50 protein-coding genes, 1 tRNA gene, 1 rRNA gene and 1 other RNA gene (1 of these 53 running past the window's edge) are annotated in these 57,671 nt (G+C 45.5%); 20 read left to right on the top strand and 33 right to left on the bottom strand.

Annotation, left to right across the window (positions count from 1 at the left end; genetic code table 11):
- Positions 1-54, bottom strand: partial view of a bifunctional [glutamate--ammonia ligase]-adenylyl-L-tyrosine phosphorylase/[glutamate--ammonia-ligase] adenylyltransferase gene (gene glnE / locus RH85_RS00695; protein ID WP_006710244.1) — the 5' end (the start) only. The gene continues 2,787 nt to the left of window position 1, outside the view; the window shows 54 of its 2,841 coding nt (coding positions 1-54); its start codon is at positions 52-54; the stop codon falls past the left edge of the window.
- Between the two features lie 140 nt (positions 55-194).
- Positions 195-1,451 (bottom strand): methyl-accepting chemotaxis protein, encoded by a 1,257-nt coding sequence (locus RH85_RS00690; RefSeq protein ID WP_006710242.1) that lies wholly within the window; start codon positions 1,449-1,451, stop codon positions 195-197.
- Positions 1,452-1,555: 104 nt separating this feature from the next.
- Between RH85_RS00690 and RH85_RS00685 the strand changes: the two genes are divergently transcribed.
- Positions 1,556-2,356 (top strand): potassium channel family protein, encoded by an 801-nt coding sequence (locus tag RH85_RS00685; RefSeq protein WP_006710241.1) that lies wholly within the window; start codon positions 1,556-1,558, stop codon positions 2,354-2,356.
- 43 nt (positions 2,357-2,399) lie between these two features.
- Here the strand turns inward: RH85_RS00685 and RH85_RS00680 are convergent, their stop codons facing one another.
- Positions 2,400-3,917 (bottom strand): CYTH and CHAD domain-containing protein, encoded by a 1,518-nt coding sequence (locus RH85_RS00680; protein WP_006710239.1) that lies wholly within the window; start codon positions 3,915-3,917, stop codon positions 2,400-2,402.
- A 206-nt stretch (positions 3,918-4,123) separates the two neighbouring features.
- On the opposite strand from RH85_RS00680, the gene RH85_RS00675 reads away from it, so the two are divergent.
- From RH85_RS00675 to RH85_RS00665, 3 genes are all read left to right on the top strand, one after another.
- A complete protein-coding gene (locus RH85_RS00675; protein ID WP_005599225.1) occupies positions 4,124-4,804 on the top strand; it encodes a TIGR00153 family protein in 681 nt (226 codons plus the stop codon).
- A 131-nt stretch (positions 4,805-4,935) separates the two neighbouring features.
- On the top strand, positions 4,936-6,195 hold the full coding sequence (locus RH85_RS00670) for an inorganic phosphate transporter (protein ID WP_006710238.1): 1,260 nt from the start codon (positions 4,936-4,938) through the stop codon (positions 6,193-6,195).
- 166 nt (positions 6,196-6,361) lie between these two features.
- Entirely contained in the window at positions 6,362-6,973 is a 612-nt protein-coding gene (locus RH85_RS00665) for a TIGR04211 family SH3 domain-containing protein (RefSeq protein WP_006710237.1), read from the top strand.
- A 57-nt stretch (positions 6,974-7,030) separates the two neighbouring features.
- Here the strand turns inward: RH85_RS00665 and RH85_RS00660 are convergent, their stop codons facing one another.
- A complete protein-coding gene (locus RH85_RS00660) occupies positions 7,031-7,819 on the bottom strand; it encodes a general secretion pathway protein GspB (protein ID WP_006710236.1) in 789 nt (262 codons plus the stop codon).
- A complete protein-coding gene (locus tag RH85_RS00655; protein WP_039948308.1) occupies positions 7,819-9,447 on the bottom strand; it encodes an ExeA family protein in 1,629 nt (542 codons plus the stop codon). The genes RH85_RS00660 and RH85_RS00655 overlap by 1 nt, the downstream gene beginning before the upstream one ends.
- An 89-nt stretch (positions 9,448-9,536) precedes the next feature.
- Here RH85_RS00655 and RH85_RS00650 point away from each other — a divergent pair, with 89 nt between their 5' ends.
- Positions 9,537-10,748 carry a multifunctional CCA addition/repair protein gene (locus tag RH85_RS00650; protein WP_006710234.1) on the top strand — a complete coding sequence of 404 codons (1,212 nt, stop codon included), beginning with the start codon at positions 9,537-9,539 and terminating at the stop codon, positions 10,746-10,748.
- 353 nt (positions 10,749-11,101) lie between these two features.
- Here RH85_RS00650 and eno read toward each other — a convergent pair whose 3' ends face one another.
- The 5 genes from eno to rlmD form a co-directional block, all read right to left on the bottom strand.
- Positions 11,102-12,400: a phosphopyruvate hydratase gene (gene eno, locus RH85_RS00645; RefSeq protein WP_006710231.1), complete on the bottom strand. Its 1,299-nt coding sequence runs from the start codon at positions 12,398-12,400 to the stop codon at positions 11,102-11,104.
- A 76-nt stretch (positions 12,401-12,476) separates the two neighbouring features.
- Entirely contained in the window at positions 12,477-14,117 is a 1,641-nt protein-coding gene (locus RH85_RS00640; RefSeq protein ID WP_006710230.1) for a CTP synthase, read from the bottom strand.
- Positions 14,118-14,322: 205 nt separating this feature from the next.
- Complete coding sequence (mazG, locus tag RH85_RS00635; RefSeq protein ID WP_039948306.1) at positions 14,323-15,120, bottom strand: nucleoside triphosphate pyrophosphohydrolase; 798 nt, start codon at positions 15,118-15,120, stop codon at positions 14,323-14,325.
- 299 nt (positions 15,121-15,419) lie between these two features.
- Positions 15,420-17,642: a GTP diphosphokinase gene (relA, locus tag RH85_RS00630; protein ID WP_006710228.1), complete on the bottom strand. Its 2,223-nt coding sequence runs from the start codon at positions 17,640-17,642 to the stop codon at positions 15,420-15,422.
- 79 nt (positions 17,643-17,721) lie between these two features.
- Entirely contained in the window at positions 17,722-19,047 is a 1,326-nt protein-coding gene (gene rlmD, locus RH85_RS00625) for a 23S rRNA (uracil(1939)-C(5))-methyltransferase RlmD (protein ID WP_006710227.1), read from the bottom strand.
- A 158-nt stretch (positions 19,048-19,205) separates the two neighbouring features.
- Here rlmD and barA point away from each other — a divergent pair, with 158 nt between their 5' ends.
- On the top strand, positions 19,206-21,995 hold the full coding sequence (gene barA / locus RH85_RS00620; protein ID WP_006710226.1) for a two-component sensor histidine kinase BarA: 2,790 nt from the start codon (positions 19,206-19,208) through the stop codon (positions 21,993-21,995).
- A gap of 98 nt (positions 21,996-22,093) precedes the next feature.
- Here barA and acpS read toward each other — a convergent pair whose 3' ends face one another.
- The 11 genes from acpS to rpoE all read right to left on the bottom strand — a co-directional run bounded on the left by acpS (position 22,094) and on the right by rpoE (position 31,260).
- Complete coding sequence (acpS, locus tag RH85_RS00615) at positions 22,094-22,477, bottom strand: holo-ACP synthase (protein WP_006710225.1); 384 nt, start codon at positions 22,475-22,477, stop codon at positions 22,094-22,096.
- Positions 22,478-22,480: 3 nt separating this feature from the next.
- Complete coding sequence (pdxJ, locus tag RH85_RS00610; protein WP_006710224.1) at positions 22,481-23,212, bottom strand: pyridoxine 5'-phosphate synthase; 732 nt, start codon at positions 23,210-23,212, stop codon at positions 22,481-22,483.
- Positions 23,209-23,931, bottom strand: a complete 723-nt coding sequence (recO, locus tag RH85_RS00605; RefSeq protein ID WP_006710223.1) for a DNA repair protein RecO — start codon at positions 23,929-23,931, stop codon at positions 23,209-23,211. Before recO ends, pdxJ begins: the two co-directional genes overlap by 4 nt.
- A gap of 101 nt (positions 23,932-24,032) precedes the next feature.
- Positions 24,033-25,013, bottom strand: coding sequence for a GTPase Era (gene era, locus RH85_RS00600; protein WP_006710222.1), 981 nt, complete (start codon positions 25,011-25,013; stop codon positions 24,033-24,035).
- Positions 25,006-25,683: a ribonuclease III gene (gene rnc, locus RH85_RS00595; RefSeq protein ID WP_006710221.1), complete on the bottom strand. Its 678-nt coding sequence runs from the start codon at positions 25,681-25,683 to the stop codon at positions 25,006-25,008. The genes era and rnc overlap by 8 nt, the downstream gene beginning before the upstream one ends.
- 15 nt (positions 25,684-25,698) lie before the next feature.
- Positions 25,699-26,595 carry a signal peptidase I gene (gene lepB / locus RH85_RS00590; protein ID WP_006710220.1) on the bottom strand — a complete coding sequence of 299 codons (897 nt, stop codon included), beginning with the start codon at positions 26,593-26,595 and terminating at the stop codon, positions 25,699-25,701.
- Between the two features lie 90 nt (positions 26,596-26,685).
- Positions 26,686-28,479, bottom strand: a complete 1,794-nt coding sequence (gene lepA, locus RH85_RS00585; RefSeq protein WP_006710219.1) for a translation elongation factor 4 — start codon at positions 28,477-28,479, stop codon at positions 26,686-26,688.
- Positions 28,480-28,594: 115 nt separating this feature from the next.
- Positions 28,595-29,065, bottom strand: coding sequence for a SoxR reducing system RseC family protein (locus RH85_RS00580; RefSeq protein ID WP_006710218.1), 471 nt, complete (start codon positions 29,063-29,065; stop codon positions 28,595-28,597).
- Positions 29,062-30,042, bottom strand: a complete 981-nt coding sequence (gene rseB / locus RH85_RS00575) for a sigma-E factor regulatory protein RseB (RefSeq protein ID WP_006710217.1) — start codon at positions 30,040-30,042, stop codon at positions 29,062-29,064. The genes RH85_RS00580 and rseB overlap by 4 nt, the downstream gene beginning before the upstream one ends.
- Positions 30,039-30,659, bottom strand: coding sequence for a sigma-E factor negative regulatory protein (locus RH85_RS00570; RefSeq protein ID WP_006710216.1), 621 nt, complete (start codon positions 30,657-30,659; stop codon positions 30,039-30,041). The genes rseB and RH85_RS00570 overlap by 4 nt, the downstream gene beginning before the upstream one ends.
- 22 nt (positions 30,660-30,681) lie before the next feature.
- Positions 30,682-31,260: an RNA polymerase sigma factor RpoE gene (gene rpoE, locus RH85_RS00565; RefSeq protein ID WP_006710215.1), complete on the bottom strand. Its 579-nt coding sequence runs from the start codon at positions 31,258-31,260 to the stop codon at positions 30,682-30,684.
- A 314-nt stretch (positions 31,261-31,574) separates the two neighbouring features.
- On the opposite strand from rpoE, the gene nadB reads away from it, so the two are divergent.
- The gene (nadB, locus tag RH85_RS00560; RefSeq protein WP_006710214.1) at positions 31,575-33,191 is read left to right on the top strand and encodes an L-aspartate oxidase; all 1,617 of its coding nucleotides are present in this window, start codon (positions 31,575-31,577) and stop codon (positions 33,189-33,191) included.
- Positions 33,192-33,585: 394 nt separating this feature from the next.
- On the opposite strand, the gene RH85_RS00555 is transcribed toward nadB, so the two are convergent.
- Complete coding sequence (locus RH85_RS00555; protein ID WP_006710212.1) at positions 33,586-33,846, bottom strand: FAD assembly factor SdhE; 261 nt, start codon at positions 33,844-33,846, stop codon at positions 33,586-33,588.
- A gap of 246 nt (positions 33,847-34,092) precedes the next feature.
- On the opposite strand from RH85_RS00555, the gene ygfZ reads away from it, so the two are divergent.
- From ygfZ to RH85_RS00540, 3 genes are all read left to right on the top strand, one after another.
- The gene (gene ygfZ / locus RH85_RS00550; protein ID WP_006710211.1) at positions 34,093-35,061 is read left to right on the top strand and encodes a tRNA-modifying protein YgfZ; all 969 of its coding nucleotides are present in this window, start codon (positions 34,093-34,095) and stop codon (positions 35,059-35,061) included.
- Complete coding sequence (locus tag RH85_RS00545) at positions 35,051-35,527, top strand: aminoacyl-tRNA deacylase (RefSeq protein ID WP_006710210.1); 477 nt, start codon at positions 35,051-35,053, stop codon at positions 35,525-35,527. The genes ygfZ and RH85_RS00545 overlap by 11 nt, the downstream gene beginning before the upstream one ends.
- Positions 35,528-36,119: 592 nt before the next feature.
- Complete coding sequence (locus RH85_RS00540) at positions 36,120-36,326, top strand: DUF1107 domain-containing protein (RefSeq protein ID WP_005593042.1); 207 nt, start codon at positions 36,120-36,122, stop codon at positions 36,324-36,326.
- Positions 36,327-36,456: 130 nt separating this feature from the next.
- On the opposite strand, the gene RH85_RS00535 is transcribed toward RH85_RS00540, so the two are convergent.
- From RH85_RS00535 to RH85_RS00525, 3 genes are read right to left on the bottom strand one after another with little or no spacing between them, the layout of a single operon-like run.
- Positions 36,457-37,683: an FAD-dependent 2-octaprenylphenol hydroxylase gene (locus RH85_RS00535; protein ID WP_006710209.1), complete on the bottom strand. Its 1,227-nt coding sequence runs from the start codon at positions 37,681-37,683 to the stop codon at positions 36,457-36,459.
- Between the two features lie 21 nt (positions 37,684-37,704).
- A complete protein-coding gene (gene ubiH / locus RH85_RS00530) occupies positions 37,705-38,883 on the bottom strand; it encodes a 2-octaprenyl-6-methoxyphenyl hydroxylase (protein WP_006710208.1) in 1,179 nt (392 codons plus the stop codon).
- A 12-nt stretch (positions 38,884-38,895) separates the two neighbouring features.
- Positions 38,896-39,474, bottom strand: coding sequence for a YecA/YgfB family protein (locus RH85_RS00525; RefSeq protein ID WP_006710207.1), 579 nt, complete (start codon positions 39,472-39,474; stop codon positions 38,896-38,898).
- Positions 39,475-39,710: 236 nt separating this feature from the next.
- Between RH85_RS00525 and zapA the strand changes: the two genes are divergently transcribed.
- The 5 genes from zapA (at position 39,711) to serA (ending at position 43,192) form a co-directional block, all read left to right on the top strand.
- Positions 39,711-40,028, top strand: a complete 318-nt coding sequence (zapA, locus tag RH85_RS00520) for a cell division protein ZapA (protein WP_006710205.1) — start codon at positions 39,711-39,713, stop codon at positions 40,026-40,028.
- Positions 40,029-40,104: 76 nt separating this feature from the next.
- Positions 40,105-40,288, top strand: a non-coding RNA gene (gene ssrS, locus RH85_RS22130) — 6S RNA.
- A gap of 31 nt (positions 40,289-40,319) precedes the next feature.
- Positions 40,320-40,913 (top strand): 5-formyltetrahydrofolate cyclo-ligase, encoded by a 594-nt coding sequence (locus RH85_RS00515; RefSeq protein WP_006710204.1) that lies wholly within the window; start codon positions 40,320-40,322, stop codon positions 40,911-40,913.
- 75 nt (positions 40,914-40,988) lie between these two features.
- The gene (gene rpiA / locus RH85_RS00510; protein WP_006710203.1) at positions 40,989-41,645 is read left to right on the top strand and encodes a ribose-5-phosphate isomerase RpiA; all 657 of its coding nucleotides are present in this window, start codon (positions 40,989-40,991) and stop codon (positions 41,643-41,645) included.
- 317 nt (positions 41,646-41,962) lie between these two features.
- Positions 41,963-43,192: a phosphoglycerate dehydrogenase gene (gene serA / locus RH85_RS00505; protein ID WP_006710202.1), complete on the top strand. Its 1,230-nt coding sequence runs from the start codon at positions 41,963-41,965 to the stop codon at positions 43,190-43,192.
- Positions 43,193-43,270: 78 nt separating this feature from the next.
- Here serA and ilvN read toward each other — a convergent pair whose 3' ends face one another.
- The 6 genes from ilvN to RH85_RS00475 all read right to left on the bottom strand — a co-directional run bounded on the left by ilvN (position 43,271) and on the right by RH85_RS00475 (position 50,878).
- Complete coding sequence (ilvN, locus tag RH85_RS00500; protein WP_005593030.1) at positions 43,271-43,765, bottom strand: acetolactate synthase small subunit; 495 nt, start codon at positions 43,763-43,765, stop codon at positions 43,271-43,273.
- 1 nt (position 43,766) lies between these two features.
- A complete protein-coding gene (locus tag RH85_RS00495; protein WP_006710201.1) occupies positions 43,767-45,491 on the bottom strand; it encodes an acetolactate synthase 3 large subunit in 1,725 nt (574 codons plus the stop codon).
- A 419-nt stretch (positions 45,492-45,910) separates the two neighbouring features.
- Positions 45,911-47,719, bottom strand: coding sequence for an AMP-dependent synthetase/ligase (locus tag RH85_RS00490; protein ID WP_006710200.1), 1,809 nt, complete (start codon positions 47,717-47,719; stop codon positions 45,911-45,913).
- 211 nt (positions 47,720-47,930) lie between these two features.
- Positions 47,931-48,893 (bottom strand): transcriptional regulator LeuO, encoded by a 963-nt coding sequence (gene leuO, locus RH85_RS00485; RefSeq protein ID WP_006710199.1) that lies wholly within the window; start codon positions 48,891-48,893, stop codon positions 47,931-47,933.
- 405 nt (positions 48,894-49,298) lie between these two features.
- The gene (locus RH85_RS00480) at positions 49,299-50,345 is read right to left on the bottom strand and encodes an MJ1255/VC2487 family glycosyltransferase (RefSeq protein ID WP_006710198.1); all 1,047 of its coding nucleotides are present in this window, start codon (positions 50,343-50,345) and stop codon (positions 49,299-49,301) included.
- Positions 50,342-50,878: a phosphatase PAP2 family protein gene (locus tag RH85_RS00475; protein WP_006710197.1), complete on the bottom strand. Its 537-nt coding sequence runs from the start codon at positions 50,876-50,878 to the stop codon at positions 50,342-50,344. The genes RH85_RS00480 and RH85_RS00475 overlap by 4 nt, the downstream gene beginning before the upstream one ends.
- A 555-nt stretch (positions 50,879-51,433) precedes the next feature.
- Between RH85_RS00475 and leuA the strand changes: the two genes are divergently transcribed.
- The 5 genes from leuA (at position 51,434) to RH85_RS00450 (ending at position 57,271) form a co-directional block, all read left to right on the top strand.
- The gene (gene leuA, locus RH85_RS00470; protein ID WP_006710196.1) at positions 51,434-52,981 is read left to right on the top strand and encodes a 2-isopropylmalate synthase; all 1,548 of its coding nucleotides are present in this window, start codon (positions 51,434-51,436) and stop codon (positions 52,979-52,981) included.
- 110 nt (positions 52,982-53,091) lie between these two features.
- On the top strand, positions 53,092-54,183 hold the full coding sequence (leuB, locus tag RH85_RS00465; RefSeq protein WP_006710195.1) for a 3-isopropylmalate dehydrogenase: 1,092 nt from the start codon (positions 53,092-53,094) through the stop codon (positions 54,181-54,183).
- Positions 54,184-54,330: 147 nt separating this feature from the next.
- On the top strand, positions 54,331-55,731 hold the full coding sequence (leuC, locus tag RH85_RS00460; protein WP_006710194.1) for a 3-isopropylmalate dehydratase large subunit: 1,401 nt from the start codon (positions 54,331-54,333) through the stop codon (positions 55,729-55,731).
- 11 nt (positions 55,732-55,742) lie between these two features.
- The gene (leuD, locus tag RH85_RS00455) at positions 55,743-56,345 is read left to right on the top strand and encodes a 3-isopropylmalate dehydratase small subunit (RefSeq protein ID WP_006710193.1); all 603 of its coding nucleotides are present in this window, start codon (positions 55,743-55,745) and stop codon (positions 56,343-56,345) included.
- A gap of 131 nt (positions 56,346-56,476) precedes the next feature.
- Positions 56,477-57,271, top strand: a complete 795-nt coding sequence (locus tag RH85_RS00450) for a DUF547 domain-containing protein (RefSeq protein WP_006710192.1) — start codon at positions 56,477-56,479, stop codon at positions 57,269-57,271.
- Positions 57,272-57,365: 94 nt separating this feature from the next.
- Here RH85_RS00450 and rrf read toward each other — a convergent pair.
- Positions 57,366-57,481 (bottom strand): 5S ribosomal RNA (gene rrf, locus RH85_RS00445).
- Between the two features lie 16 nt (positions 57,482-57,497).
- Positions 57,498-57,573, bottom strand: a tRNA-Thr gene (locus RH85_RS00440).
- Between the last annotated feature and the right edge of the window lie 98 nt (positions 57,574-57,671).

Genomic DNA, 57,671 nt, shown 5'->3' with positions numbered 1-57,671 from the left:
CAATTGAGCAAGCGCTGATTGAGAGGTGGCCAAGAGGTTTTCAGGCAATGGCATGGGGCTTCCTTGTGATTTACTGGCTGAGATGTCTTATCTGAGCTTGAATTGCGGCTTCTAAGCGCTAGTTATAGCAAACTTTACACAATAAAAAACGCCTGCTAATTGTTAGCAGGCGTCTATTGACTCAGTCTGTGAGATTACACTCTAAATGCACTGATCTTCTTATCCAACTCTTCGGCATTTTGCTGCATGATCTCTGAGGTTTCCAATAGATCCCCGACCACGGTCACAGAGGCTTCCACCAGTTCACGTACGTTGGTTAGATTTTGGTTCATCTCTTCGGCGACACTGCTTTGTTGACCTGCCGCTGTGGCAATTTGGAAGTTCATGTCATTGATTTGATTGACTTGCAATACGATACCATCCAGCTCAGTACCCGCGTTTGTCACCAGCTCAACACCTTCTGCCGCTTCCACGACGCTTTTTTCCATCAAATCAACCGCTGAACTTGCGCTTGATTGCAACTGAGAGATCATCTCTTGAATCTCAATGGTGGCTTGCTGAGTGCGTTGAGCCAGGTTACGAACTTCATCAGCAACAACCGCAAAGCCACGACCCGCTTCACCAGCACGCGCCGCTTCAATCGCTGCGTTTAATGCCAACAAGTTTGTTTGCTCAGAAATACCTTGAATGGTCCCCACGACACTGCCAATCGCATCAACGCTTTCTTCGACTTGATTCACCGCTTGAGCAGAGGCTGAAATATCTTGTGAAAGCTCGCTGATCTTACTCACGGTATCTTGCACAAAGCGCTGTCCCGTCGCCGCTTGGCTAGAAGCACTTTCTGTCAATGCTGAAGCATTTTGCGCGTGATCCGCCACCGTTTGAACGGTTGAAGTCATCTCACTCATCGCCGTTGCTAGCTGGTCGATCTCTTCAAACTCTTCTTGCGCCGACTCTTTGGTTTCCGACATGCTCAACGTCATCACTTCAGTCAGGCCAGCTAACTCCTGTGATGAATTCCATTGCACCTTAATCAACTCTTGCAATTGAGAGCGGGTTTTTTCTAACTCGCGTGCTACATCACCGTATTCGTCTTTGCATTGCAGCAAAATCGGAGAGGAAAGATCGCCACTGGCCATCTTTTTGATCGCTTCATTTAGATAATGAGTTTGGCGCAGCATCACTCGCGCAGCAAATAACAAAAGAACGACAAAAACCCCAATAAGCAGCATGGTTTGCCATACTACCTGTACTAGGTAAGCTTCATAATGTTCACGAGCGACTTCAGCGCTGTCAGTGACCATCAGAAGTGAATCGTAGAACGTATTTGCGTCCCATAGCTGTTTGCCGACGATCAGTAAGGTACTGAACACCATCAGCAATGCCATTTTTGGAACCAGTCGAATATCCGTAATCACTCGTTCCCACGGCTTGAATGCCAGTGTCGTCATTGTTAGTTCTCCGCTAAGTCATATATTCTAAAATAGAATAAAGTTACTACTGCTCACCCCTCTGGTACTTTAGTGCTAGTACCAATAATTATTTTGAGCCTCGTATGAATAGAAATGATACCAAAGACGACACGAAGCCGATGAGCTTGTTATCACTAATTCTTTCTTTTATGGCGTTATTTGTGATCTCGGGCTTATTGTTTATCCCGATCAGCCATGAAACACGTCAGGTTCTTATCGGCCTTGATTTCATCATCTGCAGTATTTTTATTCTGCAACTATCGATTGATTTGATCCGTTCCACAGATCGAATGCAATTTCTGAAACGACATTGGATTGATTTCATCGCCAGCCTGCCGATGATCGAACCTTTACGTTTCGCCCGCTTATTTCATATTTTGCGAGTGATTCTAGTTATTCGCTCTAGCCGAAGTGTGGTTCAGCAACTTCTTAGCAACCGCAAAGAGACCACCATTGCATCAATTTTGCTGTTACTGGTGATCTTGCTGACGTTAGGCTCAAGCATTATGTTGTTTCTAGAAGGCCATTCTCCAGATGCCAATATCAAAACCGGAGGCGACGCACTGTGGTGGGCTTTGGTAACGATATCGACCGTTGGCTATGGCGATCACTACCCGGTGACCGATGCGGGTAAAATTCTGGCTTCCGGCGTGATTCTTTGTGGTGTTGGACTGTTTGGTATGATTTCAGGCTTAATCACCTCAATGATCACCTCACCAACTCGCATGCAAGCGATGAAAGCGGAACAAAAAGAGCAGCAAATGATCGCGTTACTGGAGCAGCAGCAAACCATTCTTGCTCGCTTGGAAAAACTGGAACGCAGAATGAGCCGAGATATTAATAAGCTTCACCAAGATAGTGAGCAAAAAAAAGGAGATCCGTAGATCTCCCTTCTCTTTAATATCATTCTCGCAAACACACTCGTGATTACTCTTGCCAGTATGGCTCTGCTTCAATGCTGATGGCGCGGGTTTGCTCCATAGCATGTAAGATTGAGCTTTCTTGACGGAACAACCAACGTTCAAGTTGCTCACGCTCATCACCCTCTAACTTCTCCACCAACTGCTTTAATGGTTTCAAGGTCAGCAAGTCATCAATACCTTGTAGCAGATCGGCCCAAGGTAGACGGAAGCGATTACGTTCATCAGCATCATACAAGCTAGCAAATCCAACCCCAGTATAAAGGTTGCGCATTAAATGGTACTGCTGGTCGATGTAGTCTTGCGATACCAACTCTTTCTCTGGTGGGAAAGCATCCATCAGTTCATGCCAAGTACGTTCTAACTGCACTACCGAGAAAGGTAAGATGTTTTGTGAAATCGCAGTGCGTGATTTGTCATCCAAGAATGGCTGCCAGCCGCGCGTTAAAATCCAACGGCTGAGATCAAGTAACAAAGCGGTGTAACGCGCTGAATTAAATTGCTCAAGCATCTCTTCACGAGAAGGCAGATCTTGTTGCAAGTCGGACAGTTCTTTAATCAAGAACTTGCGAGCATCAAGTTTACGCAGCGCATGCCCTTTGTCTTCTAACAAATCATCGAGATAATCGAACTGCTTTATCCACGCTAAGTCTTGTTCCAGCCATTTCAGTTCTTGGCGAATCAGAGCACTCGCTTTACTCGGTACCACATCACCAAAAATAGTGAAGGTTTGACGAATAAAACTGATGGCATTTTTGATCTCATGCAGCGCATCAATCGATTCACGCTCAGAATAGATCTGTTCATGGTAATGCCAATGAGATAACGCGTGTTCTAGCGAGTTGATCAGGCAAGATTCTAGTGAGTCATTTTTATCAGTATCCACCAACGCCATTGGCTTGACTTGATCACCTTGATAGCCCAAGGCTAAACGGTAACCACGCGCCGCTTTACTTAGGTTACCTAAGCGCATCCCGCCGGCATCACTGAATGTGCGTGCAAGGGTAAATAAAGCATCGGTTTGGCCTGATTTAAGCTCAAGCTCCACTTCACAGATGGTATCGGTTAGATCACCAGAGATAACCACACCTTGGTCAAACGCGACTTCAATTTGACTGCCATCCGCCATGCACACCAACCATTGCTCACGCGTGAAGTTAGTCGAAAATAACGGAGATAATTCATTTTGTAGCGTGTCAATGTCTTTGCCATTTGGCCAAATATCACTCGGATGTAAGGCAAGCACTGGATCGTTACAGTTATGTTCGGCATTATATTCAGGACGTTGGTGCAAACCAGCGACAACTCGTCCTGCCGTCTTGACCGTTTGAACATAGACCTCATCAAAGCGACGAATGCGTAGACCAATGTCATGCTGTCTCAGCCAGTTATCAGGCGTGTCAAAGTAGGTGTTACCTAATTCACGACAGCTGTGCTGAAGGACCTTTGTTTCGGAAATCTTGTTACGTAAAGTTTCTGAAAATTCTGGAGAAACAAAAAACTTCAGTTCTATCTCGGTTTCCATAGTTATACCTTTCAAAGCAGATAGAGACAGGATATTGCCTAATTTCTCACTCGGCAAGAGCGAAATATCGCTCTAATGATGATCTAAAACAGTTTTAATGACAGATTTAATGCGTTACCATGCGCGCCTTTATAGCCATCGTTCAACATTTCATCTTCAAAAGGGTGTATGTTATTTATAGGTTATATTAATTAGGTTGAATGACCATGCCAGTAAATACAATTATGGGGTTATTTGCAAAGTCCCCTATTAAGCCTTTGCAACGCCACGTTGTGTGCGTAAATGAATGCTGTTCTCACCTTGTAAACTTCTTCGAAGTTTGTGCGCAAGGAGACTGGGAAAAAGCATCTGAAATTCGTGCTCAAATTTCTCACCTTGAGAAAGAAGCTGATGTGCTAAAGCGCGAAATTCGTCTGAAACTTCCTCGTGGTTTGTTTATGCCTGTGGACCGTAGCGATATGCTTGAGCTACTAACACAACAAGACAAACTCGCAAACCTTGCAAAAGACATTGCAGGTCGTGTTTATGGCCGCCAACTGTCTATCCCTGCTCCTCTTCAAGAAAACTTCATTGCTTATGTAAAACGTTGTTTAGACGCGGCACAACAAGCACAGAAAGTGATCAATGAGCTGGATGAATTGTTGGAGACAGGATTCAAAGGCCGTGAAGTCACTCTGGTTGCAGAGATGATTAATCAATTGGACATGATTGAAGATGACACTGATGCGATGCAAATCCAACTTCGCCAACAACTGATGTTGATCGAACAAGATTTGAATCCTATCGATGTAATGTTCCTGTACAAAATTTTAGAATGGGTAGGTGGTATTGCCGATCAAGCACAACGTGTTGGTGCTCGATTAGAAGTAATGCTGTCACGCTCATAACGTTAAGTTAAACTCAATAACGAAGAGTATTTTTTAACACACCCCAGTTAGGCAATGAATATATCGGCGCCGATGGGGCTTTCTCGTGTCAAAAATTTGCTCCGCTTGTTATCAAACAACTAGGTATTACGATGGATATCCTTGCGAACTACGGCACTGTCCTGATTATTGTTGCAGCTTTATTCGGTTTCATGATGGCGATTGGTATTGGTGCAAATGACGTTGCCAATGCGATGGGTACATCAGTAGGCTCGAAGGCGCTAACAGTAAAACAAGCTATCATCATTGCGATGATTTTTGAATTTGCTGGTGCGTATCTTGCCGGTGGTGAAGTTACCGATACAATCCGTAAAGGCGTGATTGAAACGTCTCTGTTTGCCTCTCAACCAGACGTATTAGTATACGGCATGATGTCAGCGCTATTAGCCGCTGGTACTTGGCTATTACTTGCTTCTTACATGGGTTGGCCAGTATCAACAACACACTCTATCATCGGTGCAATCATCGGTTTTGCGTGTGTGTCTGTCGGTACTGAAGCGGTTGACTGGAGCAGTGTTCAAGGCATCGTGGGTAGTTGGATTGTCACTCCGGTGATTTCTGGCTTCTTCGCTTATGTCATCTTCGTCAGCGCGCAGCGACTGATCTTTGATACTGAGAAACCTCTTTTCAATGCTAAGCGCTTTGTACCTGTGTACATGTTCATTACCACTATGGTCATTGCTCTGGTAACGATTAAGAAAGGTCTTAAGCACGTTGGTCTACACCTATCAAACGGTGAAGCGTGGGTTTGGGCTGCAGCGGTTTCTGCATTGGTTATGGTTGGTGGTTACTTCTACATTCAGAAGAAATTTGCTAACCGTGAAGATGACCACGGCTTTGCTGGCGTAGAAGGTATCTTCAGCGTACTAATGGTTATCACCGCTTGTGCGATGGCATTTGCTCACGGTTCAAACGATGTTGCCAACGCGATCGGTCCACTAGCTGCGGTTGTATCAACTGTTCAGCACATGGGTTCAATTACCGGTAAGAGCGAAATCGTATGGTGGATCCTTCCACTAGGTGGTTTTGGTATCGTGGTTGGTCTAGCTACACTGGGTCATAAAGTAATGGCGACCGTTGGTACTGGTATTACCGAACTAACGCCAAGCCGTGGTTTTGCTGCACAGCTTGCTACTGCGTGTACCGTTGTTCTTGCGTCTGGTACTGGTCTACCAATCTCAACAACACAAACTTTAGTTGGTGCCATTCTTGGTGTTGGTTTTGCTCGCGGTATTGCAGCGCTAAACCTAGGTGTTATTCGTAATATCGTCGCATCTTGGATCGTAACATTGCCAGCTGGCGCACTATTAGCGGTAGTATTCTTCTACGCTATTCAAGCGTCATTTGGCTAGTCAATAGGTCAGAACTGTGTAAATGCACTGTCATTATTGACTCAAGACCGCAGAAAGGGAGGCTAAGCCTCCCTTCTTTGTTGCACCAGAAAAAAAAACTTCATACTATTTGCAGTTCGGGAGTTTCTCCCTCGCTGAAAGCTTGATGACTGTTAAAGGATTTACCGTGAAAAAATTGGTTTTTATGATCTTAGCATGTGTAATTGCCGTACCTTCTGCAATGGCTAAAGATCGCTTTATCTCTGATAATCTCTTCACCTATATGCATGCTGGGCCAAGCAACCAGTTCCGAATCATTGGTAGCGTCAATGCTGGTGAAAAAGTGAATCTTGTCAGTGTGAACAAAGATTCTGGATACAGCCAGGTTGTCGATAGCCGTGGCCGTAAAGGTTGGGTTTCAACCAGCTTTATCACCACTCAAGAAGGTATGTCGACTCGCCTACCGAAGCTTGAAAAAGAGCTGACGGTAGTGAAAGAGAAATTGGCGAATGCCAACGACATCGCAAATCGTGAAAAAGAAGGTCTGGTCGACTCACTCAATACCCGTAACAGTCAGATTTCTGAACTGGAAAAAAATTACGGCGACATGAGCCAGCAGCTAACCGCTTCTCAAACGGAAGTACGCAACCTGCGCGCTAAGCTTGATACGCAAAAAGATGACCTACTGCTTAAATACTTCATGTATGGCGGTGGTGTTGCTGGTATCGGCCTGCTATTCGGTTTGGTACTGCCTCACGTTGTACCGCGTAAGCGTCGCTCACCAAACGGTTGGGCATAAGCATTCATTAAAAAGGTCACGCTCGCGTGACCTTTTTATTATCTATTCAACAACGTCCTACCCTTGCCAGTCATATAGCGCCGGTATTCGAATCATCTCTCCCTGAAAATCAATCACACACGCTTGTGGTTCTATCGCCATCAAAGCGACATCATTGCCAATTTGATCGCCTTGCTGATATTCAACACCATTAATTTTGACCCAACGCTTCGCCTCGTTACTTGAGTAAACATGCGTTTCAAAATTGAGAGCAGGCAATCGCCCTGACCATTGATTGATATTCTCCGCCAACGCTTGGGCAGGTATTTGTTCATCGTCTGCACTCTCGACCTCAGGTGCATCCATCACGGCTTGCAAACGCTGAGCAATGTCCGGCGATAAACCGCTTAAGTCGAGACCACTGAGTAAATCATCTTCACTCACCTGTTGCTTTTGCTTGGTATCAAAACTGTTTTTCTCAACCGGTTGGTTGGTCAATCGCGTCTCTGGCGAATCCGATACTGACAACGACTCATCCATTAGCGTCTCATCGTTTAAATCACGCTGGTAAAATGTCTCTGTTAAAGCAGAATATTGAGGATACGGTCGGTTTTCCAGTACTGCAGGTTGTTCAACAATCTCAACCTTACCTTGATTCATCGCCACCCAAGCATCACGCTGCATTTGATAGTCACCATAAGCAAGCCAAGTCAGCGTGGCGAGCGATGGTATAACCAGCAAGGCTAGATTCAATGGCCAGCGCTTAGGTTGAGTGCCGGCTTGACTCAATTGATACTGTAACGGTGCCGTATGATGGCTCTGGTAGCCTTGCTGTGATGCGCTAAGCTGTTCGATTAGATTTGCCATTACATTTCCTCGCCTAACATCAAATGTGGCGCCTGTTCTTGCGACAGAAGCTCTAAGCGCTGCAGGGTACGTTGACCGGCAATACCATCAACACTGAGCTGCTGCCATTGTTGAAACATAGTGACCTTTTGTTTCAACGCTTCTCCATAACGTTCTTCTTGGCCCATCGGCAATCCTAGCACTTGGGACAACTGATAATCTAAACTCGCAACGGGATGCCCACTCATGCCCGGTTTTAATGCTTGATGCCATAATTTTTGCCAAATTAAGTAATATTCTCCCGACCAAATTTCATCGAGCCAATGGCGTTCAAACGCCACTCGTTCGCCATCAATCAATAACTCAACCTTTTCATCATTAGCCTTATACAACAAAGCATAATGAGTGGCGTTGTCGATACTAAGCGTGAGCACAGCCGGTAAATTGGTCGCCAACAACTGCTCAAACGAACCACTAAAGCTCTGGCAATGAAATTGTGACTGCGCATTATCAACGCACATTTCATCCACAACAGAAGCTCGGTAACCCCAAACCTTATAAAGCTCAGTAATTTGATGTGCGAGTGGCTGACTGTTACTGAGCAAAGACATCAGCCCAGTAGGGAAAACCACTTGCTGCTCAATACGATTGGGATTAGCCGGGTACTGTTGCTCAATATAGGTTTGGGCTTGTTGCTGGAAAGGGACCAGCAAGGTGTTTGGCGCAAATTGCCAAGCGCCCCAAGCAAGTACCAAACCCAATGCCCCACAAATTGCAGTGCTAAGCCATTGGCGTTCAAACGGCGGAGAGAGGGTCTGTCGTGGCGCAGATGAATAATTGGTTTGGAAACTCATTACCTCATCACAAGCTGCGATTACCGTTTGATTAGAGGGCGATGCTTCACCAAGATGATGGGCTCGTTTTAGCGCTGCGTCACACACCAAGTTAACCAAACGAGGAATACCCAATGTCGCCTGAGCGATATTTTTTAACGATTTGGCAGTGAATAGCTCGCTGTTTCCGCCCGCTAGTTGTAAGCGAAATTGAATGTATTTCGCCGTTTCATCGCTGTTAAGAGGCAATAAATGATAGCGTCCAGTGATCCGCTGCGCGAGCTGGCGCAACTGCGGCATTTGTAATTTTTGCTGCAACTCAGGTTGGCCGATCAGCAGCACCTTCAGCAGTTTACGCTGTTCTGTTTCCAAATTAGTCAGTAGACGTAATTGCTCCAACACTTCTGCCGATAAGTGCTGCGCTTCATCAATCAACAATAGCGTTTGCTTGCCCTGCGCATAGCTCTCTAATAAGAATTGCTTAATCAGCTGAGTCAGTTGCTTTAGGCTTGCCTGCTCGGGATAGGCTAAACTAAATTCATCACAAATAGCTTCTAACAACTCATTATTGCTAAATGTCGGATTGAGAATACACCCAGTTTGCGTTGATGCATCCAATGCTTTTAGCATCGCCTTTGATACGGTCGTTTTACCGGTTCCCACCTCTCCAGTCAGCATCGCAAAGCCACCACCATCGCCTAACCCAGCTTGAAGGTGATGTATCGCTTCTTTATGACGTTGACTTAAATAGAGAAACCGTGAGTTTGGTACAATAGAAAACGGTAGCTCGACAAATCCAAAATGAGTGTTGTACATGATAATGGTCGCTGGGAATTTATTGAGAACGAAAGTAACATTGCTGGCAAGAATAGCCAAAGACAATTCAAATAGATAGAGAGGCCACAGTGCGAAGATTCTTAGTTGGCGGAGCGGTTCGCGATCAGTTACTCAATCTGGATGTATATGATCAAGATTGGGTTGTCATCGGTGCCACCCCTGAACAAATGCTGCAACTCGGCTATACCGCTGTGGGTAAAGACTTCCCGGTATTTCTCCACCCGAAGAGCAAGCAAGAGCATGCTCTGGCGAGAACCGAGCGTAAAACAGGATCAGGTTACACCGGCTTTGATTGCTACTTCGCGCCAGATGTCACATTGGAAGAAGATCTACTACGTCGTGATCTCACCATCAATGCAATGGCTCAAGATGATCTGGGTAATATTATTGATCCTTACGGTGGCCAACAAGATTTACTCAACCGTCAGTTACGCCACGTATCAGAGGCTTTCACTGAAGATCCACTACGTGTTCTACGCGTCGCGCGCTTTGCCGCCAAACTTGCTCATCTTGGCTTTACCGTTGCCGACGAAACCATGGCTTTAATGACACAAATTGTCCAACAAGGTGAATTGCAGCACTTAACCGCGGAGCGCGTTTGGCAAGAATGGCACAAATCACTGAGCTGCCAAGATCCTCAAGTCTTCTTAAAAGTGCTGCGTGATTGTGGCGCACTGGCGGTGGTGTTACCCGAAATCGACTGTTTGTTCGGGGTTCCACAACCTGAACAATGGCATCCTGAAATTGACACGGGTATACACACTCTAATGGTCGCACAGCAAGCGGCACTATTGAGTGCTTCAACCACGGTTCGCTTTGCCGCTCAAGTGCACGATTTAGGCAAAGGCGTGACCCCTGAACAAGAATGGCCAAGTCATAAAATGCATTGCCATACTGGCATCAAGTTGATCAAGAATTTAGCCGCACGCATTCGCGTGCCCAATGAGTATCGAGACTTAGCCCTACTCGTGTGCGAGCAACATTCAAATATCCACCGTGCGGCAGAACTCAAACCCGCAACCAAGTTAAAAATACTTAATAAGTTTGACGTGTGGCGTCGCCCTGAACGTTTAGAAGAGATCCTGCTCTGCTGCATGGCCGATAGCCGCGGCCGCACCGGTCATGAAAGCATCGACTACCCACAAAAAGCGATTTTTGAGCAAGCGTTTCAAGCCGCCTTGGCGGTCGATGTCCAAGCAATCATTGCCGATGGATTTAAAGGTGTCGCGATTCGTGAAGAGATGGAAAAACGCAGAGTGGTCGCGATCGCAGAGGCATAGAGAATCGGGAATCGAGAGCGCTGCGCTTAAAAAGCGAGAAGCGAGAAGCGAGAAGCGAGAAGCGAGAAGCGAGAAGCGAGAAGCGAAAATAGAACACGTTGGGGATTGAGTCAAACAGTTCGAAATCAAAGAAAGATTCCCTACTCCTTCCTTCGTCAGTCTATGGAATGACAAACTAATACAGACAAAACGAGTGCCGTCATCCTCGAGAGTGAGGAGCGAACGAGTTGGGGATCTCTCTTCTCGAAAGCGAAGCGTTCTCAACTCTCGATTCTCATTTCTGCAGCCAAAAAAAAAGGCCCCACCGAAGTGGAGCCTTTCAAAGCATTAAGCTAATAACTTAGAAATCTAAATTATTGACCTTTAACTTCTTTAAGACCGTTGAAAGGAGCGCGCTCACCTAGAGCTTCCTCGATACGGATAAGTTGGTTGTACTTAGCAACACGGTCAGAACGGCTCATAGAACCAGTTTTGATTTGACCTGCAGCAGTACCTACCGCTAGGTCAGCGATAGTTGCATCTTCAGTTTCGCCTGAACGGTGAGAGATTACAGCTGTGTAACCTGCATCTTTAGCCATCTTGATTGCAGCTAGAGTTTCAGTTAGAGAACCGATTTGGTTGAACTTGATAAGGATAGAGTTAGTGATGCCTTTCTCGATACCTTCAGCAAGAATCTTAGTGTTAGTAACGAATAGATCGTCACCAACTAGTTGAATCTTGTCGCCTAGAAGTTCAGTTTGGTGTTTGAAACCAGTCCAATCAGACTCGTCTAGACCGTCTTCGATAGAAACGATTGGGAATTGCTCAACTAGACCAGCTAGGTAGTGGTTGAACTCTTCAGAAGTGAAAGTTTTACCTTCACCTTTCATGTTGTAGATGCCAGCGTCTTTGTCGTAGAACTCAGATGCAGCACAGTCCATAGCAAGAGTGATGTCTTTACCTAGTACGTAACCAGCAGCTGCAACAGCTTCTGCGATAACTTCTAACGCTTCAGCGTTAGATTTAAGGTTAGGAGCGAAACCACCTTCGTCGCCAACTGCAGTGTTGTAGCCTTTAGACTTCAATACTTTAGCTAGGTTGTGGAATACTTCAGCACCCATGCGAACTGCTTCTTTAAGAGTTGCTGCGCCAACTGGTTGGATCATGAACTCTTGGATGTCAACGTTGTTGTCTGCGTGCTCACCACCGTTGATGATGTTCATCATTGGTAGAGGCATAGAGAACTGACCAGCAGTGCCGTTTAGCTCAGCAATGTGCTCGTATAGAGGCATGCCTTTAGCAGCTGCAGCTGCTTTAGCGTTTGCTAGAGAAACAGCTAGGATAGCGTTCGCGCCGAACTTAGATTTGTTTTCAGTGCCGTCTAGCTCGATCATTACTGCGTCGATTGCAGCTTGATCTTTAGCATCTTTGCCTACTAGAGCGTCAGCGATTGAGCCGTTAACAGCTTCAATTGCTTTAAGAACGCCTTTACCTAGGAAACGTGATTTGTCACCGTCACGTAGCTCAAGAGCTTCACGTGAACCAGTTGATGCGCCAGATGGAGCAGCAGCCATACCTACGAAACCGCCTTCTAGGTGTACTTCAGCTTCTACAGTTGGGTTACCACGTGAATCGATGATTTCACGACCTAGAACTTTAACGATCTTAGACATTGAATGTTTCCTTCTCGTTGAATATATAATGTCAAAATTAACGGCAGCAACATTGACATGCTACTGCCTGTATTCCTTACTTCTCTAATTCGCCGCGCTGGAACTGACCAGCTGCTTTTACGAAACCGGCAAACAGTGGGTGACCATCACGTGGTGTCGAAGTGAACTCTGGGTGGAACTGAGCCGCAACAAACCATGGGTGGTTCGGGTTCTCAATCACTTCTACCAGTTTCTTGTCCGCTGAAAGACCAGACACTTTTAGGCCTGCTTTTTCAATTTGTGGACGAAGGTTGTTGTTCACTTCGTAACGGTGACGGTGACGCTCATGAATGGTTGCGCTTCCGTATAGTTCGTGAGCTTTTGTTCCTTTCTCAAGGTGACACAGCTGTGAACCAAGACGCATAGTACCACCTAGGTCTGATGTTTCAGTACGTTCTTCAACTTTACCTTCACCATCAACCCATTCAGTGATCAAACCAACCACTGGGTACTTCGTCTCTTTGTTAAATTCTGTTGAGTGTGCACCTTCCATACCCGCAACGTTGCGCGCGTATTCAATCAGTGCCACTTGCATACCTAGACAGATACCTAGGTAAGGTACTTTGTTCTCACGAGCGTATTGTGCTGCAAGAATTTTACCTTCGATACCACGGTCGCCGAAGCCACCAGGTACTAGGATTGCGTCAAGACCTTCTAGGATTTCAACACCTTTGCTCTCAACATCTTGAGAATCAACGTATTGAATCTTAACGCTTAGACGGTTCTTAAGACCGGCATGCTTTAGCGCTTCGTTTACTGATTTGTATGCGTCTGGTAGTTCGATGTACTTACCAACCATACCAATCGTAACTTCACCCGTTGGATTCGCTTCTTCGTAGATTACTTGTTCCCACTCAGAAAGGTTTGCTGCTGGTGCAGTGATACCAAAACGAGTACAAACAAGATCATCAAGGCCTTGAGCATGGATAAGTTGAGGGATTTTGTAGATAGAATCTACGTCCTTCATTGAGATTACTGCTTTTTCTTGTACGTTACAGAATAGAGCAATCTTCTTACGCTCGTTCGCTGGGATCGCACGATCACTACGACAAACTAGAATGTCAGGCTGAATACCGATTGAAAGAAGTTCTTTAACAGAGTGTTGAGTCGGTTTTGTTTTCACTTCACCTGCCGCAGCAAGGTAAGGAACCAGTGTTAGGTGCATGAACATTGCGCGCTCACGACCTAGCTCAACAGCTAGTTGACGAATCGCTTCCATAAACGGTAGAGATTCGATATCACCAACCGTACCACCAACTTCAACGATCGCAACGTCGTGGCCTTGAGAGCCAGCAATTACGCGGTCTTTGATTGCGTTTGTGATATGAGGGATAACCTGAATGGTGGCGCCTAGGTAGTCACCGCGACGTTCTTTCGCTAGAACGTCTGAGTAAACACGACCTGCCGTAAAGTTATTGCGTTTAGTCATCTTGGTACGAATGAAACGTTCGTAGTGACCAAGATCAAGGTCTGTTTCTGCGCCATCTTCCGTGACGAACACTTCACCGTGTTGAGTTGGGCTCATTGTGCCTGGGTCAACGTTGATGTAAGGGTCAAGCTTCATCATGGTCACTTTAAGACCACGAGCTTCTAGAATAGCCGCAAGAGATGCAGCTGCAATACCTTTACCTAGAGAGGATACAACCCCGCCAGTAACAAAAATGTAATTTGTCGTCATGTTTAACCTGAAATTGGTTGAATGAGGGAAATAGATTTCTTCTGGACGGGATAAAAATATACCAGAAGCACCTAACCGCCACAACGTGAAATCTATCACACCACTATTTTTTATTTTTTGCTTCAAATCAAAGAGGGTGAATACGACTGCCCCAACCACTTCTTAGATGGGTCAATCTTGCCCCAATTTATCACTGAGCGAGAGTTCACCTACGCTCATCTTGTTTAACTTCATCCCACCAACCGTCGAGTTGTTCCAAGCTGCATTGGCCAATTTGCTGACCATTTTGCGCTACTTTTTGCTCAACTGATTGAAAGCGTTTAACAAACTTTAAATTTGCTTTTGCCAATGCAACTTCTGGATTGACCTGCAGGTGACGCGATAAATTCACCGTCGCAAACAACAAATCCCCCAGTTCCATTTCAACCTTGTCATGAGCAACTTCAACTTGCAGCGCTTCTTCCATGACTTCGTCAATTTCTTCACGAACTTTGTCTACTACTGGGCCGAGAGAATCCCAATCAAAACCTACGCTGGCGCACTTTTTTTGAATCTTTGTAGCACGCGAAAGTGCCGGCAAAGAATTTGGTATTGAGTCTAGAATACTTTGTTCTGATTTGCCTACTCGTGCCTTTTCTTTTGCTTTTTCTGCTTCCCAATTAGCGTTAATTTCCTCGTCAGAACCAAACTCAACCGCCGAAAAAACATGGGGATGACGACGAGTAAGCTTTTCATTTACCGCTTCTACCACTTCAGAGAAATCGAACAGTTCTTGCTCTTTCGCCAATTGACTATAAAAGATCACTTGGAACAATAAATCCCCCAACTCTTCTTTCAGATTAGGCCAATCTTGATTGTGAATTGCATCCACCACTTCGTAGGTTTCTTCAATAGTGTGCGGCACAATTGTTTCAAAATTTTGTTTACGATCCCAAGGACAACCCTGCTGTGGGTCGCGCAATGTGGCCATAATCTGTTCTAACTGTTCAATAGGGTGACTCATTTTCATTTTTTCCTTAAACAAAAAGGCGAGCAGCATAACCACTCACCTTATGTAATTTTTATTTTTTGCCGTTTGCTGGCATACGGACTCTGGTCGTCTAAGTGCTAAAACTAGATTCCCTATCACGCTCTTCCCTAACTGTGGGGGATGACAACTAGAGTCTTTTTTCTAAGTCGACTCAAAAACAATTGCGACTGTCGCTAGGCGATAAGCAAACGAGACACCAGAGCATGGTTTACCATGTAATGGTGCGAGTGCGCGCAATCAACAACGCGACAGTCGTAAGTATGACGAGAATGTTAGCCGAGGCGCTTCACCGTCATCACATCTTTGATCTGCTCGACTCGCTTCGATACGCGCGCCAGCACTTCAACGTTACTCACTTCCAAATCAAAATCTAAGATCGACAATTGCGTGCGGTAGTCGACACGGCTCTTCATGCTGTTTACTTTCACTTTTTCATTAGCAAACAGAGTGGTGATCTCTTTGAGCAGGCCACCACGCTCCATTGCTTCCACGCGTAGAGTGAGTAAGTAAGAGCCGGCAAAACCACTGCCCCAGACGGTATCAATAATACGCTCTGGTGCATGATGACGTAGCTCTTCCAACTGCTCACAATCAGCCCGGTGCACAGAAATGCCACGACCTTGGGTGATGTAACCACAGATTTGATCGCCCGGAATCGGTTGGCAACAACGAGCCAAATGATTCATCAGGTTATCGACCCCTTCTACCACCACGGCATCTTTATTCGGACGTGTTGGGGTAGACGGTTTATTTTCCGCTTCGAGGAGTTTTTCAAGCGCCTGCTTGTCTTCTTCTTCCGCGGTTGGCTTGTTCACCAAGGCGTTGATGTGATTAATGATTTGATTAATACGTAAATCACCACTGCCGACACCGACATACAGTTCATCAGCAGAGTTAACGTTAAAGCGTTTCAGCGCATATTGCTCTGCGTGTTTTAACGTAGCACCAATTTTACCTAATTCATGCTCAAGAATTTCACGCCCGGCTTCGAGGTTTTTCTCGCGGCTCTGTTTGCGGAACCAAGCATTGATTTTGGCTCGTGCTCGACCTGAAGTGACAAAGCCTAGTGATGGGTTTAGCCAATCGCGCGACGGATTAGGCTCTTTCTGAGTGATGATTTCAACTTGATCGCCCATCGATAACTTATGGGTAAACGGTACGATGCGTCCGGCTACTTTGGCACCGATACAGCGGTGACCGACCATAGAATGGATGTGGTAGGCAAAATCGAGCGGCGTTGCGCCCATAGGCAAATCGACCACATCACCGCGTGGAGTAAAGGCATAGACGCGATCATCAAACACTTGGCTACGCAGCTCATCGAGCATTTCGCCAGAGTCAGACATCTCTTCTTGCCAATCAATCAGCTTACGCAGCCAAGTGATCTTCTCGTCGTAACCACTACGGCCTGAACTTGCACCTTCTTTATATTTCCAGTGCGCAGCCACACCCAATTCAGAATCTTCGTGCATATCTTTAGTACGGATCTGAATCTCAATGGTTTTGCCTTCTGGCCCCAAGACGACAGTATGAATTGATTGATAACCGTTCGGTTTGGGATTGGCAACGTAATCGTCAAACTCACTAGGTAAGTGCTTGTATTTAGTATGAACGATACCCAATGCGGCGTAGCAGTCTTGCAATTTATCCGCGATGATACGCACGGCGCGCACGTCAAAAAGCTCATCAAACTCCAAGCTCTTTTTCTGCATTTTGCGCCAGATACTATAGATGTGTTTTGGACGACCACTCACCTCTGCATTAATGCCCGTGGCTTGCATTTCTTCGGTTAAGTCATCAACAAAATCTTTGATGTATTGTTCACGTACGATGCGACGCTCTGACAGCTGTTTCGCGATCTGTTTATAGGTTTCTGGTTGCTGGTAGCGGAAAGCGTAATCTTCAATTTCCCACTTTAACTGACCAATACCGAGACGGTTCGCCAGTGGCGCGTAGATGTTGGTACACTCTTGCGCGGCCGCGCGACGCACTTCATCAGGCGCTTTTTTTACTTCAATCAGATTACAAATGCGCTCGGCCAACTTGATGACCACGCAGCGAAAATCATCCACCATCGCCAGCAGCATGCGGCGCACGTTATCGACTTGCGATGATGCAGCACTGCCTTCTAGCGTGACGTTTAGCTGCCCAAGGGCAGCCATCTCTTCAACGCCATCGATCAGTTTAATGATCTCTTTATTGTATTCTTCTTCAAGCTTGTCGCGTTGCAAAGCACCACTTGAGACCAATGGGAAAAGCTGCGCTGCCACCAGCGTTGGTTTATCCATTGATAAGGTGATGAGAATTTCAATCATTTCACGACCACGCCACAACAAGAGTTGAGCGTCATCGTTGCCTTGCAAAAACGTTTCGCACTGACGATACACTTCAGTTAAGCGCTGAGCAGTTTTGCCATCTTGCTTTAAGCTAGCAATCCATTTATCTAGCTCAAACTGTTCATCTTGATTTAAATGCGCGCTTCTTACCGCAACCATCTTTTTTCGTCCTAGTTTTTATTTTTATACCGACTAACCCTGTCTAATAGGCTATTTTACCTAGTGTTAGTTCATTTATTTATGCTTTACGCATAACAAATAGAGCCATTGACTCTAGATGGGCCGTATGCGGGAACATGTCCAACATACCCAACTTTTCAAGCTGGTAGCCTTGTTTCAGCAAGCTTTGACTATCTCTGGCAAGCGTAGCAGGATTACATGAAACATAAACCACACGCTGCGCCCCCAAACGAGACAGTTGGTCTACTATACCACTTGCACCCGCTCTAGCTGGATCGAGCAGTATCTTATCAAACTTTTCACTTGCCCACGGCTGAGATGACAAATCTTGTTCTAAATTTGCTTGGTAGAACAGAGCATTGTCTAGTTGGTTCAAAGCCGCATTGTGCTGTGCTTTTTCAACCATGGCATCGACACCTTCCACGCCAACCACGGTTTTAACTTGTTTAGCGATCGGCAAACTGAAGTTACCGAGGCCACAGAAAAGATCCAATACGCGGTCATTTTCACTCAATTCAAGCCAGTTAAGCGCTTGTTCAACCATCTGCTGGTTCACTTTTTGGTTTACTTGAATGAAGTTATTAGGTGCAAAAGGAATGGTCACACCCGCTTCTAAATAATGCGCTTCATCGCCTAACACTCGGTCAAGTTGATCGGCTTGCGGCATCAGATACAAGCTAGCGTTATGCGCTGTAGCAAAAGTTTCTAGTTGCTGTTGTTCTTTGTTGGTTAATGGTTTTAGGTGGCGCAACACCATGACATTGGTGTTATCCCCTTTTACCAGTTCAATGTGACCAATCGACTCTTGGCGCGTAAAACCTTGCAGTAATTTGTACAGATCTGGCAGCATCGCATTCAATTCTGGAGCCAGAACAGGACAATCGGTCACATCGACGATTTGCTTACTTTGCTTACGGCGGAAGCCAAATTGCAACTGGCGGGTTTTCTTATCGACCATCACACTAATGCGTGCGCGACGACGGTAACCAAGACCATTACCTGAAATAGGCGCTTCCAGATCCAAGCTTTGACCGGAAAATTTGCTCATCAATTCAGATAGCGTTTGCTGTTTGTAGTCCAACTGCGCATCTAAGCCAAGGTGTTGCATATTACAACCACCACACTGCTCATAAACCGGGCAAAATGGCTTAATGCGTTGCTCGCTAGACTTCTGTACTTTAATCAAATTAGCCCGAGAAAACTTACTTTTGTCTTCCGTCAATTGCACTAGAACTTGCTCACCAGCAAGTGCGCCATCGATAAACACAGGCTTGCCATTTTGGTAGCAAATGCCAGCACCTTGGTGATCCAACTTATCGACGATCATGGATTGATGCTTGGTGTTTAATTGTGTTTTCTTTTTCGGTTGGAAAAAACGCGCCATGCTTTGTGCCTGCTCTCTATTGCTGCAAATAGTCCAGGCGTCACCTTTTAGAGCCTGGATCATTGTGTGAGCCGATTGAGTTGATTATGCTTAACTCTTCGACGGCTCATTTTATGATGGCTATTTTCCCATATCCACACCACGATGTTTAGACAATAATGACCAGATATGGCTTACGCGCCCGCGTTATTACTCTCACTCTAGCGCCAACCCTAATTATTGGTTTGCTTCTGAGCGCAATTTTCTCTTTTAACCGCTATCACGACTTAGAAAAACAAGTGATTAATTCAGGTCTAAGTATTATCGAACCTCTGGCTATCGCCAGTGAAGATGGCCTAAAAAACAACAGTCGAGAATCGGTTCGCCGCATTATTGGTTATGCGCATCGTAAAAACTCTAAGTTTGTACGCAGTATTGCGGTATTTGATTACAATCACGACCTGTTTGTAACCTCAAACTTTCACCCTAATTTTGAATCACTGACCTTTCCACGCAATGAACCCATCCCGTTGTTAGTCACCTCTAACCTCAAGGAAAATACCTTAGTTCTACGCGCACCGATCATCAGTGAATCGGGGATCATAGCCAGTCCACGAGGCAAACAAAATAATCCCGCTATGGGCTACATCGCGATTGAGCTCGACTTATCTTCGCTACGTCTACAGCAATACCAAGAAATTTTCTCCGCCTTTTTAGTGCTGCTTACCGGACTCGGACTCTCTGGCTTCTTCGCTATGCGCTTAATGCATGACGTAACCCGACCAATTTCACACATGAAAAACATGGTCGACCGAATTCGTCGTGGTCACCTTGATGTGCGTATCGAAGGCAAAATGCATGGCGAGTTGGATCAGCTAAAAAATGGTATCAACGCGATGGCGGTATCATTGTCTGAATACCATGTTGAAATGCAGCACAGTATCGACCAAGCGACATCGGATCTACGTGAAACACTAGAGCAGTTAGAAATCCAAAACGTTGAGTTAGATATTGCTAAAAAACGTGCTCAAGAAGCCGCGCGAGTAAAATCCGAATTCTTAGCAAATATGTCGCACGAACTGCGCACCCCGCTTAATGGTGTGATTGGTTTTACGCGTCAGATGCTGAAAACCAAGCTGTCTAATAGTCAAACTGATTACCTGCAGACCATTGAGAAGTCGGCCAATAATTTATTGACCATCATTAACGACATTCTCGATTTCTCCAAACTGGAAGCAGGCAAACTGGCACTCGAAAACATTCCATTTGAGTTCCAAGAAACCCTTGAAGAAGTAGTGAGCTTGCAAGCCACCAGCGCGCACGAAAAAGGCTTAGAAATTACGCTGAAGATTGATCCCAAAGTGCCGATTGGTCTGGTGGGCGATCCACTGCGTATTCAACAAGTTCTGACCAACCTTGTCGGCAACTCAATTAAATTTACCGAGCGCGGCAACATCGACATCAGCGTTGAACTGCGTTCACAAAAAGAAGATGTGGTTGAATTACAATTCATGGTACGTGATACCGGCATCGGTATCTCAGAGCGCCAGCAAGCGCAGTTATTCCAAGCATTTAGCCAAGCAGATGCCAGCATCTCACGTCGTTATGGCGGTACCGGTTTAGGCTTGGTTATCACCCAGAAGCTGGTTAGCCAAATGGGTGGCGAGATAAGCTTAACCAGTCGCCTACACCAAGGTTCGACTTTCTGGTTCACGCTGCGCTTACACGCTACCGATATGCCAATGAGTGAACTGATTGAAGTACAGGCGCTCAACCAGCGTTCATTGCTGTTGGTTGAGCCGAATATGCAGGCAGCCTCAATTACACGTCAAACTCTGGCGCAACAGGGACTCGTCGTCACCTATCGCTCATCAATGCCTGATGAAATTGAAACGTTTGATTATGTACTACTAAACCTTGCCCCTAACCGTTCCAATGAAGTGAGCAAAGTAGAGAAGCAAGTTGAGAAGGCATTGTTGTGTGCGCCGCATGTGGTTGTCGGCACGCCAAGTACCGCACTGGCCTTATCTGATCATTTGATTCAAAAGTATCAGATTCACTGTGTGACCAAACCGCTATCGCGCAAAAAATTGCTGCAAACCTTAGCCGCAAATCAAGAAAGTTTGCCTGAGATTGAGGTTGAACTGCCAATCAGCACAGAGACTTTACCACTCACCGTGATGGCGGTAGATGATAACCCTGCCAACTTAAAACTAATCGGTGCGCTCCTCGAAGAGCGAGTTGAGCGCGTCATCACTTGTACCAATGGTAAAGATGCGGTCAAGCAAGCTGAACAACGCCATTTCGATATCATTTTGATGGATATCCAAATGCCGCATATGGATGGTGTCACTGCGTGTAGTGCGATCAAGAAAATCGCCCTCAACGCGAATACGCCTGTAATTGCGGTTACAGCTCATGCGATGAGCGGCGAGCGCGACCGATTGTTGAAAGCCGGTATGGATGACTACCTAACCAAACCAATTGAAGAGCATGTGTTGCAACAAGTGTTGATGCATTGGAGCCCACACACCAAAGAAGATGAGCTGCAAAAGCTCACCTTACCAGCAGAAACCGAGATTATTCAGCAACACCTTATCAATGAACACAGCAACATGATCATTGATTGGCAAGCAGCCTTGAAGCAATCAGCCAACAAAGAAGATCTGGCTAAAGAAATGCTGCAAATGCTGCTCGACTATATGCCAGAAGTCAGCGCTATTGTTGAACAAGCGCTAGAAAGTGACAGCTTCGACGTGGAGCAATTAATTCATCATGTGCATAAACTGCATGGCAGTTGTTCATATTGTGGTGTGCCGCGCTTGAAAAATGTCTGTGCCACAATTGAAAAAGCACTGCGCTCGGGCAGCAATATCGAAGACATTGAGCCAGAACTATTTGAGCTACAAGATGAAATGGAAAAGGTGACGGCCAGTGCACAACCTTATCTGGCAGAAAGTGAGTGTTGAGTCGCGCTATCGCTGCTAAAGCAGGCGTAATTCCACGCTGATAAAAACAAAAAAGAGCGCATCAATTGGCGCTCTTTTTTTATGTTTCGCAAAAGGGGTTACTTCGTTTCGTAAATCACCGTTGCCATCGCGTAGTGACGCTCATCCGAGATAGAGAGATGAATATGCTCAACACCCATTGCTTGAGCTCGCTCTAGCGCTTTATTACTCAAGGTTAACAGCGGTTTGCCAAGTTCATCATTACTAATGGTGAAGTCTTGAAAACTCACCCCCATCGCAATCCCGGTACCTAACGCTTTCGAGGCGGCTTCTTTGGCGGCAAAGCGCTTAGCCAGATAACGTCCTTGCTGTTTCAATGAATGAAACGTCTCGAGCTCTCGCGGGGTTAAGATCCGCTCCGCAAAGGCGCAACCGGCGCGCGCCAGTGCTTTCTCAACCCGATCGATTTCAGCGATATCGGTGCCTAAGCCTACAATTGCCATCGTTTATTTACGCGCTTCAACCATCAGTGCTTTCATATCGGCGACCGACTGATGCAAACCATCAAACACCGCGCGGCCAATGATTGAGTGACCAATATTCAGCTCATAAATGTCTGGAATAGCCGCAATCGCAGCCACGTTATGATAAGTCAAACCGTGCCCAGCATTAACCGTAATGCCTAGATTCGCTGCGTAGCTGGCACCAGCTGCAATTTTTTTCAGTTCATCCGCTTGTGCTTCTTCGCTCGGCGCATCGGCATAATGACCCGTGTGAAGCTCAATAAACGGAGCGCCGCACGCTTTCGCCGCATCAATTTGCTCACGATCGGCATCAATAAACAAAGAAACCTTAATACCCGCGGCCGATAGTGTTTGCGTTGCTGCTTTCACTTTCTCTAGCTGACCGGCCACATTCAAGCCACCTTCTGTTGTCAGCTCTTCACGCTTTTCCGGCACCAAACAAACGTATTCAGGTTGCGTTTGTAGTGCAATCTCAATCATTTCATCCGTGACAGCCATTTCTAGGTTCATACGTGTCTGCAATGTTTCACGCAAAATACGCACATCACGGTCATTAATATGGCGGCGATCTTCACGTAGATGGATCGTAATACCATCCGCACCGGCGCGCTCGGCAATCTCAGCGGCATGCACTGGATCTGGGTATTTCGTGCCGCGAGCATTACGTAGCGTTGCGATATGGTCGATATTGACACCTAGATAAATTGAGCTCATTTTTCAATACTCCGTGCTCGGGGGGCTCTTGAAATAAAGAGTTCCCTACTTTTTAATGGTTTACCGCCAAGATAAGGCTTTAACGCTATACGTGTAAAGCGCTTTGCGGCTTGTAGTTGTTGTTTGGTAACAAAACGGCGCTCACTAATAGCAATCAACTCGTCACCTTTGAAGGTGAGATTATCAAACCGCACTGAGGCAATAAACCCCTTCTGCTCGCGGTAACGATAGGTCATATTAGGATCAATTGGCTCACCCGTTCCGGCGCAATGGAGAAAATCGACACCGTAGCCCATTGCGGAAAGTAACGCTAATTCAAAGCGACGCAACGCCGGCTCTGGGTTTTCTGCTTGTGCCAACTCCGTTAATGCGTGGAGATAGTCATGAAATAACCCCGGCATCGCCACTTCAGCCATTAATACCCGTCCAAGCAATTCATTCACATACATTGCCGAGTAGAGGAAGATACCTGAAAGCGGTAAGCCAAGACTAATCGGCTCAGCTTGGCGGAGGGTTTTCATTGAACTGTTACCAGACCACTTGAGAAGCAACGGAGTGAAAGGTTGCAAGGCACCTTTCAAGTTCGAGCGCTTGCTACGTGCCCCTTTTGACATCAGCGTGACACGGCCATACTCCTCACTAAAGACATCGAGAATTAAGCTCGATTCACTGTAAGGTCGGCGGTGAAGCACAAAACAACGCTGCAAGCCTTCTGCCATCTATTTCTATCCTAGGTATGAGAAGCGAAAACAAAATAAGGAGCCATGCGGCTCCTTATTATTTATTCACTTTCGGAGCGACGCTTTCTCGCTGCTCGAAATTATAGATCGTCGATGTAGCCTAGTGAACGTAGGGCGCGCTCATCATCAGCCCAACCCGATTTCACTTTTACCCATGTTTCTAGGTAAACTTTACGGCCAAACAACTCTTCCATATCAAGACGCGCTTCGCGACCGATGGTTTTGATTTTCTCGCCACCTTTACCGATCACCATTTTCTTCTGGCCACTACGCTCAACCAGAATCAAAGCGTTGATGTGGAAACCATCCGTATCTGGGTTGTAATCGAAACGTTCAATCTCAACCGTTACCGAGTAAGGCAATTCTTCACCGGTAAAACGCATCAATTTTTCACGAACAATTTCAGACGCCATAAAGCGCTGTGAACGGTCTGTCACATACTCTTCTGGAAAGTGGTGCGTCGCTTTTGGTAAGTGCGCGCGAACGTGCTTACGTAGCACATCAACGTTTTTACCATGCTTGGCTGAAATCGGTACGATATCAACAAAGTCCATCAGCTTCGACAAGTCAGCCATATGCAGCATAACGTCGTTACGATCGTTTACTACGTCTACTTTGTTAACACACAATACCACTGGGAAATTCGCATTTCTCAGCTTGTTCAGTACCATTTCATCGTCCGCAGTCCAGTGGGTACCATCCACAAGGAAGAACACCAAGTTCACATCGCTTAGCGATGAGTTTGCCGCACGGTTCATCAAACGGTTGATGGCGCGTTTTTCTTCAATGTGTAGCCCTGGTGTATCAACGAAAATCGCTTGATAATCACCTTCGGTATCGACACCCATAATGCGGTGACGTGTCGTTTGTGGCTTACGTGAAGTAATCGAAATTTTCTGACCAAGAATATTGTTCAGTAGCGTCGATTTACCTACGTTAGGACGGCCAACAATGGCAATAAAGCCACAGTGTTGGTTGGTTGGCGAGCTTGCTTTTTTCTCGCCGCCCGATGCGAAGTACGCATCGATATCAAATTCGTTGTTGTCTGTTGAATCAGCCATTGGTCAATTGCTCTAATGCCGTTTCCGCAGCCGCCTGTTCTGCCTTGCGACGACTGGTACCTTTACCAATTACAGGTGATCCAGTACCTGCAACCTCACACGACACAGTAAACTCTTGGTTGTGTGCCTCACCTTTAATATTAGTCACTGTGTAGACAGGCAGCGGTTTTCTGCGACCTTGCAAAAACTCTTGTAGGCGAGTTTTTGGATCTTTTTGTGACGCACCAGGCTTAATCTCATCAAGACGAGTTTGGTACCAGCTCAGCACAATACCGCGAACAACTTCAATGTCACTATCCAGATAGATAGCACCAATGATAGCTTCGACTGCATCGGCCAGAATAGAATCACGACGGAAACCGCCACTTTTCAATTCACCTGGACCTAATTTTAAGTAATCTCCTAGGACAAATTCACGCCCTAGTTCAGCCAATGTATTTCCGCGTACCAGCGTTGCACGCATACGGCTCATATCACCTTCGTTTACTTTCGGAAAACGGTGATACAGTTCATCAGCAATGACAAAACTTAAAATTGAATCGCCCAGAAACTCAAGACGTTCATTGTGTTTCCCATTAGCGCTGCGATGTGTCAGCGCTAGATTGATAAACTCGGCATCATTAAATGTGTAGCCGAGTTTTTTCTCTAAAATTGCGATTGGAGAATTCATACTCTCTCGATTTGGTTAGTTAATTCCACCGATGCGGTTGAAGCGCACACCAGTTGGGATCCAAGTAGGTAAAACGCTGTTTTCATCACGCTCAAACTCAAAGCTGATCCAAATAGCGACGGCTTTACCGACTAAGTTGGCTTCTGGAACAAAGCCCCAGTAGCGACTGTCAGCACTGTTGTCACGGTTATCACCCATCACAAAGTATTGACCTTCTGGTACCACCCATTCAGCAACACCGCTGCGAGGCTGGTAAGCTTCGGTACGATCTTCACGGAATGGATTGATAAGAATTTGATGATCATGTTCGCCAAGTTGTTCATTCATTTGAATCATGTAGCCGCCACTTTGCATAAACTGGCTTTTTTCAACGTTGAACAATTTAACTGGGTTACATACCCCTTCACCTGGCTTTTGAATACAAATCTGTTTGTCTGTGCTGTAACGCACGATATCACCTGGCAAACCAACCACACGTTTAATGTAGTCAATGCTTGGCTGAGGTGGGAACTTAAAGACCACAGAGTCACCACGTTCTGGTTTACCCGTTTCGACCAATTGAGTGCGCCATACTGGATCTTTTAGACCGTAGGCAAACTTCTCAACCAAAATAAAATCGCCCACTAGCAAGGTTGGCATCATTGATTTCGATGGGATCTGAAACGGTTCATAGACGAACGAGCGCAGGATCAAAACGAAAGCAATTACTGGGAAAATCGATACGCTGTTTTCTATCCACCATGGCTGCGTGGTGATTTTTTCTTTCGCCGCCGCATCTAAGCCGTTAGTTTGTGCTTCGACTTCAGCTAATTTTAACTGACGTTTTTTCGCAAAGACCAACTTCTCAAGTACCCATACAATGCCAGTAACCAAAGTTACTAGAACGAGCATCAGTGAAAACGTATTCGCCATTGATTTCCCTTACTTTCAAAAAGACGAAAGTGAAAGAGCCGAAACCCTTTCACTTACTTTGATCATGATATTGAGCAACTGCCCAATGTATTAATCTTTACCAACATGAAGAATCGCTAGGAACGCTTCTTGAGGCAGTTCAACGTTACCGATCTGCTTCATACGTTTCTTACCTTCTTTCTGTTTCTTCAACAGTTTCTTCTTACGGCTGATATCGCCACCGTAACATTTTGCGATTACGTTTTTACGTAACTGTTTAACAGTAGAACGCGCAATGATGTGGTTACCAATCGCAGCTTGAATCGCAATATCAAACATTTGACGAGGAATGAACTCTTTCATCTTCTCAACCAATAGACGACCACGACTTTGTGATTGATCTTTGTGAGTGATGATTGCAAGTGCATCCACTTTATCGCCATTCAATAGTACGTCTACGCGAACCATGTTTGACATTTCAAAACGTTGGAAGTTGTAATCCAGTGACGCGTAGCCACGTGACGTTGATTTCAAACGGTCAAAGAAGTCGAGAACCACTTCTGCCATTGGAATATCGTAAGTCACAGCAACTTGGTTGCCGTGGTAAACCATGTCTACCTGCATACCGCGTTTTTCAACACACAAGGTAATGACGTTACCTAGGTAATCGGCTGGCACTAAGATATTACAGCGAGCGATTGGCTCACGCATTTCTTCAATGTCGTTGATTGCTGGCAGTTTTGCCGGGCTATCAACATACAGCGTCGTGCCGTCCGTTTGAATCACTTCATATACTACCGTAGGAGCAGTAGTAATCAGGTCTAGATCGTATTCACGCTCTAGACGCTCTTGGATGATTTCCATGTGCAGCATGCCAAGGAAACCACAACGGAAACCAAAGCCTAGTGCTGCTGAGCTTTCTGGCTCATAGAACAGTGACGCATCGTTTAGGCTTAGCTTGCCTAGTGCATCACGGAAGTTTTCGTAGTCATCAGACGATACTGGGAATAGACCCGCGTATACCTGAGGCTTCACTTTTTTAAAGCCTGGTAGCGCTTTCTCACAACCGTTTTTCGCCAGTGTTAGCGTATCACCAACCGGTGCACCCAAGATGTCTTTGATACCACAAACCACCCAACCTACTTCACCAGTATTTAGTTCAGTGGTGTCGATTTGTTTTGGAGTGAAAATACCAAGGCGGTCAACACCCCAAACTTGGCCAGTGCTCATCACTTTGATCTTGTCGTTTTTCTTGATTGAGCCGTTTTTAATACGAACCAATGAAACAACGCCAAGGTAGTTATCAAACCATGAGTCGATGATTAGCGCTTGCAGCGGTGCATCAGGATCACCTTCTGGTGCTGGAATCGCCGCAACAATGTTTTCTAGAACATCGTCAACGCCCAAACCTGTTTTCGCACTACAACGCGTCGCTTCCATCGCATCGATACCAACGATCTCTTCGATTTCTTCCGCAACACGCTCTGGCTCTGCTGCCGGCAAGTCGATCTTGTTTAGGATAGGAACTACTTCTAGATCCATCTCGATAGCGGTGTAACAGTTTGCCAATGTTTGCGCTTCTACGCCTTGACCTGCATCCACCACCAATAGAGCACCTTCACATGCTGCAAGCGAACGAGAAACTTCATAAGAGAAGTCTACGTGCCCAGGAGTGTCGATGAAGTTTAGTTGGTATGTTTCACCATCTTTTGCTGTGTAATCAAGCGTTACACTTTGCGCTTTAATGGTGATACCGCGCTCACGTTCAAGGTCCATAGAGTCAAGAACTTGGGCTGCCATTTCGCGATCGGATAAACCGCCACAAACTTGGATCAGACGGTCAGATAGGGTCGACTTACCGTGGTCGATGTGGGCGATAATCGAAAAGTTACGAATGTGCTTCATGGTTTGGTATGACTAAGCTCTTTTAAATAGGACATTAAGAAAGCCGTCGTTTGACGGCATTTCAATCAAGTTGGAGGATTCTATCCAATTTTGTTACCCAAGTCACTTGAGTATTTCACTGGATAGGCTCGCCCAATACTCTTAATAATATGACTTGTTGCGAGGATTGTCGCTCGATGCGCGAAGCAAGGCGCTTGGCAAGCATGATGCCAAGTACGGTTGTGAGGACAGAGCTTAGAATAACTGCGCCTTCACCTAGCCCCAACGCTGGCGCCAGCCACCAGTGGGCAACGAGCGCACCAATGATCAAAGAAAACAGAGGTACTAGGTAAACAATAGCAGCGGATTGCAGCAGGCTCTTTTCCGCCATACCAATCTCAACCACTTGTCCCACTTTTAACAACTGCTTGGTCGCAAGATGCCAATGCAGCACTTTGTTACCAATCGCTTTAGAGACAATGCCGGTGCCACAATTTTTCTGTGATGAACAGCTTGAACAACTGGTTTTCTGCTCACAGCTCAATTCCACATCATACCCTGACGGACAGGGGGTGACTGTCGAAACCGTTGCCAATGCCGTCATCATTGCTGTGGTTGCTCTTTGGACTCAGCGGTCAGCTTAGTTAAAGAGACCGATTGAGCAATGCGTTTAGCCGTTGCCGGTGGAATATCTCCGACCACAGAAATTTCAGTGTTATCTCGAACGAAGGTATGCAACGTACGACGACCTTGACGAACAATTTGCCCTTTCAAGGAGTGATTATCCCGCGGAGAAATATAGATAGAGAAATTGAACAAACCATCGCTGTACATTTGACTTTCAACCATACGATCGGTGTTCGCCATACGATAACGGTTAAGATCTTTGGCTTTAAAACCTTTCGGAGTCCAGCCAACCGTCCAAGATGAGGGCTCAACTTCGCCTTTCGGCAACGACAAGACTTGTGGCAATTTCACATCGTTCAAACCACCAAGGATTTCAGCGATTTTATCATTCACGCTATAAGAAATAGTCCGGTACTGCTCAAGAACTTCACCATCACGATCAACTAAATCGGCACGCAGTGGCAAATGGCTCTTTTCATCAATCCACAAGATATAGCTGTAACGCAAACCATCTTTAGGGACAACTCGCAACACTTGACAAGCAACGCCCGCTTCTCGCGCTCGGCCGACTTTGACAAAATCGTAAATTTCGCTCAATTGAGGGATATCAGAATTAAGCATTGGGATCGTTGGAGCGACCATATTGCCAGATTCGATCGTAAATGGATCAACCCCTGGTTCAATATAACTGACTTCATTCCCGCGACGAATCACTTCTCGAATCGGGCCACTTAAATAAACAAGATGAGCGAGTTGCTGCTGTTCATCAAGCGCATGACGATACAGCAAAGGTTCAATACTGTTTTTCTTAATCAGGATGTAAGAGAGTTCATAATTGAGTTGCTGACTGGCTTGGTTCATTTGAAGCAACAAAGCCTCTGCAGGTTTTTCATCTGCAAAGGCTAATGGTGTATTCAAACTGAACAGCGCCAGCGCACTGATCAGAATTTTTTTCATTCAACTACCGTATCTGGATTATCGTTACGATCCATTGCGCTTTCACTATTCAGTCTAAGCTGGAGTTCGTAATCTTGCAGCATCGCGTTAATGCGGCGACGTTGCTCTTGTACGTTAACACCATTTTTGGGTGCTTGCTCAACCGAATCACGGGTTAAGCTTACCGGCTCAACACTGCCACTAAATGGAATAGTTTGCAGTACCGGAAGTTGGTCAGTAGCACTATTGGCTTCACCGCCCATCTGTTGGACACCCAGAATCACCGCAAGGGAAACGCAAGCAGCAATACCTACCTGGCCAAATTGCGTGATCCACGCTGGTAGGTTGCGTTTCGCCTGATGCGGCGCTGGTTGAGATTCAATTCGCGCGTCGCCAATATCGGTCACGTTATGTGCATCGAACTGACGATGTGCCGGTTCATTTTCTAGCGCTAAAGCAACGCTTTCAGCTATGTTCCACTCTGGCTGTTGTGGTGCATCGCCGCGAAGAACATCACCAATTAAATGGTAATTTTTCCACGATTCTAAGCCTGTTTGGTCGTTTTCTAGCTCTGCAATAAGAGCTTTATCAACCAATTCTCCATCCATGAGTGCTGAAAGTTTTTCTTTGTCAGCCATTATTTTCACCATTAAGTTGCGACTAGCGTTGCAAAAGAGGTTGGATTTTTTTCTCAACCGCTTCGCGAGCACGGAAGATACGCGAACGTACCGTTCCAACAGGGCAATCCATCACTACAGCAATCTCTTCATAGCTTAAGCCATCCAGCTCTCGCAGAGTCATCGCAGTTTTTAAATCGTCGGGCAGTGCTTCTATCGCACCAAAAACCACACGTTTCAATTCATTGGACAACGTTAAGTTCTCAGGGTTCGATATTTCTTTTAATGCACTGCCTGTTTCGTAATATTCGGCGTCGTCAGTGTCCACATCTTGCGCAGGCGGCCTACGGCTTTGGGCTACTATGTGGTTTTTCGCAGTATTAACAGCAATACGATATAACCAAGTATAAAATGCGCTTTCGCCACGGAAACTAGGTATTGCTCGATAAGCTTTAATAAATGCTTCTTGCGCTACGTCTGGCACATCACCAGGATTATTAACGTAGCGGGAAATAAGATTGCAGACTTTGTTTTGATATCTCAAAACTAATAAATTGAATGCTTGCTTATCGCCACTCTGAACTCGCTCAATTAATACTTGATCGGTCAGCTGCTCGTTCATTCGAGCGGGTACTCCTATCGTTTTACACCCTTACCTATGCAGATATGAGTATTTATTATGCATAATGTAGTATTGACACCACTGCTTACTTGAGCACTATTGTGACCAAGCAAAAAAGAGAAAGTTCAAAGAAATTTCATTTTTTTGGTGATTAAGTAATGGGCTACTTCGTCTTTTGCTAGATTGTGAGGACGACAAGCATGAAAAGCAATGACAATAAAACACTATTCCGATGTACAGAGTGTTATTATTGCCATTAATCGTTTTAGATAGAGTGCTTCCACTCTACGATAACTCAGGATTTTAAAACTTTTATGAACGCAAACCGTGAACATCAGTGTGATGTGTTAGTGATAGGTAGTGGTGCTGCCGGTCTATCGTTAGCGTTGCGTGTTGCCGAACATGGCAAAGTCATTGTGTTAAGTAAAGGACCACGCAGTGAAGGTGCAACATTTTACGCCCAAGGCGGTATTGCCGCGGTGTTTGATGAGTCTGACAGTATTGATTCACACGTTGAAGATACGCTGATCGCAGGCGGAGGCATCTGTGAGGAAGAAACCGTTAAATTTATCGCTGAAAACGCTAAAGAGTGCGTGCAGTGGTTAATTGATGGTGGAGTTCCCTTTGACCGTGTTGAAAATGACAGCGATGAAGCGCCTCGCTATCACCTGACTCGTGAAGGTGGCCACAGCCACCGCCGTATCTTACATGCGGCAGATGCGACAGGAATGGCGATGCAAACCTCTCTGCAAGACAACGTTCATAATCACCCCAATATTACTGTTTTAGAACGCCACAATGCTCTCGATCTGATCACCGAAGATAAAATCGGCGGTGATAATCAAAAAGTGGTGGGTGCCTATATCTGGAACCGTAATGACGAACACGTTGAAACCGTGCGCGCTAAGTTTGTCGTATTGGCCACTGGCGGAGCCTCAAAGGTGTATCAATACACCTCAAACCCTGACGTATCATCGGGTGATGGTATCGCTATGGCTTGGCGTGCGGGTTGTCGTGTGGCAAACCTTGAGTTTAACCAATTTCACCCAACCTGCTTGTACCACCCAGAATCACGTAACTTCTTATTGACGGAAGCTCTGCGCGGCGAAGGGGCGTACCTTCGTCGTCCTGACGGCTCTCGCTTTATGCCTGATTTCGATGAGCGCGCAGAATTGGCTCCTCGTGACGTGGTTGCTCGTGCTATCGACTTTGAAATGAAGCGCCTTGGTGCTGACTGCATGTATGTCGACATCAGCCACAAACCTTCTGACTTCATCGAAAAGCACTTCCCAACCATTCACGCTAAGTTGATGGAGCTTGGGATTGATATGACCAAAGAGCCGATCCCAATTGTGCCAGCCGCTCACTACACCTGCGGCGGGGTAATGGTTGATCAGCGTGGTCAAACCGACTTATCTCATCTATATGCTATTGGTGAAGTGAGTTACACCGGATTGCACGGTGCCAACCGTATGGCTTCAAACTCGTTGTTAGAGTGCGTGGTTTACGCATGGTCGGCGGCGCAGAATATTATCAACCATATTAACGAAGTTGAACTGCCTCCGGCACTACCTTGCTGGGATGAGAGCCAAGTGACTAACAGTGATGAAGAAGTGATCATCCAACATAACTGGCATGAATTGCGTCTGTTTATGTGGGATTACATGGGCATCGTTCGTACCGACAAACGTCTTGAGCGCGCATTACGTCGTATCCAATTATTGCAACAAGAAACCCACGAGTATTACAGTAACTTCCGTGTTTCAAACAACTTACTTGAGCTACGTAACTTATTGCAAGTGGCTGAGCTAATGGTTCGTTGTGCGATGGAACGCAAAGAAAGCCGTGGCTTGCATTACACTCTCGACTATCCAGAACCTGCACAAGACAGCGGCCCAACAATTTTGGTGCCAAACAAGATCAATGAGTAACTGACTCGTTATCGGAAACACAAAGGGAGCTCATTGCTCCCTTTTTAATTGCAGAATTAGCTGACGATATGTCTGCGAATCCACGCTATCTCGCTACAAAATATACCAGTGTTTATCAATACGCATCAGCAACCCCCACTCAAGAAACGAAAACAGCACCAAACGCACCTTACATTGTGATGCCCCTAAATAAACTCGCCCATCCGAGTAGAAGCTAACGCAGCCGCGCAACGGCCTATTAAGTAAGCCAGAGTGGGTATTCGCCTTGTGAAGTAACAATAATAAGCTGAGGGTAATAACGAGAGGGATTGAACTAATCGTAATAAAACAGCAGACCAACACCATCAAGACGGCATTGGCCTGTAAATAAAAATAACTAACCTGAACGTTTAAATTAACGCACTTTACTGAGGTTGTGAGCGACAACTTTATCAACCATCGATGCATGGCTTAAGTTTTCACTGCGAGCATGCCCCATGATCCAAGTAAATAGATCAGGATCATCACACTCGAGTAGAGAAACAAAGTCACGCTGTTCGGTTTCTGTTAATGAGTCAAAACACTCTTCAAAAAACGGCATCACAACAACATCTAGCTCTAGCATGCCACGACGACATGCCCATTTAATACGCGCTTTTTCTTCCGTGGTGTACATTCTACTTCCTCACCTAAATCGGTTATTTGTCCCGAGTGTAGCAAGCTAGACCTACAACAACTACTATCTCAGTCACACAACCGTCACACTTTTGCTTGTCTGCGCTGTTGTCTCAAATTTGTAAACACCTCACCGACTCCCATCAGCGACGAGAACTCGTTGTGATTTCTACAGTTGCGTAAAGGCGGCAACAAGACTTAACATTAGTCATATCAACTTTTGCTCTGAATCTTCAAGGTACTCATCATGGATTGGCTTAACGACTTCACCCCACATTCTGTCTCAGCTAACGACGCTCTACCGGCCTTAATGCTGACCCATCTTAAATCTTGGGGAATCATTTCACTGATTGGCAACGATGCAAAATCCTACTTACAAGGCCAGGTAACCTGCGACGTAGTGCAGCTACCTGAAGATCAATCCACCTTCGGTGCGCATTGTGACGCAAAAGGGAAAGTGTGGGCGGCTTTTCGTCTGTTTCATCACCAAGCAGGCTACGCGCTGTTTGAACCAAAATCCGCGGTGGAGAAACAACTGGCTGAACTGAAAAAATATGCCATTTTTTCTAAAGTCGATATTACTGAAAGCCAAGAGCTATTATTGGGATTTTTCGGTACACAAGCTCATGCGTTGATCGACAATTTAACCAACACAGAAGGGGATGTTCGCCAGCTTAAGACAGGTGGATGTGCGGTTAAAATTGATGAGCAACGCTGGCTATTGGTCGTTGAGCCACAAACAGCAACCGCTTTGGTCGATACCATCGACGCGCAGAAAGTGGATGAGGATTTATGGCGACGTTTTGACATTGAAGCGGCATTGCCGATTATTGAGCAAGCAGAACAAAGCGAGCACATTCCTCAAGCCATCAACCTACAAGCGTTCAACGGCATTAGCTTTAAAAAAGGCTGCTACACTGGGCAAGAAACCGTTGCTCGAGCGAAATATCGTGGCATCAATAAACGCGCGATGTATATCGTGAAAGGCCATACCGATAATGATATTGGTGAAGATACAAGCTTAGAACGCGCAGTGGGTGAAAACTGGCGAGGTGCGGGAAAACTAATGGCTCATTACCGCTTCAATGATGGTGAAACCATTGGTTTAGTCGTATTACCGAACAACCTTGAGGCCGACACGCAACTACGTCTTGCCGCTCAACCTCAAGCACTTTGGACTATGCAACCACTGCCTTACTCACTCGATGACGAATAAGTTCCAGCCAACCCCACTCACTCAATATTTAGATCAACAGCAGGTGGACTACCGCCTGCTGATGCACCAGACTCCCTCAGTAAGTATTGAAGATGCAGCCCGCCAACGAGGTATCCGTCCCGCACAGATGGTCAAGGCGATTTTGCTCCGAGACATGGGCGATCAATTCGCGCTGGCGTGTGTGCCGGGAGATCAGTCTGTTGACCCCAAAAAAGTCAGAGCATTATTACAATGTCGCCGCATGACTTGTGTCGATTTAACACAAGTGACTGCCGTGACCGGCTACCAAATCGGTACAGTCACGCCACTGCTGCTCAAAACGGCCATGCCCATCATCTTTGACCCACAACTTGAGCAAGAATCCGAAGTTACCATTAGTAGCGGCTCTAATATGGCTGGAATTGCACTCCAACTGCACGACCTCGTCCAATTGTGCCAACCATTGTTCGCCCCTATCTGCCGCTAATTTATGTAATAAAACTTATAGCAATCACAATAAAGTGACATACCTCGCAATCAACCAGGTTGTACTAATTAATTTTTATTCACAACAAAAGCATAACTAGTCACGGGTCGTTTTTTTCTCTATTCTGAAATCACTGATAGAAAAGAGCAAAGCTAGGCGCATTTCAGCCGATACTCTCGGCAATCGCTCGCCTCTTTGTTCCCTGTTGGTAAAAAGTGGACCGATACGCTTTATCGGAATGACCACTTTTTGTGTAATGCATCTGTGACTATTCGCCCGCCCAAAGCGGGCTTTTTTTTACCTTAAAATTTACATTCCCTTAGCAAAGCCAACATTTTTTCGACTATTCTTAATTTTGTCATAGTCCAATGGTCAAATAGTCACCCGTTGGACAAGAGGTCTCAGTTCCAATAACAGAAGATTAGTGAGGTTAACGTCACATGAATTTGGATTTTGAATGGCTGTTTTGCTCACAACAGCACAATTATCCAAATTGAGGAACAACAACTGATTATTCCCCCAACAAAGTCACACATTTTAAAGTGGGGAATCTCTATAATCCCCAGTGCTTGATAAACATAAGGATAATTCTATGAGACTGTTTAAGCGCTATACACCCGGTATGATTGCTAAACACGTTAGTCGGCTTTTTAAAGGAAGAATCTATATCTATGGCGTCGGAAAATTTGAATTCGACAACGGCAAACTCATTTTGCCAGATAGAGCAGAGCAGAAGCACTTTCAAGCAGTAAAAGAAGTCAACAAAGAGATCATGCGCCTACGATGTGCTTACGCCTAAACAATGGTTGTTCGGCGGGTACGCATCCTTTGATTGACAACGAATGACGGAATATAAAAAGGGTTGGCTTAGTGCCAACCCTTTTGCATTTGCGAGCAAAACTTTTCGCGACGAACCAGTCTGAGATTACTTACTGGATCGAGGAAAGCGGGTATTTTGCTAAATTGGGTAAATCCCCCTTCAACCCTAAAGCTCGTTTCATGATTTCATCTTTTGCACCCGGCAACTGCCCTGCCAATTGCATTCCAATACCACGAAGCAGTTTTTTAGCGGGGTTATTACCTGCGAATAAATCTCGGAAGCCTTGCATCGCTGCGATCATTTTAGCCGCTTCCGCTTTGCGCCAACGCTCGTAACCACGAAGATTACGTTTACTACCGATATCTTGACCTTGTTGCCAAAGTTGCAGCACTTCTTGAGCTAAACATGCAGCATCAAGCAAACCTAAATTGACCCCCTGCCCCGCCAATGGATGAATGGTATGCGCAGCATCGCCAACTAAAGCCACTCGTTCACAAACAAAGTCACGGGCATAACGCATTTTTAGAGGAAAGGCAAAACGCTCACCAATCACTTCACACATACCAAGACGTGCATCAAACTCGGCCGTCAGAGCTTTATTGAATTCTTCATTATCCATCGCGACTAAGCGCTCGGCACGACTCGGGTCCGTTGACCATACAATCGAACTCATTTGGCTTCCGCCCATAGGTAGAAACGCAAGTGGACCTTGTGGCGTAAAAATCTGACGAGCCACTTTATCATGTGGCTCTTGTGTCCAAACATTCGCCACAATAGCACTGTGGCCATAATCCCAGTGTGTCAGCGGAATATCCTGTTGGCGGCGAACCCATGAGTTAGCCCCATCAGCCCCCACCACCAGCTTGGCAGTCAGAGATTGGCCATTATCCAGTGTTAACCACGCTTCGCTCTCACCCATTGCCATTGATTGGCACTGTGCTGGCATAAATAAGGTGACGTTAGATTGCTTTTGCACTTGCTCAAGCAAAGCCAGCTGAATCACTCGATTTTCAACGATATGCCCAATATCAGGCTGCGCCATTTTCTTCGCATCAAACTCAATACGCGCAAAGCTATCTTGTTCCCAAACTTCCATCGCACGGTATGCCGCAGCTCGACGATCAATAATGCCTTGCCATGCGCCAAGATTACGTAAAATACTTTCACTAGAACGGCTCAGTGCCGATACGCGTACATCGGTCAGCTCTTGCAGTTCACTATTAGGAACACGGCTTTCTATCACCGCAATTCTCAAATCACTGTCTTTCATTGCCGCAGCGAAAGCGAGACCAACCATGCCTCCGCCAACAATCGCAATATCAACGCTTTGCATCATCTATTTGCATCCTTCTTGGCACTATCGTGCCACCAAACCTAATGTTCTTTGTAGCAATGGAGTCTTAAGGGATGGAATATTATCCATCATCGCTAAACCGAGATTGCGACCAATTCGTAACGACAAGTAATCATTGGAAAAGATATGCACCAACGTACTCGTCATAGCGATAGTGTTGTCACGGTCGGCTTGACGACGACGACTAAAGGCACTCAAAACCTGATAACGCCCCACATCCGCTAATGATTGCACGACCTCTTCGGCTAAGCTTGCCACATCACGAATACCCAAATTGAACCCCTGACCGGCAATCGGGTGTAGGGTTTGAGCGGCGTTACCTACAATGGCAAAACGATGGGAAATATTTTGCTCTCGGTAGCGGAGTAATAAAGGGTAGCTCGCACGCTGACCGACCTGATTGATGTGGCCTAAACGCCAGCCAAAGGCTTGTTGCAATTGGGCAAGAAACGCAGAGTCATCTAATCGCAATACACGTTCGGCAACTTCAGGGCGTAAACACCAAACCAAAGACATACGGTCATCATTCATTGGTAGCAAAGCAAGCGGACCTTGGTTTGTGAACCGCTCAAAAGCTCGTCCTTGATGTGCTTGCTGACAACGGATGTTCGCAATCACCGCCACTTGGTCAAAATCATGTTGCTTCAATTCAAAACCGAGCGCTTGGCAACAAGAGGAAATAGCACCATCCGCGGCCACCAGCAAGCGACATTCAATTTGCTCACCGCTTTGCAAAGTCACCACATTGTGACTGTCACCACGCTCAATATCGCTCACAGAGTCAGGGCACAGCAACGAAATTGATGGCCGTGATTCCAGTTGCGTTTGATAGATTCGTCCAACATCAGCCAACTCGACTACATAACCTAGTGCTTCAACGGCCATCTCACTGTGATCAATATTGGTCATACCCGCATGGCTACGATCCGAGACATGGATATGCTTGATCGCCGTCGCTACAGGAGCGATCTGCGACCACAAATCTAAGCTCTGTAAAATCTGCACCGTACCAAACGATAGCGCTATCGAACGGGAATCAAACCCGGGATGTGCTTGGTGATCAACCGCAAAAGGCTCAACCACCGCAATGCGAAGCTGACTTTGCGATAAAGAATCCAAAGCCAAAGCGAGTGTCATACCCGCCATTGCACCACCGGCGATCACCACATCAAACTGCTTCATCAAACTAACCTATTAATGAATGGTTGGCGTCGCGACTGGTTCTGCTGGTTTTTGGCCAAACTCAGCGTGAATAGTCAGTACGCATACCTTTACATGCTCAAGTACTTGCTCAAGCAGCATTGCTTGCTCTTGCAGATCATCTTCCTCATCAATACCCAGCTTGGAAATTTCTTCCAAATCGGCCAAGGCTTCTTTGACGTTGCTAGACGCTTTTTTCAAATCAACGGCGACCAGACCTAAACCTGAGATAAAGTGGTTAACCCATTCCGCTACACCATCAGCCATATCAAACAAGCTGGCACTGGCTTCTTCATCAGGCATTAACAATGAAAGCTCCATATCACTACCTGTTAATTCTTTGGTGGTGGTATCAAGAGTTTGCTGCGCTAATTTCAACGTTCTATCAGGCCAACCCATTCCTTCGTTGGTGTAATCAAAAATCAGCGGCTGCCAACTTTTATCCGTTAAACTTAAACCACCACTTAGCATTCCCGTCAGCAAGCCGTGGATTTCTGCAGGATTGACCGCCAGACCTGCAGATTGCAGTTCAGTGGCGAAGGTTAAGTAATCTGGAAGGGTGATGTCACTCATGGATAGACCTAATTTTACAAAAATAATACTTAATCGTACCACTTTGCTGGTTTTGCGAAAATGAACAAGGCAGCAATAATGAGCGGGTTTTACACAATTTGCCCAATAACTGTGTTATTTCCCTTTGTTTTACCAATGTTGTACGGGAAAGACTTGAATCTTAACTGGGCTTTTTCTATAGTTTCCACCTCGGTGATGGTCTGCATTATCACCTTAATACTAAGTGTAGAGTGGATATGAGTAACCAAGCGGTAGACGTTGAAATTTTAGGGAAGTTAACGCGAGTAAACTGCCCACCCGGTCAGGAAGAAGCTTTGCTTCAAGCTGCCAAACGACTCAGTGATCGTTTGAAAGACATGACCGATAAAACTAAAGTGACCAATGAAGTGCATTTATTGACGATTGCGGCACTCAACTTCTGCTATGAATTAGAAACTCGTGATTCCTCTTCACAAGCGCAAGAGCAACAGCAAATTCAATTTGCTGAGCGTATGGAAAAGCTCTCCGCATCACTTGATGATGCACTAAGTAAAGTACCGCAGGGAAAGCAGTAATCTTAACTTAAAGAATTCTCTACTGTTGTAAATAAACGAGTGACGATCACTTGCCTATTATGACAGTGGAAACCAGTTTACCCTGGAGTGTGCGTTAGTGGGATTAAGTCCCTGAGCCGATAAGCAATCCCAAAGGGTTAGTATTTGAAGGCTATTGAGCAAGCTCGGCTCGTACCGAGAAGCCTACGGTCATCATTGCTGATCCGCCTTGAACCAGCTGGTTCAAGGGTCCAAATCTCCAACGGCACTCTGGGGTATCTCCTTGATACCCCATTATTTGGGTAAATCATCATGCTATCTCGACAGCAATTTCGTCAGCAAATCCGTAATATCCGACAGCAGCTCAGCGCTCGTGAACAACACGATGCCAGCATAAAGCTGATCGAACAATTCTCTCGTCTGCCTGAAATCAGTTCTGCACAACATATCGCGTTATATCTGACTGCCGATGGCGAAGTTGACACTAAGCCGCTGATTGATTGGCTATGGCACAAAGGCAAGCAAGTCTATCTACCCGTTATTCATCCTTTTTCCAAAGGCCATCTGCTTTTTTTGCACTATCAAAACGACACTCCGATGGTGCTCAATCAATATCGCATTGCAGAACCGAAGCTCAATCAACTGCTGATTCGCCCCGTCAATCAACTCGATATTATCTGCACGCCATTAGTCGGCTTTGATTCAACCGGTCATCGCCTCGGTATGGGCGGTGGCTATTACGATCGAACGCTCGCACCTTGGTTTAAAGATCGCGGTGGGCCGAAACCTATCGGCCTTGCTCATGATTGCCAGCATGTTGAGCGCCTCCCCGTCGAAGCGTGGGATGTACCACTACCTAAAATAGTGACACCGAGCAAAATATGGCAGTGGGAAAGTCACGGCTGAAACTAGCACCTTGAGGTAACTTGGGTATATAATTCGCCGCGCAAACGATAACGAACTTCCACTTAGGAGATGAGCATGACTCAAGATGAGATGAAAAAAGAAGCCGGTTGGGCTGCGCTTAAGTATGTTGAGAAAGACAGTATTGTAGGCGTCGGTACTGGCTCTACTGTAAATCACTTCATCGATGCTCTAGCTACTATCAAAGATGATATCAAGGGCGCTGTATCAAGCTCTGAAGCTTCAACCGCAAAATTAAAAGAGTTGGGCATTGAAGTTTTTGATTGTAACGAAGTTGCTCGTCTTGATGTTTACGTCGATGGTGCTGATGAAATTAACGCATACCGCGACATGATCAAAGGTGGCGGTGCCGCGCTGACTCGCGAAAAAATCGTTGCGGCGATTTCAGACAAATTCATCTGTATTGTTGATGACACAAAAGCAGTCGACATTCTTGGTCAATTCCCACTACCGGTTGAAGTTATCCCAATGGCGCGCTCATACGTGGCGCGTGAATTAGTAAAGCTGGGTGGCGATCCTGCTTACCGTGAAGGTGTTGTAACTGATAACGGTAACGTGATCCTTGATGTTCACAACATGCAAATCAGCAATCCTAAAGAGATGGAACGTTCAATCAACGCTATTGCCGGTGTGGTTACCGTTGGTCTATTTGCCGCTCGTGGTGCCGATGTCGTAATCACTGGCACACCAAATGGTGCAAAAATCGAAGAATAATAGCGCGCAACGATGTAACGTTGCCGATCGCTAACTGATTGAGGAGAATAAAAATCATCAATCTGTAAGGCATCATTCTGTTATTTCATTACAAGCGGCCCTATATTGGGCCGTTTTTTGTTTTTTATCGCTTAAAAATTATTCTTTATTCCGTAATTTTCTTACCCAAACTTTATTTTTTTTGTTAAGTTAGTGGACAGAAGACGCACAAGGAAAACGTTTGCGTACTAATGACCAGGTTAAAAAGCGTCTTTTTTAACCCTATTTAGTGCAATGTGCGCCAGTTTTGCCCCTTTCCCACTTTAAGGATGAAGATAATGGCCAAAGTTTCACTGGAAAAAGAAAAAATTAAAATACTTCTTTTAGAGGGTCTGCACCCATCGTCAGTAGAAGTTTTACAAGCAGCAGGTTACACCAACATCGAATACCATAAAGGCTCTTTATCAGAAGCTGAACTGATGGAAGCGGTAAAAGATGCCCACTTTATTGGTATTCGTTCACGTACCAACCTAACTAAAGAAATAATTAATGCGGCTGAAAAATTAGTTGCCGTTGGTTGTTTTTGTATTGGGACTAACCAAGTTGACCTACACGCAACGGCTGTGCGCGGTATTCCAGTATTCAACGCACCATTCTCTAATACCCGTAGCGTTGCAGAATTAGTCCTTGGTCAAATCCTACTGCTACTGCGCGGAATCCCAGAGAAAAATGCCTTGGCACACCGTGGTATTTGGAAGAAAAGTGCCGACAATTCTTACGAAGCTCGTGGCAAGCGTCTTGGCATCATCGGTTACGGCCATATCGGTACTCAGCTCGGCATTATTGCTGAAAACTTAGGCATGCGTGTTTACTACTACGATATTGAGAATAAGCTATCTCTGGGTAATGCAACGCAAGTCTTCACCATGAGTGAACTACTCAATAAGTGTGATGTTATCTCCCTGCACGTACCTGAAACACCTGAAACCAAAAACATGATGGGCGCAGAAGAATTTGCTCGCATGAAGCCAGGAGCCATCTTCATTAATGCCGCTCGCGGTACCGTGGTAGATATCGAGGCGCTTTGTCACTCTCTTGAAGCAGGCCACATCTCTGGCGCAGCCGTCGATGTGTTCCCAACAGAACCTGCAACCAATGCAGAAGCATTCGAATCACCACTGCAAAAATACGACAATGTTATTCTGACTCCACATGTGGGTGGCTCAACGCAAGAAGCACAAGAAAACATTGGCGTAGAAGTCGCGGGCAAACTGGCGAAATACTCAGATAACGGCTCAACACTTTCAAGCGTAAACTTCCCAGAAGTTTCACTCCCTGAGCACCGTGATTGTTCTCGCTTACTGCACATTCATAAAAACCGCCCTGGTATTCTGACGCAAATTAACACCATCTTTGCCGAAGAAGGCATTAACATTGCGGGCCAATATTTACAAACAGCGGCTGAAATCGGTTATGTGGTTATTGATGTCGAAACAGAGCGTTCAGCAGAAGCTCTAGCGAAACTAAAAACCATTGAAGGTACGATTCGCGCACGTATTCTGCACTAATCGTCAATCGAAGCTAACGACAAAAAAACCACCGAACGTTCGGTGGTTTTTCTTTTCTATACCAGAATCAAAGTAGTATTAAGCTTTTAACGCTCGCTCTCCGCGTGCAATGCCCACCACACCACTACGCGCAACTTCAATCACTTCCGTCACTTCAGAAAGCGCTTGAATGAAGGCATCAAGCTTTTCGCTATCGCCAGTTAGTTGCACCGTATATTGCGAGGCAGTGACATCCACAATCTGACCGCGGAAAATATCGGCAGTGCGTTTAACTTCGGCACGAGCAAAACCACTGGCCTTCACTTTCACCAACATTAATTCACGTTCAATATGCTCAAGCTCTGACACTTCCTGCACTTTTAAGACATCAATTAATTTATGCAGCTGTTTTTGGATCTGCTCCAGCACCAAATCATCTGAAATGGTGGTGATGTTTAGACGCGATAGTGTTTCATCATCCGTCGGTGAAACCGTCAGTGACTCGATGTTATAACCACGCTGAGAAAACAAGCCGACAACTCGTGATAGCGCACCCGGTTGGTTTTCCATCAATAGTGAAATGATATGTCTCATCTTAGGTACGCTCCGTCTTACTTAGCCACATTTTGTCCATACCCTCGCCTTTGATCTGCATTGGGTATACATGCTCTGTTTCATCAACATTGATATCAACAAACACCAAACGATCTTTCAGTTCGAGTGCTCGCTGCAGACCAGCTTCAAGCTCGTCAGGGGTTTCAATGCGAATACCAACATGGCCATAAGCTTCAGCAATCGCCGCAAAATCCGGCACTGAGCTCATATAAGAATTGGAGTGACGACCTTGATAAATAATATCTTGCCACTGCTTTACCATCCCAAGGAAGCGGTTGTTCAAGTTAATGATCTTAACTGGAATATCGTATTGCATCGCCGTCGATAACTCTTGGATATTCATCTGAATACTGCCATCGCCGGTCACCACCACCACTTCTTCATCAGGCTTGGCAAACTTTACCCCCATCGCAGCAGGTAAACCAAAGCCCATCGTGCCTAAACCACCAGAGTTAATCCAACGGCGTGGCTTGTTAAATGGGTAGTAAAGCGCAGCAAACATTTGGTGTTGGCCAACATCTGATGCGACATAAGCATCACCATTGGTCAGTTTATGCAGTGTTTCAATCACTTGTTGTGGCTTAATACGTTCAGGTGATTTAGCGTACTTCAAGCACTCTTTATTACGCCAAGTTTGAATTTCATCCCACCATTGGCTCAATGCTTGCTCATCGTTACTGCCGCCTTGCTCCACCAGCAAACTCATCATTGATGCCAGCACTTTATCGGCCGAGCCTACGATAGGCAGATCCGCTTTAACGTTCTTCGAAATAGAAGAAGGATCGATATCAATGTGCATGATTTTGGCATCTGGGCAGTATTTTTCTAGGTTATTGGTGGTGCGATCATCAAAGCGCACGCCAACACCAAAGATCAGATCGGCGCCATGCATCGCCATATTGGCTTCATAAGTGCCATGCATACCAAGCATACCAAGCGAGTTTTTATGAGTACCAGGAAATGCCCCCAGCCCCATTAAGGTACTGACAACCGGTAAGTTAAGCGTTTCCGCCAGCTTCAATAACGGTTCATCCGCCTCTGAAATTACAGCACCACCACCCACATACAGCACGGGTTTTTTTGCCTCTAGCAACGCTTTAAGGGCTTTTTTGACCTGACCTTTATGGCCTGTGGTGGTGGGTTTATATGAGCGCATCGAGATCGTTGCCGGGTACTCGTATGGCAATTTGATTTGTGGATTAAGAATATCTTTAGGTAAGTCGATAACCACAGGGCCTGGGCGGCCTGTCGTCGCAATATAGAAGGCTTTCTTAACGGTTTCAGGGATATCTTCGGCTTTCTTAACTAAGAAGCTGTGTTTTACCACCGGGCGTGACACACCGACTATATCGCACTCTTGGAACGCATCATTACCAATCAGGTTATTCGGCACATTACCAGAAATAACAATCATGGGAATCGAATCCATATACGCGGTTGCAATCCCCGTAATCGTGTTCGTTGCGCCTGGGCCTGAACAAACCAGCACCACACCCGGATTACCCGTTGCGCGCGCGTAGCCGTCAGCCATGTGCGTTGCTGCTTGTTCATGACGAACCAGAACATGTTTAATTTGCTCCGTTTTCGCATGCAGCGCATCATAGATATCCAATACTGAACCGCCTGGATAACCGAAAATCTGTTCCACTCCTTCTTCGATGAGAGATTGAACAACCATCTCAGCACCGGACAACATTGCTGTCATATTTTTCTCCTTACCTGCACCAATCAATAGGGTTCATTGTTTGGTCAGTTGCACATAGTTAGGGCTTATTTTTAGCCTAAATGAAATACTTCCACTCTTTCTCTATGCCTTGCGCATGTCATAACAACACGCAAGCAATAGCAACAAATGTAACGTTTTATTTTCAAAGAATCTATTGCGACTTTTCTCTCATTCCTCACACAATTCTATGAATTCCGAGAATGACGATAAAAAGACGACAAATACAGCCTAAAAATCAGCATCTTTCCACAAAACCTCGACAAAAAAAGCGGAATATTTTTTGTGCACTTTTCTTTCAAGCACTCTCCTGCCTAGTTTGAAAGTAAAAAAAATCCCCCGCAACCAAGTTATGATTGTGGGGGATTTTTAATCAACCTAAAAATTTAGATTGAGAAAAGCTACTTCTTAGACGGTTTATCGTCGTACATTTCTTCGATTTCATCTTGGTATTTATCGTTAATCACCTTGCGACGCAGTTTCTGCGTTGGGGTTAACTCACCATCGTCCATCGAGAAAGCTTTCGGCAGCAATTTGAATTTCTTCACTTGCTCAAACTTAGCCAGTTCTTTTTGCAAGTCGTTCACACGTGATTCAAGCATCTCAACAATTTGATGGTGCTTAATCAGCTCTACGCGATCATGGTATTTGATATTCAGTTCTTTCGCGTACTCTTCCAAGCTATCAAAACACGGCACGATCAACGCAGAAACAAATTTACGCGTATCTGCAATCACGGCAATTTGCTCGATGAAATGGTCTTTACCAATTGCGCCTTCAACCACTTGCGGTGCAATGTATTTACCGTTCGATGTTTTCATCAACTCTTTAATGCGATCGGTAATAAACAAGTTACCGTTCTCATCAATATGGCCTGCATCGCCCGTTTTTAAGAAGCCGTGCTCATCAAAAGTTTGTGCCGTCTCTTCTGGCATTTTGTAATAACCGCGCATCACCATCGGACCACGAACTAAGATCTCGTTGTTCTCACCGATCTTCACTTGCGCGCCCGGCATCGACATGCCGATCGAAGCAGGATCAAAACACTTATCATCCCAACAAGAAACCGTTGCCGTGGTTTCGGTCATGCCGTAACCCAACTTAACGTTGATACCAATGGCATGGAAGAAGCGACCAATGGTCTCATCCAATTTCGCACCACCACATGGCATGAAATTGATTCGGCCACCCAACAGAGCACGCAATTTCGACAACACTAACTTATCAGCAAGCTTGTACGATTTTTTCAGCATCAATGATGGCTTACGACCATCTTGATGGCATACCGCCATTTTCGCGCCCATGTTAACCGCCCAAGTAAATAATACTTTGCGGATAAATGGCGCCTTAGAGACTTTCTCATGAATCGCAGAGAAGATCTTTTCGTAGAAGCGCGGCACAGCACTCATCACGGTTGGACGAATTTCGCTTAGCGCATCACGAACTTGCATCGTATCTTGCAGGTAGCAGTTAGTTGCTCCACGGTACAAGACATAGAAAGTCCACGCACGTTCAAACACGTGAGACAGCGGCAAGAAGCACAGTGACACATCTTGATCGGTTAAGCTTAAACGCTGATCATGACCTTGTAACTGCGCGCCTATGTTGGCGTAATCAAGCATTACGCCTTTTGGTTGGCCAGTTGTACCAGAGGTATAGATAAGCGTTAATAGATCGTCGAGGTTCGCATCATCAAGACGCAGTTGTAGCTCTGCCTGATGTGCCTCATTACCACGAGCAATGAAATCTTGCCAGCTGACCGCAAACGTATGACCTTGCAGATCAATGTCATCAGACATTGCGACAATCAGTTCTAGCTGCTCACACTGTTCAAAGATAGATACAGCCAAATCAAATTGAGGCTGCTCACCAACAAACAAAACTTTGACGTCTGCATTTTGCAGAATATACGCTGATTGTGCAGCGGTGCTTGTTGGGTAAATTGGCACAATCACACCACGCGTTTGCAGCGTAGCGATATCCGCAACGGTCCATTGCGGCATGTTGTTTGAGAAGATCCCTATCTTATCTTGTACTCGTAATCCTTGAGCCAATAAAGCAAGTGAAATTGCATCCACCTGCTGACCAAATTGCTGCCAGCTAATACCTTGCCATAAGCCATCTACTTTGTGCTTAAGCGCTGTACGTTCACCGCCTTGTGCAATCTGTTCACGAATTCTTTTAACGATATGAAAATCTAAATTGGCCATCTTTTCTACCTTTAAGCTTACACCTGTAAGCCTTTTGCGCGCACAGTGTACATTTCAAGTTAAAAAAGGCAACTGACACGCATCAAACTTATAAGAAAAAGCCTCGGAGACTTTCGCCATCCGAGGCTTAAAATAGCAATATATTATTTAATAAGATTGTAGCAGATATCATAAGAGACAAAATTTAAACATAAGTTTCAATAACTTAATTTTAAATATCGAGAGCAACTACCTCTCCACAGATTTGCATCAACTGATCTCGTAACCAAATATGTCCTTTGTCTTTTTCACTTGATTCATGCCAACTTAGGTAGCCATTTATGCTCGTATTGGCAAATGGGGAGGCTACAATCTGTAACTGTTGCTGATTCGCGGCATTTTCAACCATCCAACGAGGAGCGATCGTCACTAGCTCTGATTGACCAACCACATACAAAACATTACTCAAACTCGTGCCTTCATAATAAGCACTAACATCGAGTTCTTTATAAGCTTGCTCAGAGAAACTACGTTGTCCATGGACGCGTGATAGTTTCGCATGGCGCTCTGAACGCAACGTTTCCACACTGACTGAATTTTTAATACGAGGGTGAGCTTTGGATGCCACAATCACCAATTCATCCTGGAAGATCTCTGTGCTTGAAAAGCCTTGCTCATCAAATCGAGCGTAGTCAATTACGAAGTCAATTTCTTGATAGCGCATACGTTCAGCTAACTGGCGATCAAACTCAGCATCTAAGTGCAATTGTACGTATGGGGCTCTCTGATGAATCGTATCCATTACTTTTGGCGCAAAACGCATGTCGCAAGGGCTACACATTGCCAATTTAAAAAGACGGGTTGAGGTTTCTGGAGCGAACACAGAGCTCGGCAGTTCATTACGGATTAATTGCAGTGCCTGACGAACCGGACCAAACAGCTGACGAGCTCGCTGTGTTGGTTGAATACCACGACCTTGACGCATGAATAGCTCGTCATTAAACATCACTTTTAACCGCGCGACGGCATTACTAACGGCCGGTTGAGACATGCTTAAGTTGTGTGCAGCACGAGTAATGTTCTGCTCTTGCATTACGGCATCAAATACGGTTAACAAATTAAGATCAACACCACGTAGTGTGCTTTCCATTCGGTAGCTTGCGATTGCGCTCATTGGTTCTTTTGCTTCTGTCATCGGTCTCTTCTCTTTAAATTGAATCATTGGGCAAAACACAAAGCTCACTGTGCTATACCAATTTAATCGCAACGCTATCTAGACGACTTATTTATTTGCGATTTAGATGATTAGTAAGGAAAAGAGACTATCGACCAATCAATTATCTCAGTGCAACTGGATTGAGAATTAATCAGTATTTTTTAGCCAAAAACAATTAATTACCTTATTAAACAAGAAGATAATCAATATGTAAAAATAGCTAAATTGCTTTTTTTTAGTTACTTGATAACAGATTCACTCCAATTATGAATGTTACGCACAATCAATTGATGACATTAATAAGCGCGATTACAAAGCATAACCCCCTCAATAATTTTACTGTATTGAATGGATGAGTCATCATGCAAGGCCATACACTTAACGTCACTCGTTGAACGCATAGCTGGGAAAATCCACTTGGCTCCATAACCGCGCGGTTAATTGCTCGGTACTATCCCACTCCCCTTTCAGCAGCCAATCGACGATCGCACTGGCAACATCAGGGTATTGGACTCGCTCACCGGGCTCTTCATCCAACCAATTGCGTACAATTGAAGCGTCAAGAATTTCCATGCTGCTGGCAAGGCCTAAACTTTCTAACGTTGCCACGTTGGACAGTTGTTCAAATTGCCCTGCCAGTGGCTTGAGCAATAATTTCTTCCCCATCGTCAGAGCTTCAGAGGGTAATTCAAAACCACCGTTAGCAATGATCCCTGCGCAGCGATTGAGATAGTGCTGAAATTCTCCTAAGCTAAGCGGAAAAAACTGAATATTGTCGATTTGTTTTGCCGCCAATATTTGCGGATGAAAACAGACAAAACTCTGGCGGCTGAAACGCAACAATAAATCGGTGATATCGTCTAAGCTTTCGAATGGCAAATAGACCAGTACATAGGCTTGGGAATCGACATCCTCTCGCTTAGTATGAATAATTGGCGGTAAAATCGGTTGGTTGAAATGATGCCAATGTAAACCCAAATGAATCGAACTTGGAGCAAAGTAACGAATCACTTGTTTATCTAACCAACTCGCTCCTTTTAAAGGCACTGGGTAACGAAACGCATTTTGATGGCTAATACTAATAATGGGCTTTTTCTGTATTTTTGCCGCCCAAGCAGAAACCGGCTCAAAATCATTGAGCACCAAATCGTAGCCAGAAAGATCCAACGCTGACACTTCTTGGTAAAACTCAAACAGACTATTTTCCAGTATCGTTTGACGGTAATTAACTTTGCCTTTCTCGGTAATAAAAGTCAGCCCACGGCGAATGCGATAATCACCAAACGCCTGCATAGCAAAATACTTATCTGCCTCACGTCCCGAAAACAGAAAATCAACCTCCACCTCTTTCTCTTTAAGTGCGTCACACATAGCTCTAGCTCGCGCTATATGCCCATTGCCTGTTCCTTGTACACCATACAAAATTTTCATAGTGCATTACTCCCAAGCCATTGCACTGCTGCATTGGCGCAGCTAAAGCCGAGACAAGCTCCCAACAACACATCACTAAGAAAGTGAACCCCAAGCAATAGCCGTGACATCGCAATCATCGTCGCCCATGTCAGGGCAACTAACTCAAAAGATGGATAAAATTGGCCAATAAGCGTCGCCATAACAAATGCAGCGGCAGTATGGCCTGAGGGCAAGCTATAGCGATCATAGGGAGTAATAAAGGAAGGGATCAGAACACTGAGCTCTTGAGGACGTCGTCTTTTAAAAACATTCTTCAGCAACCAGTAAATAGGCAATTCAATCACAAAGGCCAGTAAGCCAGCAGCTAAAAACAATTTACCCACTTGTCCATCAAACCACCATGCCAGTAGACCAATCAGTGCATAAAGGTGGCCATCTCCAGTGTGGGACACTATCCGGCTAAGTTTTGAAACAGGTTGTGTGAATTTATGTTGCAAACAGAATAAAGAAAACGCGAGATCAAACTTGGCAATTGGCTCTATAGTGCGCATGGTATGCTCCGATAGTTAGCGCGATTGATCTCAAGCTAAGCCAGTTAGATGACACTAAGTTGACGAATTTTTGTTGAGTTGGTGACAAGGCGAGTCACGATTGATTTGCTCTTTGTTAGGCTCCTTTCACCATCTTGCTCTGATGATATTGATAATTCTCACTTATTTAGGTTTGCTCAGCGCATTTACCGCCAACAACAAAACTTATCCCACTAAAATCATTTCTTATGCTGAAGATTTCGCCCAATTGAATAAAAAAGCAACTTTAGGGTTGACGTGCAGTGCTGAGTACGGTACTAATCTATTAACTTAAATATGTGGTTTCATTAACTCTCTTAGGAAGTAGTTAACAATGACAAGAACATTTTCTCGCCAACTGAGCCTCCTCCTGATCGTGAATCAATCGCGCGGGTAGGCTGTGGAAGAGAATTAACCACACAGATTTACAACAGACCCGCACCGAGATGCGGGTTTTTTTATGATCAAATACTGGAAGTAATCGTTTAAATACCCACCGAACAGTGGATAAACAAACGAATCAAGAAGGAAGCACTTATGAACGATCAAGTCATTATTTTCGACACCACTTTGCGTGATGGCGAACAAGCGTTGTCAGCCAGTTTGACAGTCAAAGAAAAACTGCAAATTGCGTATGCACTTGAACGTCTCGGTGTGGATGTTATTGAAGCGGGCTTCCCTGTTTCTTCGCCTGGCGATTTTGAGTCGGTACAAACCATTGCACGACACATTAAGAACAGCCGCATCTGCGCGCTTTCTCGCGCGGTACCCAATGATATCGATGCCGCAGCCCAAGCGCTAAAAGTAGCGGAAGCTTTCCGTATTCATACCTTCATTTCAACCTCAACCGTCCACGTACAAGATAAACTGCGCCGCAGTTATGATGACGTAGTTGAAATGGGCGTTAGAGCAGTAAAACACGCGCGCCAATATACTGATGATGTCGAATTCTCTTGTGAGGATGCAGGTCGTACTCCCATCGATAATCTATGTCGCATGGTTGAAGCAGCGATCAAAGCAGGCGCTAGCACAGTCAATATTCCTGATACGGTCGGCTACACCGTTCCAAATGAGTTTGGTGGCATAATCGAAACACTGTTTAATCGAGTACCGAATATCGATAAAGCCGTCATTTCAGTCCACTGCCATGATGATTTAGGTATGTCAGTGGCCAACTCAATTGCCGCCGTTCAAGCAGGTGCTCGCCAAATCGAAGGCACCATCAATGGGATTGGTGAGCGTGCCGGCAACTGTGCACTAGAAGAAATTGCGATGATCATTAAGACACGTCAAGAGCTGCTAGGTGTTCATACCGGTCTTAAATATGATGAGATTCATCGTACTAGCAAACTCGTTAGCCAATTGTGCAACATGCCAATTCAGAGTAATAAAGCAATTGTTGGTACCAATGCCTTTAGCCATTCGTCAGGCATCCACCAAGATGGCATGTTAAAGAATAAGAACACCTATGAAATCATGACGCCTGAATCGATCGGTTTGAAGAATCAATCATTGAATCTAACCAGTCGTAGTGGCCGAGCAGCAGTAAAGAGCCATATGGAAGCGATGGGTTACAAAGAAGAAGAGTACAACCTAAATGCCTTGTATGAAGACTTCTTGAAACTCGCCGACCGAAAAGGCCAAGTCTTTGATTACGATCTAGAAGCGTTAATGCACTTCTCTAACTTGCGTGATGAAGACGATTTCTACAAGTTGAATTACCTAAGCGTGCAATCGGGCAGTGTAATGGCAACCACTACGATTCAGTTGCAGTGTGGCGATGACGAAAAATGTGAAGCGGCAGTCGGCAATGGACCAGTTGATGCACTTTATCAGTGTATTTATCGCGTAACCGGGTACGATATTGTATTGGATAAATTCGATCTTACCGCTAAGGGCGAAGGTGAAGATGGATTAGGCCAAGCCGATATTATTGCCAACTACAAAGGACGTAAATATCACGGCACCGGTATATCAACAGATATTGTTGAAGCATCTGGTCAGGCTCTATTGCATGTCATCAATAGCATCCATCGCGCCGATCAAATTGCCGAAATTAAGCAGCAAAAAATAGCCACTGTATAGAATCACAATCAAACTCGGTCATGCCGTGTTTGAACAAATTGGAATAGCAACACAACGCTATAGCCAAACAACTTAACGTTGGATGGGTATACAAAATTTAAAGGATTACCATGACAGAGAAGACTTACAAAATCGCGGTATTGGCCGGAGATGGCATTGGCCCAGAAGTAATGGCTCAAGCGAATAAAGTACTGGATGCGATTGAAACCAAGCGTGGCATCACGTTTCAGCGTGAAGCCCATGATGTAGGCGGTATTGCTATCGATAATCATGGCAGTCCACTACCACAATCTACCGTCGCAGCCTGTGAACAATCAGATGCGGTTCTGTTTGGTTCTGTTGGTGGTCCTAAATGGGAACACCTGCCACCGAATGATCAGCCAGAACGCGGCGCTTTGCTGCCACTGCGTAAACACTTCCAGCTATTTTGTAACCTTCGTCCTGCACAGATTCACACAGGCCTAGAAGCCTTTTCACCACTGCGTGCCGATATCTCTGAGCGTGGCTTTGATATTGTCGTTGTACGTGAACTGACTGGCGGCATCTACTTTGGCCAACCGAAAGGGCGGGAAGGTGAAGGGCCAAACGAGAAAGCGTTTGATACTGAGATTTACCACCGTTTTGAAATTGAACGCATTGCTAAGATTGCCTTTGAATCTGCGCGATTACGCGGCAAAAAAGTGTGCTCTGTCGATAAAGCTAACGTATTACAAAGCTCAATTCTATGGCGTGAAGTGGTTGAAGAGATTGCCAAAGATTATCCAGATGTTGAGCTTTCACACATCTACATCGACAACGCGACCATGCAGCTAATCAAAGACCCTTCTCAGTTTGACGTCATGCTATGTTCCAACATTTTCGGTGACATTATTTCTGACGAGTGCGCCATGATCACCGGTTCAATGGGTATGCTTCCTTCTGCTAGCCTGAACGAAAGTAAATTTGGTTTGTATGAACCAGCAGGTGGCAGCGCACCGGACATCGCAGGCAAAAACATCGCAAACCCTGTCGCTCAAATCCTTTCTGCAGCGCTAATGTTGCGTTATAGCCTAGGTGAAGAAGATGCAGCGCAAGATATCGAGAATGCGGTAGCAAAAGCGCTATCAGCCGGTGAACTGACGGCCGATCTTGCAGGCAGCAAGCCTGCGCTATCGACCACCGAGATGGGCGATAAAATCGCGGAATACATCTTAAACTCGTAGAACTATTTAATTTATAACAATTAGAGATAGTCGTCTCACGACAGTAATAACGACACCAATAGCTTAAGGTTATTGGTGTCCCAACAAGGCCGGAGATGCCCTTGAAATGGCTATTACTGCAACTCAAGACGACGAGGAAAGGAAGCAATGGGCAAAACACTATATGAAAAAGTCTACGACGCACACGTAGCCGTCGCCGCAGAAGGTGAAACCCCGATTTTGTACATCGATCGCCATTTAGTACACGAAGTAACCTCACCACAAGCTTTCGATGGCTTGCGAGAAAAAGGGCGTAAAGTACGCCAAGTGAGCAAAACTTTCGCCACCATGGATCACAACGTTTCAACGACGACTAAAGACATCAATGCATCCGGTGAGATGGCCCGTATCCAGATGGAGACGCTATCAAAAAACTGTGAAGAGTTCGGTGTCACCCTTTATGACATTAACCATAAATATCAAGGCATCGTGCACGTCATGGGCCCAGAGCTTGGGATTACTCTACCGGGTATGACCATTGTCTGTGGCGATTCACACACCGCAACTCATGGTGCTTTTGGATCACTTGCCTTTGGTATTGGAACGTCGGAAGTTGAACATGTTCTAGCCACACAGACGCTCAAACAAGCGCGTGCTAAGACCATGAAAATCGAGGTAAAAGGTAAGGTTGCAGAAGGCATTACCGCCAAAGACATCGTCCTAGCGATTATCGGTAAAACCACCGCTGCTGGCGGCACTGGCTATGTGGTTGAATTCTGTGGTGACGCGATTACCGATCTTACGATGGAAGGTCGTATGACGGTATGTAACATGGCAATTGAGCTCGGCGCTAAAGCCGGTCTTATCGCACCTGACGCGACCACCTTTGATTACATTAAAGATCGCAAATTCTCACCAAAAGGTGATGATTTCACTGCGGCAGTTGACTACTGGTCGACGCTAAAAACAGATGAAGACGCGCAATTTGATGCGGTGGTAACACTCAACGCGGCTGATATAAAACCTCAGGTTACATGGGGTACTAACCCTGGCCAAGTGATCGCGGTTGATGCACCAATTCCATCTCCGGCCAGTTTTACCGATCCTGTTGAAAAAGCATCTGCTGAAAAAGCTCTGGCTTACATGGGATTAGAAGCAGGTAAAGCTCTCTCTGATTACTCAGTCGACAAAGTTTTTGTTGGCTCTTGCACTAACTCACGCATTGAAGACATGCGCGCGGCGGCTGAAGTAGCGAAAGGCAGAAAGGTTGCTTCGCATGTTCAAGCGCTTATCGTACCAGGATCTGAACAAGTGAAAGCGCAAGCTGAAGCGGAAGGGTTGGATACCATTTTTAAAGACGCCGGTTTTGAATGGCGCCTACCGGGCTGTTCAATGTGCTTGGCAATGAACAACGATCGCTTAGGTCCTCAAGAACGCTGCGCATCGACTTCGAACAGAAACTTTGAAGGTCGCCAAGGACGTGATGGCAGAACGCACCTAGTAAGCCCTGCAATGGCGGCGGCAGCGGCGATTGCTGGCCACTTTGTCGATATTCGTGAATTGGATTAAGGAGTTACAATATGTCAGGTTTTAAGCAACACACAGGCTTAGTTGTACCTCTTGATGCCGCTAATGTTGATACAGATGCCATCATCCCTAAACAGTTTCTGCAAAAAGTGTCTCGCTTAGGTTTTGGCAAGCACCTGTTCCATGACTGGCGCTTCCTTGATGATGCTGGCCAACAGGCAAACCCAGAGTTTGTAATGAACGCACCTCGCTACCAAGGAGCTTCTATTTTATTGGCGCGTGAAAACTTCGGTTGTGGTTCATCACGTGAACATGCTCCTTGGGCACTGGCTGACTACGGTATTAAAGCGATGATCGCACCGAGTTTTGCTGATATTTTTTATGGCAACTCAATCAACAACCAAATGGTTCCAGTACGCTTAACTGAGCAAGAAGTGGATGAGATCTTTCAATTCGTTGAAGCCAATGAGGGTGCGCAGATAGAAATTGATCTTGAAGCGATGCGTGTTCGTGCCAATGGTAAAGAATACAGCTTTGAAATCGATTCATTCCGCCGTCATTGCCTGCTCAACGGTTTAGATAACATCGGCCTAACCTTGCAGCACGAAGCTAAAATCACTGAATACGAAAACAAAATACCAAGCTTTCTTGCTTAGTTAAAACATCTAGGTTGGCTTAATCGCCAACCTTTTTTTATCGCTTTGAAAGGATAGTTTGCTTGTCGATGGAAAGAATTACCTTCTCTCAACGGTCTAATTAATCAGGTTCTATCAGCTTGAGTTTTATTATGAAAACAAGATTCGCACTCAGCGTTACGTTGCTCGCACTCCCTTTTATTACGTTCTCAACTCAGGCTGCACCAAAGTCTGAACTATGGCCCTATTGGCAGCAAAGTAATGAAAATAATCACACGACGATTGATCATCAAGCTTGGCAGGAAATTCTTGATCAATATTTGTCGATTTCTGGTCAAAACCATCTTTTTGCTTACCAAGAAGTTAAACAGCAAGATAAGCAAAAACTGGATAACTATATCGCGCAATTAAGCCAAATAGACCCTAGAAACTATTCACAAGCGGTGCAATATGCTTACTGGGTCAATCTATATAATGCCGTGACTGTTGATCTCATTTTAGACGCCTACCCAGTCAAATCGATTACCAAACTCGGTGGCTTTTTCAGCTTTGGCCCTTGGGATGAAGAGGTCGTAACGATCGAGGGCAAGCAATTAACACTCAATGATATCGAACACCGGATACTGCGTCCCATCTGGAATGATCCTCGCACTCACTATGCCGTTAACTGTGCAAGCCTTGGTTGCCCCAACTTACAAACCGAGGCGTTCACCGCAAAAAATACAGAAATATTATTAGAACAAGCAGCAAAAGATTTTATTAATAGTCCCAAAGGAGTAAATGTGAGCGAAAAAGGGGTCATACTCTCTTCAATTTATGATTGGTTTAGTCGTGATTTCGCTGCTGATGGCGGCGTAATAACACACATTGAATCCTACCGCTCCAATTCCATAGTAAATTCGGCAACAGTCACGTACGACTATGACTGGTCTCTAAACAAGAAGTAGAACGAAAAAAGCCCCGATCGGATGATCAGGGCTTAAAATTTTATCGCTAAAACGAAAAAGCCCCGACCAAATGGTCAGGGCTTTCGGAAATAAAACCTGGCGATGTCCTACTCTCACATGGGGAAGCCCCACACTACCATCGGCGCTATTGCGTTTCACTTCTGAGTTCGGCATGGAATCAGGTGGGTCCGCAACGCTATGGTCGCCAAGCAAATTCTTTAATAAATGGTGCTGATACCCAGAATCGAACTGGGGACCTCATCCTTACCAAGGATGCGCTCTACCGACTGAGCCATATCAGCACACAAAATCTTTTGTCCTTCAGGACTAAAAAAGCCCGCTCTTAAACGGGCTCTTTTAACAGTTGTCTTCACCTTCTAAGAAGGAAAAAACGAAATTT

Source organism: Vibrio ichthyoenteri ATCC 700023, assembly GCF_000222605.1.
In the GTDB taxonomy this organism is placed as follows: domain Bacteria; phylum Pseudomonadota; class Gammaproteobacteria; order Enterobacterales; family Vibrionaceae; genus Vibrio; species Vibrio ichthyoenteri.
Note: the sequence above shows the minus strand (reverse complement) of the source record. Positions and strands in the feature narration are given on the sequence as shown.

Bases quoted from the DNA above. Each gene is read 5' to 3' on its own strand.
- pdxJ (WP_006710224.1), bottom strand. From the start codon at position 23,212: ATGAGCTCAATTTATCTAGGTGTCAATATCGACCATATCGCAACGCTA.
- barA (WP_006710226.1), top strand. From the start codon at position 19,206: ATGACCAGATATGGCTTACGCGCCCGCGTTATTACTCTCACTCTAGCG.
- RH85_RS00490 (WP_006710200.1), bottom strand. From the start codon at position 47,719: ATGGCCAATTTAGATTTTCATATCGTTAAAAGAATTCGTGAACAGATT.
- mazG (WP_039948306.1), bottom strand. From the start codon at position 15,120: ATGAGTCACCCTATTGAACAGTTAGAACAGATTATGGCCACATTGCGC.
- leuB (WP_006710195.1), top strand. From the start codon at position 53,092: ATGACAGAGAAGACTTACAAAATCGCGGTATTGGCCGGAGATGGCATT.
- rseB (WP_006710217.1), bottom strand. From the start codon at position 30,042: ATGAAAAAAATTCTGATCAGTGCGCTGGCGCTGTTCAGTTTGAATACA.
- RH85_RS00685 (WP_006710241.1), top strand. From the start codon at position 1,556: ATGAATAGAAATGATACCAAAGACGACACGAAGCCGATGAGCTTGTTA.
- rpoE (WP_006710215.1), bottom strand. From the start codon at position 31,260: ATGAACGAGCAGCTGACCGATCAAGTATTAATTGAGCGAGTTCAGAGT.
- rpiA (WP_006710203.1), top strand. From the start codon at position 40,989: ATGACTCAAGATGAGATGAAAAAAGAAGCCGGTTGGGCTGCGCTTAAG.
- RH85_RS00540 (WP_005593042.1), top strand. From the start codon at position 36,120: ATGAGACTGTTTAAGCGCTATACACCCGGTATGATTGCTAAACACGTT.
- RH85_RS00640 (WP_006710230.1), bottom strand. From the start codon at position 14,117: ATGACGACAAATTACATTTTTGTTACTGGCGGGGTTGTATCCTCTCTA.
- RH85_RS00555 (WP_006710212.1), bottom strand. From the start codon at position 33,846: ATGTACACCACGGAAGAAAAAGCGCGTATTAAATGGGCATGTCGTCGT.
- relA (WP_006710228.1), bottom strand. From the start codon at position 17,642: ATGGTTGCGGTAAGAAGCGCGCATTTAAATCAAGATGAACAGTTTGAG.
- RH85_RS00475 (WP_006710197.1), bottom strand. From the start codon at position 50,878: ATGCGCACTATAGAGCCAATTGCCAAGTTTGATCTCGCGTTTTCTTTA.
- RH85_RS00450 (WP_006710192.1), top strand. From the start codon at position 56,477: ATGAAAACAAGATTCGCACTCAGCGTTACGTTGCTCGCACTCCCTTTT.
- RH85_RS00570 (WP_006710216.1), bottom strand. From the start codon at position 30,659: ATGGCTGACAAAGAAAAACTTTCAGCACTCATGGATGGAGAATTGGTT.
- RH85_RS00660 (WP_006710236.1), bottom strand. From the start codon at position 7,819: ATGGCAAATCTAATCGAACAGCTTAGCGCATCACAGCAAGGCTACCAG.
- recO (WP_006710223.1), bottom strand. From the start codon at position 23,931: ATGGCAGAAGGCTTGCAGCGTTGTTTTGTGCTTCACCGCCGACCTTAC.
- serA (WP_006710202.1), top strand. From the start codon at position 41,963: ATGGCCAAAGTTTCACTGGAAAAAGAAAAAATTAAAATACTTCTTTTA.
- leuA (WP_006710196.1), top strand. From the start codon at position 51,434: ATGAACGATCAAGTCATTATTTTCGACACCACTTTGCGTGATGGCGAA.
- era (WP_006710222.1), bottom strand. From the start codon at position 25,013: ATGGCTGATTCAACAGACAACAACGAATTTGATATCGATGCGTACTTC.
- ygfZ (WP_006710211.1), top strand. From the start codon at position 34,093: ATGGATTGGCTTAACGACTTCACCCCACATTCTGTCTCAGCTAACGAC.
- leuO (WP_006710199.1), bottom strand. From the start codon at position 48,893: ATGACAGAAGCAAAAGAACCAATGAGCGCAATCGCAAGCTACCGAATG.
- RH85_RS00670 (WP_006710238.1), top strand. From the start codon at position 4,936: ATGGATATCCTTGCGAACTACGGCACTGTCCTGATTATTGTTGCAGCT.
- eno (WP_006710231.1), bottom strand. From the start codon at position 12,400: ATGTCTAAGATCGTTAAAGTTCTAGGTCGTGAAATCATCGATTCACGT.
- RH85_RS00515 (WP_006710204.1), top strand. From the start codon at position 40,320: ATGCTATCTCGACAGCAATTTCGTCAGCAAATCCGTAATATCCGACAG.
- zapA (WP_006710205.1), top strand. From the start codon at position 39,711: ATGAGTAACCAAGCGGTAGACGTTGAAATTTTAGGGAAGTTAACGCGA.
- ilvN (WP_005593030.1), bottom strand. From the start codon at position 43,765: ATGAGACATATCATTTCACTATTGATGGAAAACCAACCGGGTGCGCTA.
- lepB (WP_006710220.1), bottom strand. From the start codon at position 26,595: ATGGCGAATACGTTTTCACTGATGCTCGTTCTAGTAACTTTGGTTACT.
- leuD (WP_006710193.1), top strand. From the start codon at position 55,743: ATGTCAGGTTTTAAGCAACACACAGGCTTAGTTGTACCTCTTGATGCC.
- RH85_RS00675 (WP_005599225.1), top strand. From the start codon at position 4,124: ATGCCAGTAAATACAATTATGGGGTTATTTGCAAAGTCCCCTATTAAG.
- RH85_RS00655 (WP_039948308.1), bottom strand. From the start codon at position 9,447: ATGTACAACACTCATTTTGGATTTGTCGAGCTACCGTTTTCTATTGTA.
- ubiH (WP_006710208.1), bottom strand. From the start codon at position 38,883: ATGAAGCAGTTTGATGTGGTGATCGCCGGTGGTGCAATGGCGGGTATG.
- rlmD (WP_006710227.1), bottom strand. From the start codon at position 19,047: ATGGCGCGTTTTTTCCAACCGAAAAAGAAAACACAATTAAACACCAAG.
- RH85_RS00690 (WP_006710242.1), bottom strand. From the start codon at position 1,451: ATGACGACACTGGCATTCAAGCCGTGGGAACGAGTGATTACGGATATT.
- RH85_RS00545 (WP_006710210.1), top strand. From the start codon at position 35,051: ATGACGAATAAGTTCCAGCCAACCCCACTCACTCAATATTTAGATCAA.
- leuC (WP_006710194.1), top strand. From the start codon at position 54,331: ATGGGCAAAACACTATATGAAAAAGTCTACGACGCACACGTAGCCGTC.
- acpS (WP_006710225.1), bottom strand. From the start codon at position 22,477: ATGGCAATTGTAGGCTTAGGCACCGATATCGCTGAAATCGATCGGGTT.
- RH85_RS00580 (WP_006710218.1), bottom strand. From the start codon at position 29,065: ATGATGACGGCATTGGCAACGGTTTCGACAGTCACCCCCTGTCCGTCA.
- RH85_RS00680 (WP_006710239.1), bottom strand. From the start codon at position 3,917: ATGGAAACCGAGATAGAACTGAAGTTTTTTGTTTCTCCAGAATTTTCA.
- RH85_RS00495 (WP_006710201.1), bottom strand. From the start codon at position 45,491: ATGACAGCAATGTTGTCCGGTGCTGAGATGGTTGTTCAATCTCTCATC.
- RH85_RS00525 (WP_006710207.1), bottom strand. From the start codon at position 39,474: ATGAGTGACATCACCCTTCCAGATTACTTAACCTTCGCCACTGAACTG.
- rnc (WP_006710221.1), bottom strand. From the start codon at position 25,683: ATGAATTCTCCAATCGCAATTTTAGAGAAAAAACTCGGCTACACATTT.
- RH85_RS00480 (WP_006710198.1), bottom strand. From the start codon at position 50,345: ATGAAAATTTTGTATGGTGTACAAGGAACAGGCAATGGGCATATAGCG.
- RH85_RS00535 (WP_006710209.1), bottom strand. From the start codon at position 37,683: ATGATGCAAAGCGTTGATATTGCGATTGTTGGCGGAGGCATGGTTGGT.
- nadB (WP_006710214.1), top strand. From the start codon at position 31,575: ATGAACGCAAACCGTGAACATCAGTGTGATGTGTTAGTGATAGGTAGT.
- lepA (WP_006710219.1), bottom strand. From the start codon at position 28,479: ATGAAGCACATTCGTAACTTTTCGATTATCGCCCACATCGACCACGGT.